This window comes from Mesorhizobium sp. WSM4837 (assembly GCF_055811435.1).
On record NZ_JBVVQE010000020.1, the window covers coordinates 1 to 54,997 of the forward strand.

Annotated in this window: 59 protein-coding genes and 2 pseudogenes (1 of these 61 cut by a window edge); 27 read left to right on the forward strand and 34 right to left on the reverse strand. The window is 62.9% G+C overall.

Annotated features, from left to right (window positions below):
* Positions 1-166: 166 nt before the first annotated feature.
* Positions 167-2,044: an ABC-F family ATP-binding cassette domain-containing protein gene (locus AC0L3D_RS13925; protein WP_128169222.1), complete on the reverse strand. Its 1,878-nt coding sequence runs from the start codon at positions 2,042-2,044 to the stop codon at positions 167-169.
* A 399-nt stretch (positions 2,045-2,443) separates the two neighbouring features.
* Positions 2,444-2,629, reverse strand: a complete 186-nt coding sequence (locus AC0L3D_RS13930) for a hypothetical protein (protein ID WP_473644700.1) — start codon at positions 2,627-2,629, stop codon at positions 2,444-2,446.
* 150 nt (positions 2,630-2,779) lie between these two features.
* Between AC0L3D_RS13930 and AC0L3D_RS13935 the strand changes: the two genes are divergently transcribed.
* From AC0L3D_RS13935 to AC0L3D_RS13945, 3 genes are all read left to right on the forward strand, one after another.
* Positions 2,780-2,950 (forward strand): hypothetical protein, encoded by a 171-nt coding sequence (locus AC0L3D_RS13935; RefSeq protein WP_077375704.1) that lies wholly within the window; start codon positions 2,780-2,782, stop codon positions 2,948-2,950.
* A gap of 94 nt (positions 2,951-3,044) precedes the next feature.
* Entirely contained in the window at positions 3,045-5,126 is a 2,082-nt protein-coding gene (locus AC0L3D_RS13940; protein WP_473627663.1) for an ATP-dependent helicase, read from the forward strand.
* Positions 5,127-5,284: 158 nt separating this feature from the next.
* A complete protein-coding gene (locus AC0L3D_RS13945; protein ID WP_023800658.1) occupies positions 5,285-5,587 on the forward strand; it encodes a DUF982 domain-containing protein in 303 nt (100 codons plus the stop codon).
* Between the two features lie 91 nt (positions 5,588-5,678).
* On the opposite strand, the gene AC0L3D_RS13950 is transcribed toward AC0L3D_RS13945, so the two are convergent.
* Positions 5,679-6,191 carry a DinB family protein gene (locus AC0L3D_RS13950; protein ID WP_091590605.1) on the reverse strand — a complete coding sequence of 171 codons (513 nt, stop codon included), beginning with the start codon at positions 6,189-6,191 and terminating at the stop codon, positions 5,679-5,681.
* Positions 6,192-6,278: 87 nt separating this feature from the next.
* On the opposite strand from AC0L3D_RS13950, the gene AC0L3D_RS13955 reads away from it, so the two are divergent.
* From AC0L3D_RS13955 to ndk, 4 genes are all read left to right on the forward strand, one after another.
* Entirely contained in the window at positions 6,279-6,980 is a 702-nt protein-coding gene (locus AC0L3D_RS13955) for a glutathione S-transferase family protein (protein WP_473627664.1), read from the forward strand.
* Positions 6,981-7,135: 155 nt separating this feature from the next.
* Complete coding sequence (gene bluB, locus AC0L3D_RS13960; RefSeq protein WP_473627666.1) at positions 7,136-7,771, forward strand: 5,6-dimethylbenzimidazole synthase; 636 nt, start codon at positions 7,136-7,138, stop codon at positions 7,769-7,771.
* A gap of 135 nt (positions 7,772-7,906) precedes the next feature.
* Complete coding sequence (locus AC0L3D_RS13965; protein WP_128169229.1) at positions 7,907-8,203, forward strand: DUF1905 domain-containing protein; 297 nt, start codon at positions 7,907-7,909, stop codon at positions 8,201-8,203.
* 212 nt (positions 8,204-8,415) lie between these two features.
* Positions 8,416-8,838 carry a nucleoside-diphosphate kinase gene (gene ndk, locus AC0L3D_RS13970; RefSeq protein ID WP_287244040.1) on the forward strand — a complete coding sequence of 141 codons (423 nt, stop codon included), beginning with the start codon at positions 8,416-8,418 and terminating at the stop codon, positions 8,836-8,838.
* Positions 8,839-8,971: 133 nt separating this feature from the next.
* On the opposite strand, the gene AC0L3D_RS13975 is transcribed toward ndk, so the two are convergent.
* Positions 8,972-9,736: a YbaY family lipoprotein gene (locus AC0L3D_RS13975; RefSeq protein WP_287229930.1), complete on the reverse strand. Its 765-nt coding sequence runs from the start codon at positions 9,734-9,736 to the stop codon at positions 8,972-8,974.
* Between the two features lie 282 nt (positions 9,737-10,018).
* Between AC0L3D_RS13975 and AC0L3D_RS13980 the strand changes: the two genes are divergently transcribed.
* From AC0L3D_RS13980 to AC0L3D_RS13995, 4 genes are read left to right on the forward strand one after another with little or no spacing between them, the layout of a single operon-like run.
* The gene (locus AC0L3D_RS13980; RefSeq protein ID WP_128172761.1) at positions 10,019-10,342 is read left to right on the forward strand and encodes a BufA1 family periplasmic bufferin-type metallophore; all 324 of its coding nucleotides are present in this window, start codon (positions 10,019-10,021) and stop codon (positions 10,340-10,342) included.
* A 27-nt stretch (positions 10,343-10,369) separates the two neighbouring features.
* Complete coding sequence (gene bufB / locus AC0L3D_RS13985; RefSeq protein ID WP_473627667.1) at positions 10,370-11,299, forward strand: MNIO family bufferin maturase; 930 nt, start codon at positions 10,370-10,372, stop codon at positions 11,297-11,299.
* A complete protein-coding gene (locus AC0L3D_RS13990; RefSeq protein WP_023800667.1) occupies positions 11,286-12,086 on the forward strand; it encodes an HvfC/BufC N-terminal domain-containing protein in 801 nt (266 codons plus the stop codon). The genes bufB and AC0L3D_RS13990 overlap by 14 nt, the downstream gene beginning before the upstream one ends.
* Positions 12,087-12,088: 2 nt before the next feature.
* Positions 12,089-12,586 (forward strand): DoxX family protein, encoded by a 498-nt coding sequence (locus tag AC0L3D_RS13995; RefSeq protein WP_236386678.1) that lies wholly within the window; start codon positions 12,089-12,091, stop codon positions 12,584-12,586.
* An 81-nt stretch (positions 12,587-12,667) separates the two neighbouring features.
* On the opposite strand, the gene AC0L3D_RS14000 is transcribed toward AC0L3D_RS13995, so the two are convergent.
* The 5 genes from AC0L3D_RS14000 to AC0L3D_RS14020 all read right to left on the reverse strand — a co-directional run bounded on the left by AC0L3D_RS14000 (position 12,668) and on the right by AC0L3D_RS14020 (position 16,971).
* A complete protein-coding gene (locus AC0L3D_RS14000) occupies positions 12,668-13,156 on the reverse strand; it encodes a molybdenum cofactor biosynthesis protein MoaE (RefSeq protein WP_287317050.1) in 489 nt (162 codons plus the stop codon).
* Between the two features lies 1 nt (position 13,157).
* Complete coding sequence (gene moaD, locus AC0L3D_RS14005; protein WP_292482847.1) at positions 13,158-13,415, reverse strand: molybdopterin converting factor subunit 1; 258 nt, start codon at positions 13,413-13,415, stop codon at positions 13,158-13,160.
* A gap of 1 nt (position 13,416) precedes the next feature.
* Positions 13,417-14,013, reverse strand: coding sequence for a CDP-diacylglycerol--glycerol-3-phosphate 3-phosphatidyltransferase (gene pgsA, locus AC0L3D_RS14010; RefSeq protein WP_128169236.1), 597 nt, complete (start codon positions 14,011-14,013; stop codon positions 13,417-13,419).
* A gap of 97 nt (positions 14,014-14,110) precedes the next feature.
* The gene (uvrC, locus tag AC0L3D_RS14015; protein WP_287229939.1) at positions 14,111-16,198 is read right to left on the reverse strand and encodes an excinuclease ABC subunit UvrC; all 2,088 of its coding nucleotides are present in this window, start codon (positions 16,196-16,198) and stop codon (positions 14,111-14,113) included.
* On the reverse strand, positions 16,195-16,971 hold the full coding sequence (locus AC0L3D_RS14020; protein ID WP_023800673.1) for an SDR family oxidoreductase: 777 nt from the start codon (positions 16,969-16,971) through the stop codon (positions 16,195-16,197). The genes uvrC and AC0L3D_RS14020 overlap by 4 nt, the downstream gene beginning before the upstream one ends.
* Before the next feature lie 407 nt (positions 16,972-17,378).
* Between AC0L3D_RS14020 and AC0L3D_RS14025 the strand changes: the two genes are divergently transcribed.
* On the forward strand, positions 17,379-18,029 hold the full coding sequence (locus AC0L3D_RS14025; protein ID WP_027152642.1) for an outer membrane protein: 651 nt from the start codon (positions 17,379-17,381) through the stop codon (positions 18,027-18,029).
* A 75-nt stretch (positions 18,030-18,104) separates the two neighbouring features.
* Here AC0L3D_RS14025 and AC0L3D_RS14030 read toward each other — a convergent pair whose 3' ends face one another.
* The 3 genes from AC0L3D_RS14030 to AC0L3D_RS14040 all read right to left on the reverse strand — a co-directional run bounded on the left by AC0L3D_RS14030 (position 18,105) and on the right by AC0L3D_RS14040 (position 19,997).
* Positions 18,105-18,701: a glutathione S-transferase family protein gene (locus AC0L3D_RS14030; RefSeq protein WP_287138925.1), complete on the reverse strand. Its 597-nt coding sequence runs from the start codon at positions 18,699-18,701 to the stop codon at positions 18,105-18,107.
* 453 nt (positions 18,702-19,154) lie between these two features.
* Positions 19,155-19,820 carry a hypothetical protein gene (locus AC0L3D_RS14035; protein ID WP_473627669.1) on the reverse strand — a complete coding sequence of 222 codons (666 nt, stop codon included), beginning with the start codon at positions 19,818-19,820 and terminating at the stop codon, positions 19,155-19,157.
* 45 nt (positions 19,821-19,865) lie between these two features.
* A complete protein-coding gene (locus AC0L3D_RS14040; RefSeq protein ID WP_268931698.1) occupies positions 19,866-19,997 on the reverse strand; it encodes a hypothetical protein in 132 nt (43 codons plus the stop codon).
* A 140-nt stretch (positions 19,998-20,137) separates the two neighbouring features.
* Here AC0L3D_RS14040 and AC0L3D_RS14045 point away from each other — a divergent pair, with 140 nt between their 5' ends.
* Complete coding sequence (locus AC0L3D_RS14045; protein WP_473627671.1) at positions 20,138-20,476, forward strand: transcriptional regulator; 339 nt, start codon at positions 20,138-20,140, stop codon at positions 20,474-20,476.
* On the opposite strand, the gene AC0L3D_RS14050 is transcribed toward AC0L3D_RS14045, so the two are convergent.
* The 10 genes and pseudogenes from AC0L3D_RS14050 to AC0L3D_RS14095 all read right to left on the reverse strand — a co-directional run bounded on the left by AC0L3D_RS14050 (position 20,446) and on the right by AC0L3D_RS14095 (position 29,807).
* Positions 20,446-20,901 (reverse strand): hypothetical protein, encoded by a 456-nt coding sequence (locus AC0L3D_RS14050; RefSeq protein ID WP_023800678.1) that lies wholly within the window; start codon positions 20,899-20,901, stop codon positions 20,446-20,448. The two genes, AC0L3D_RS14045 and AC0L3D_RS14050, sit on opposite strands and share 31 nt — an antisense overlap.
* Positions 20,902-21,031: 130 nt before the next feature.
* Complete coding sequence (locus tag AC0L3D_RS14055) at positions 21,032-21,877, reverse strand: 23S rRNA (adenine(2030)-N(6))-methyltransferase RlmJ (RefSeq protein ID WP_473627673.1); 846 nt, start codon at positions 21,875-21,877, stop codon at positions 21,032-21,034.
* A 3-nt stretch (positions 21,878-21,880) separates the two neighbouring features.
* On the reverse strand, positions 21,881-22,495 hold the full coding sequence (locus AC0L3D_RS14060) for a hypothetical protein (RefSeq protein ID WP_473627738.1): 615 nt from the start codon (positions 22,493-22,495) through the stop codon (positions 21,881-21,883).
* A gap of 184 nt (positions 22,496-22,679) precedes the next feature.
* On the reverse strand, positions 22,680-23,780 hold the full coding sequence (locus AC0L3D_RS14065) for an ABC transporter ATP-binding protein (protein WP_128169242.1): 1,101 nt from the start codon (positions 23,778-23,780) through the stop codon (positions 22,680-22,682).
* 10 nt (positions 23,781-23,790) lie between these two features.
* Complete coding sequence (locus tag AC0L3D_RS14070; RefSeq protein ID WP_023800682.1) at positions 23,791-24,624, reverse strand: carbohydrate ABC transporter permease; 834 nt, start codon at positions 24,622-24,624, stop codon at positions 23,791-23,793.
* A 13-nt stretch (positions 24,625-24,637) separates the two neighbouring features.
* Complete coding sequence (locus tag AC0L3D_RS14075) at positions 24,638-25,573, reverse strand: carbohydrate ABC transporter permease (protein ID WP_027152651.1); 936 nt, start codon at positions 25,571-25,573, stop codon at positions 24,638-24,640.
* A 135-nt stretch (positions 25,574-25,708) separates the two neighbouring features.
* Positions 25,709-26,968, reverse strand: coding sequence for an ABC transporter substrate-binding protein (locus tag AC0L3D_RS14080; RefSeq protein ID WP_473644702.1), 1,260 nt, complete (start codon positions 26,966-26,968; stop codon positions 25,709-25,711).
* Positions 26,969-26,995: 27 nt separating this feature from the next.
* Positions 26,996-28,171, reverse strand: coding sequence for a PLP-dependent transferase (locus tag AC0L3D_RS14085; RefSeq protein WP_287260717.1), 1,176 nt, complete (start codon positions 28,169-28,171; stop codon positions 26,996-26,998).
* Positions 28,168-28,901: pseudogene (locus AC0L3D_RS14090) on the reverse strand (FadR/GntR family transcriptional regulator). Before AC0L3D_RS14090 ends, AC0L3D_RS14085 begins: the two are co-directional and overlap by 4 nt.
* Positions 28,902-29,126: 225 nt before the next feature.
* On the reverse strand, positions 29,127-29,807 hold the full coding sequence (locus AC0L3D_RS14095; protein ID WP_287260715.1) for a TetR/AcrR family transcriptional regulator: 681 nt from the start codon (positions 29,805-29,807) through the stop codon (positions 29,127-29,129).
* Positions 29,808-29,995: 188 nt separating this feature from the next.
* Between AC0L3D_RS14095 and AC0L3D_RS14100 the strand changes: the two genes are divergently transcribed.
* Positions 29,996-30,484, forward strand: coding sequence for a RidA family protein (locus tag AC0L3D_RS14100; RefSeq protein ID WP_473644705.1), 489 nt, complete (start codon positions 29,996-29,998; stop codon positions 30,482-30,484).
* Positions 30,485-31,334: 850 nt separating this feature from the next.
* Positions 31,335-32,081, forward strand: a complete 747-nt coding sequence (locus tag AC0L3D_RS14105) for a haloacid dehalogenase type II (RefSeq protein ID WP_353682497.1) — start codon at positions 31,335-31,337, stop codon at positions 32,079-32,081.
* Between the two features lie 38 nt (positions 32,082-32,119).
* Here the strand turns inward: AC0L3D_RS14105 and AC0L3D_RS14110 are convergent, their stop codons facing one another.
* The 3 genes from AC0L3D_RS14110 to AC0L3D_RS14120 form a co-directional block, all read right to left on the reverse strand.
* Positions 32,120-32,569 carry a DNA polymerase III subunit chi gene (locus AC0L3D_RS14110; protein WP_091590560.1) on the reverse strand — a complete coding sequence of 150 codons (450 nt, stop codon included), beginning with the start codon at positions 32,567-32,569 and terminating at the stop codon, positions 32,120-32,122.
* Between the two features lie 19 nt (positions 32,570-32,588).
* Entirely contained in the window at positions 32,589-34,100 is a 1,512-nt protein-coding gene (locus tag AC0L3D_RS14115; protein WP_287260713.1) for a leucyl aminopeptidase, read from the reverse strand.
* A 100-nt stretch (positions 34,101-34,200) separates the two neighbouring features.
* Positions 34,201-34,347, reverse strand: a complete 147-nt coding sequence (locus AC0L3D_RS14120) for a hypothetical protein (protein ID WP_023800694.1) — start codon at positions 34,345-34,347, stop codon at positions 34,201-34,203.
* Here AC0L3D_RS14120 and AC0L3D_RS14125 point away from each other — a divergent pair.
* The 7 genes and pseudogenes from AC0L3D_RS14125 to rsmA all read left to right on the forward strand — a co-directional run bounded on the left by AC0L3D_RS14125 (position 34,346) and on the right by rsmA (position 42,401).
* The gene (locus AC0L3D_RS14125) at positions 34,346-34,660 is read left to right on the forward strand and encodes a hypothetical protein (RefSeq protein WP_287073990.1); all 315 of its coding nucleotides are present in this window, start codon (positions 34,346-34,348) and stop codon (positions 34,658-34,660) included. The genes AC0L3D_RS14120 and AC0L3D_RS14125 overlap by 2 nt on opposite strands.
* Entirely contained in the window at positions 34,657-35,859 is a 1,203-nt protein-coding gene (lptF, locus tag AC0L3D_RS14130) for an LPS export ABC transporter permease LptF (RefSeq protein ID WP_473627680.1), read from the forward strand. Before AC0L3D_RS14125 ends, lptF begins: the two co-directional genes overlap by 4 nt.
* Before the next feature lie 16 nt (positions 35,860-35,875).
* A complete protein-coding gene (lptG, locus tag AC0L3D_RS14135; RefSeq protein WP_023800697.1) occupies positions 35,876-36,958 on the forward strand; it encodes an LPS export ABC transporter permease LptG in 1,083 nt (360 codons plus the stop codon).
* Positions 36,959-37,086: 128 nt separating this feature from the next.
* Entirely contained in the window at positions 37,087-39,375 is a 2,289-nt protein-coding gene (locus tag AC0L3D_RS14140) for an LPS-assembly protein LptD (RefSeq protein WP_473477415.1), read from the forward strand.
* A 205-nt stretch (positions 39,376-39,580) separates the two neighbouring features.
* Positions 39,581-40,513, forward strand: coding sequence for a SurA N-terminal domain-containing protein (locus AC0L3D_RS14145; RefSeq protein ID WP_473644707.1), 933 nt, complete (start codon positions 39,581-39,583; stop codon positions 40,511-40,513).
* Positions 40,510-41,539: pseudogene (pdxA, locus tag AC0L3D_RS14150) on the forward strand (4-hydroxythreonine-4-phosphate dehydrogenase PdxA). Before AC0L3D_RS14145 ends, pdxA begins: the two are co-directional and overlap by 4 nt.
* 22 nt (positions 41,540-41,561) lie before the next feature.
* Complete coding sequence (gene rsmA, locus AC0L3D_RS14155) at positions 41,562-42,401, forward strand: 16S rRNA (adenine(1518)-N(6)/adenine(1519)-N(6))-dimethyltransferase RsmA (protein ID WP_473587133.1); 840 nt, start codon at positions 41,562-41,564, stop codon at positions 42,399-42,401.
* Positions 42,402-42,413: 12 nt separating this feature from the next.
* On the opposite strand, the gene gmk is transcribed toward rsmA, so the two are convergent.
* The 9 genes from gmk to fabD all read right to left on the reverse strand — a co-directional run bounded on the left by gmk (position 42,414) and on the right by fabD (position 49,504).
* Entirely contained in the window at positions 42,414-43,070 is a 657-nt protein-coding gene (gene gmk / locus AC0L3D_RS14160) for a guanylate kinase (protein WP_473644736.1), read from the reverse strand.
* Between the two features lie 23 nt (positions 43,071-43,093).
* Positions 43,094-43,984: a YicC/YloC family endoribonuclease gene (locus tag AC0L3D_RS14165; protein WP_287174194.1), complete on the reverse strand. Its 891-nt coding sequence runs from the start codon at positions 43,982-43,984 to the stop codon at positions 43,094-43,096.
* Positions 43,985-44,163: 179 nt separating this feature from the next.
* On the reverse strand, positions 44,164-45,402 hold the full coding sequence (gene mltG / locus AC0L3D_RS14170; protein ID WP_473627684.1) for an endolytic transglycosylase MltG: 1,239 nt from the start codon (positions 45,400-45,402) through the stop codon (positions 44,164-44,166).
* Between the two features lie 102 nt (positions 45,403-45,504).
* The gene (fabF, locus tag AC0L3D_RS14175; protein ID WP_473627686.1) at positions 45,505-46,767 is read right to left on the reverse strand and encodes a beta-ketoacyl-ACP synthase II; all 1,263 of its coding nucleotides are present in this window, start codon (positions 46,765-46,767) and stop codon (positions 45,505-45,507) included.
* 34 nt (positions 46,768-46,801) lie between these two features.
* Complete coding sequence (locus AC0L3D_RS14180) at positions 46,802-47,038, reverse strand: acyl carrier protein (RefSeq protein ID WP_006203723.1); 237 nt, start codon at positions 47,036-47,038, stop codon at positions 46,802-46,804.
* 189 nt (positions 47,039-47,227) lie between these two features.
* Positions 47,228-47,965: a 3-oxoacyl-[acyl-carrier-protein] reductase gene (fabG, locus tag AC0L3D_RS14185; protein WP_023800706.1), complete on the reverse strand. Its 738-nt coding sequence runs from the start codon at positions 47,963-47,965 to the stop codon at positions 47,228-47,230.
* 42 nt (positions 47,966-48,007) lie between these two features.
* Positions 48,008-48,274 (reverse strand): type II toxin-antitoxin system RelE family toxin, encoded by a 267-nt coding sequence (locus tag AC0L3D_RS14190; RefSeq protein ID WP_473627688.1) that lies wholly within the window; start codon positions 48,272-48,274, stop codon positions 48,008-48,010.
* Positions 48,258-48,479 carry a type II toxin-antitoxin system RelB family antitoxin gene (gene relB / locus AC0L3D_RS14195; protein WP_091590868.1) on the reverse strand — a complete coding sequence of 74 codons (222 nt, stop codon included), beginning with the start codon at positions 48,477-48,479 and terminating at the stop codon, positions 48,258-48,260. Before relB ends, AC0L3D_RS14190 begins: the two co-directional genes overlap by 17 nt.
* Positions 48,480-48,562: 83 nt before the next feature.
* Entirely contained in the window at positions 48,563-49,504 is a 942-nt protein-coding gene (gene fabD, locus AC0L3D_RS14200) for an ACP S-malonyltransferase (RefSeq protein WP_473627690.1), read from the reverse strand.
* Between the two features lie 267 nt (positions 49,505-49,771).
* Between fabD and AC0L3D_RS14205 the strand changes: the two genes are divergently transcribed.
* The 5 genes from AC0L3D_RS14205 to AC0L3D_RS14225 all read left to right on the forward strand — a co-directional run.
* Positions 49,772-51,697 carry an LTA synthase family protein gene (locus AC0L3D_RS14205; protein WP_473627692.1) on the forward strand — a complete coding sequence of 642 codons (1,926 nt, stop codon included), beginning with the start codon at positions 49,772-49,774 and terminating at the stop codon, positions 51,695-51,697.
* A 298-nt stretch (positions 51,698-51,995) separates the two neighbouring features.
* A complete protein-coding gene (gene rpsF, locus AC0L3D_RS14210) occupies positions 51,996-52,487 on the forward strand; it encodes a 30S ribosomal protein S6 (RefSeq protein WP_236371601.1) in 492 nt (163 codons plus the stop codon).
* A complete protein-coding gene (rpsR, locus tag AC0L3D_RS14215; RefSeq protein ID WP_006203718.1) occupies positions 52,487-52,735 on the forward strand; it encodes a 30S ribosomal protein S18 in 249 nt (82 codons plus the stop codon). The genes rpsF and rpsR overlap by 1 nt, the downstream gene beginning before the upstream one ends.
* 329 nt (positions 52,736-53,064) lie before the next feature.
* A complete protein-coding gene (gene rplI, locus AC0L3D_RS14220; protein ID WP_091590536.1) occupies positions 53,065-53,649 on the forward strand; it encodes a 50S ribosomal protein L9 in 585 nt (194 codons plus the stop codon).
* Positions 53,650-53,925: 276 nt separating this feature from the next.
* A protein-coding gene (locus tag AC0L3D_RS14225) for a class I SAM-dependent methyltransferase (protein ID WP_473627693.1) crosses the window boundary here: on the forward strand, positions 53,926-54,997 show its 5' portion. 218 nt of this gene lie beyond the right edge of the window; 1,072 of the gene's 1,290 nt are visible here — the first part of the coding sequence; its start codon is at positions 53,926-53,928; the stop codon falls past the right edge of the window.

The following is a 54,997-nucleotide window of genomic DNA, read 5'->3' on the forward strand; positions in this document are numbered from 1 at the left end:
CTAAATTGCACAGCGCGTTGCATTTTCACTGGATGCGCAGAGGATCGTTCAGTTCGGCGCGATGGAGCCGACTTCTTTCGCGACGAAGTAAGACGCTGGCGATCTAGGCGAAACGACCCCCTCTGCCCTGCCGGGCATCTCCCCCCTCGAGGGGGGAGATCACGCGCTACTCCGCCGTGCCTTCCTCATACTCTGCCGACATCGACAGCCATTTTTCCTCATGGCCGGCCAGTGTCTGGGCCAGTTGCGAGCGCTCCTTGGCCAGCCGTGTCGCCGTCGACGGGTCCTTTTCGTAGACCGCCGGATTGGCGAGTTCGTCCTCGATCAAGTCGATGCGCTTGCGAATGCGGTCCATCAGCGCTTCGGTGGCGCGGATCTCCTTGGCCAGCGGCTCGAAGGCGGTGCGGCGCGCTGCCGCGTCACGGCGGCGGTCGGCCTTCGAGGCCTTTTCGGCCTCGCGCTTGCCGCGGCGGTCGCCGGCCACGCCGGTGACCAGCGTCTTGTAATCATCGAGGTCCCCGTCAAAAGGATTGACCGTCCCGTCCTTGACCAGCCACAGCCGGTCGGCCGTTGCCTCGAGCAGATGGCGGTCGTGCGAGATCAGGATGACGGCGCCGGGAAACTCGTTCAGCGCATGGATCAACGATTCACGGCTGTCGATATCGAGATGGTTGGTCGGTTCGTCGAGGATGAACAGGTTTGGCCCCTCGAACGCCGACAGGCCCATCAACAGCCGCGCCTTCTCGCCGCCCGACAGGTCCTTGGCGGCGGTGTTCATCTTTTCGGTGGTCAGTCCGAACTGGGCGACACGGCCGCGCACCTTCGATTCCGGTGCTTCCGGCATCAGCCGGCGGACATGCTCATAGGCGTTTTCACTCGGTCGGAGATCGTCGAGCTGATGCTGGGCAAAGATCGCCACCTTCAGGCCGGGCGCCACCGTCATGGTGCCGGTCTCCTGCTTCAGGCGGCCGGACAGCAATTTGGCGAAGGTCGACTTGCCGTTGCCGTTGGCGCCGAGCAGTGCGATACGGTCGTCGGCATCGATGCGCAGCGTCATCTTCTTCAGGATCGGCTCACCCTCGACATAGCCGACATTGACGTTGTTGAGCGCAATGATCGGCGAGGCCACCGTCTTCACCGGCTCGGGAAAGGAGAACGGCCGCACGTTGTCGTTCACAATCGCGGCGATCGGCTTCATCTTCTCCAGCGCCTTGATGCGCGACTGCGCCTGTCTCGCCTTGGAAGCCTTGGCGCGGAAGCGCTCGACGAAGGACTCCATGTGCTTGCGTGCGGCTTCCTGCTTGACCCTGCCCTTCTCCTGCAATTCGCGCTGCTCGGTGAATTGGCGCTCGAACTGGTCGTAGCCGCCGCGCCAGAAGGTCAGCTTCTTCTGGTCGAGATGGACGATCGAGTTGACGGCGCGGTTGAGCAGGTCGCGGTCGTGCGAGATCAGCAGCACTGTGTGCGGATATTTCGACACGTAGTTTTCCAGCCACAGCGTGCCTTCGAGGTCGAGATAGTTGGTCGGTTCGTCGAGCAGCAGCAGATCGGGCTCGGCAAACAGCACCGCCGCGAGTGCGACGCGCATGCGCCAGCCGCCGGAGAACGACGAGGCCGGCCGCCGCTGGGCGGCGTCGTCGAAGCCGAGGCCGGCGAGGATGGTGGCGGCACGAGACTCGGCCGAATGGGCGTCGATATCGGCCAGCCGCATGTGGATGTCGGCGATACGGTGCGGATCGGTCGCCGTCGTTTCCTCATCGAGCAATGCGGAGCGTTCGAGGTCGGCCTTGAGCACGATCTCGATCAGCGGCTCCTCGGTGCCGGGAGCCTCCTGCGCCACCTGGCCGATGCGCGTGTTCTTCGGCAGGCCGATCGAGCCGGTCTCGGAGGCGAGGTCGCCGGTGATCGCCTTGAACAAAGTGGTCTTGCCGGTGCCGTTGCGGCCGACAAGCCCTGCCTTGCTGCCGGCCGGCAAGGTCAGCGAGGCATGGTCAAGAAGCAGGCGTCCGGCCATGCGGAGCGAAAGGTCGTTGATGATCAGCATGGCCGCGCTTTTGCACGGGACGTCAGCGCTTCGCAAGACCTCGAGCACCGGTTGGCCGCATAAGGCATGAAAATGGCCGCCAGCGGCAGGTTGCCCGGTGCCGCGGGACGAGAAAGAAGACGATTGATCCGATCGCCGGCCTCGCCGGATCAAAGGACCAGCTCCGGGCTGGACCGGGAACCGGCTGCGATAGAGTGGCGCCTGGCGAGCACCGGCTTCTCAGCCGAAAACTGCACATTTGTCAGTTAATTGCCGGTGCAAAGGCGGTCGTCTTCGACTATCGCGTCATGACGCTAAGGCAAGACTCAGCTATGTCTAGGTGTGCGGCGGACCTGATACCCGCCTGGCCGGCGTCATCGCTCCCCTCCCAAGCGGCGCCGGCCATCTTTCCTACAGCTTTCACTGCGCCGGCGGCGCGGCGGGTTGATCATCGCCTGGCGTTGAGTTGGGCGCAGGGTCGACCTGCGGGTTTTGATCGGCGCCGGGAGCCTTTGTCGGTGGAATGTTGTTGTCGCAGGCCGCGACAGCCAGCGCTGCGGCCAAGACGAGCAAGGTCGGGGCCAGCAAAGTTGAGAGCTTGTTCATCGCAACCTCCTGTCACCGGGCAAACGAGACGGTGCCGATTTGGTTGCACGCTCGGGCAAGAGCTTGGGACGTTTTGGAACCCGGGGAACAAAACGAGAGAGGGGAACAAAACGCGGGCTCCTCGGTTGGTCCACACCAATGGAGAAAATCATGATCCGTCTGCTCATAGCCGGGGCCGCCGTCTATGTGGCCTACCGCATCGTCAGGGAAATCGTCGACGAAGTGCCCGACGACTTCGATCCGCTGTTGCTGCCGCCTCCCGATGACGACAAGTCGCTGCCGCGGCAGTCAGCGGCGATGGGCGTCGAGCCGCAGCGCTAGTTTCGGTTCGTCGGTGGGGCGCCAGTAGGATCGGAAGCATCGGACGCACGTACGAAAGCGTTGCGAACAAAGCAGAAACGATGCTTGATGGGCAATGAACCTCGCTGCCCGTGATTCGACCTTCCGGCCTGCCTATCTCGCAAAGCTGAATGCCGAGCAGTGCGTTGCCGTCGAGCATGGTGACGGCAAGGTCGCCGGGCCACTGCTGGTGATCGCCGGGGCCGGCTCCGGCAAGACCAGCACGCTGGCGCATCGCGTCGCGCATCTGATCGTCAGGGGCGCCGACCCTAGGCGCATCCTTTTGATGACGTTTTCGCGTCGCGCCGCATCGGAATTGGCCAAGCGGGTCGAGCGCATCGCCGGCGAGGTGCTCGGCCGCGACGCTTCCATCATCACCGATGCGCTTACCTGGGCCGGCACGTTTCACGGCATCGGCGCCAGGCTGCTGCGCGACTACGCGCTGGAGATCGGCCTCGATCCGGCCTTCACCATCCACGACCGCGAGGATTCGGCCGACCTGATGAATCTCGCCCGGCACGAACTAGGCTTCTCGAAGACTGAAGGCCGTTTTCCGACCAAGGGCACGTGCCTGGCGATCTATTCGCGTGCCGTCAACGCGCAGGCGCCGCTCGGCGAAGTTTTGGGTTCGGTGTTTCCCTGGTGCGCGGGATGGGCAGAACAGCTTAAGGCGCTGTTCGCCCGATATGTCGAGGCCAAGCAGGCGCAGAACGTGCTCGATTACGACGACCTGCTGCTCTACTGGGCGCAGATGGCCGGCGAGCCGGAGATATCGGCGCATCTGGGTGGGCGTTTCGACCATGTGCTGGTCGACGAATACCAGGACACCAACCGGCTGCAGGCCTCGATCCTCGCGGCGCTCAAGCCGGACGGATCCGGGCTGACGGTGGTCGGCGACGATGCGCAGTCGATCTATTCGTTTCGCGCCGCGGAAGTGCGCAACATCCTCGACTTTCCAAAACAGTTCGCCCGGCCGGCCGAGATCGTCATGCTGGAGCGCAACTACCGCTCGACCGAGACCATCCTGGCCGCCGCCAATGCGGTAATCGGCGAGGCCTCGGAGCGCTTTACCAAGAACCTCTGGTCGGAGCGCAAATCGACCGAAAAGCCGAAGCTGGTCAGCGTCCGCGACGAGGCCGAGCAGGCGAGTTACGTCTGTCAGGCGATCCTGACCGAGCGCGAGGCGGGCACGGCGCTGAAGGCGCAGGCCGTGCTGTTTCGCGCCTCGCACCACAGCGGGCCGCTGGAGATCGAACTGACGCGCCGCAACATCCCGTTCGTCAAGTTCGGCGGGCTGAAGTTCCTCGACGCCGCCCATGTCAAGGACGTGCTGGCGGTGCTGCGCTTCGCCGAGAACCCGCGCGACCGCGTCGCCGGTTTTCGCGTGCTGCAGCTTTTGCCCGGCATCGGCCCTTCGGCGGCTTCGCAGATCGTCGACACCATGGCGACGTCGCTCGACGAAGCGATGGGGCTGGCGCGCTACCGGCCGCCGCAACGCGCCGCCGACGACTGGCCGGGTTTCGTCGCGCTGTTCTCGCAGCTTCGCGCCGGGTCGGGAAAATGGCCTGTTGACCTCGAACAGGTCAGGCTCTGGTATGAGCCGCATCTCGACCGCATCCACGAGGACGCAACGACACGCCGGGCCGATATTCTGCAGCTCGAGCAGATCGCCTCGGGCTATGCCTCGCGCGAGCGTTTCCTCACCGAGCTGACCCTCGATCCGCCGGATGCAACCAGCGACGAGGCCGGGCCGCCGCATCGCGACGAGGACTATCTGATCCTGTCGACCATCCATTCGGCCAAGGGCCAGGAATGGAAGAACGTCTTCGTGCTCAACACCGTCGACGGCTGCATCCCGATCGATCTCGCCGTCGGCTCGAAGGAGGATATCGACGAGGAGCGCCGCCTGCTCTACGTGGCGATGACGCGGGCCAAGGACGGCCTGCACCTGGTCATGCCGCAGCGCTTTTTCGTCCACGGCCAGGCGGCGCGCGGCGATCGCCATGTTTACGCCTCGCGCACCCGCTTCATCCCGGCCTCGATCCTCGGCGCCTTCGAACAGACATCGTGGGCGAGCATCCAGGCCACGGATGATCCGCGCCGCCAGCCGCAAGTGCGCGTCGACCTTGGCGCCCGCATGCGCGACATGTGGAAATAGGCCGCTCTTCGGCACGACGCTCATGCCACGGAGCTTGGTGGCGAAAATCAAATTTCGGCAACATGGAACCTGATGCCGCAATCCGCGTTTCTGGGCGTCCTACCCCCGGTCGGAGAGCGGCGTCCGCCCGTCACCTCCGCCCAATTCGAGAGGCCAGAATGCACGATAAGACATTTTTCACCCCGGTCGCCGTAACCGTCGGCGCCGGCCATAAGCGCATGATCGCTTCGCTGTTCGACATGCATGAGTTCCTGACCGAGTTCCCGCCATCGCGGCGACGCCTGAGCTATGGCGCGGCGGTGAAGGCCTGCGAGGCGGCACGCGCTGGCGAGATCTCGCCCGAGGCCGCGCGCGACGCCCTGACCACCTTCGCAGTTTCGGCAGGCATTCTCTGGCCCTCGGCGCAGCCGGCAGTCTCGGTCAAGCCGATCTCCCGCGGCCAGGGGGGATACGCCGCCTGACTGCGCCAGGCCTGTTTTGCGACTATAGCCCGTCGAAGTTGCTGTTCGCCTTCGACGGGTTTCCTGTCAATTCGATCCGGATGATCCCAAATCAGGCGTAGGCGCGGCCCTCTTCGCTGCGCTGGAACAGCGTCAGGTCGAGCGGCACCGAAGGCCGGCCGAGAATGGTCAGGATCGCGTGCGCCTGGCCGCGGTGATGGGTCTGGTGATTGAAGAAATGATCAAGCGCCGGCGCCAATCGCTGCGAGACGGTGCGCATGTCGGAGACGGTCATGTAGGAGAAGCGGCCGGACAAAGCCTTGTCGCTTGACGCCCCAACCCAGTCGACGATCCTTTTGTCTTCGGCCTCGCGCGCCAGCCGCAAGCCCGGCAGGGCGCGGTGCAGGACCGTGTCGAGCCTGGCCGGCGCGTCGCCCTCGCCGGTAAAGCGCCTCATCCAGATGCGATCGGCAGTCAGGACATGGTTGAGCGTCCCCATCATCGAGCCGAAGAAGACCCCGACGTTGCGGTGAAAATCTTCCTCGTCGAGATCGGCGGCGGCATCGTAGATGCGGCTATTGGCCCATTGATTGTAGGCCGCAAACATCATGAAGTGCTGTTTCATCGTTTTCTCCGGCCCGCGAGACCCCGTTCGGGTGCTTACCGCAAGGCCCGAACGTCGCTCTAGTAGACCGCAGGGAAGCTGCCGCCAATGACCATTCTGCTCTATGATCTCGTCGGACGCGATGGCGCCCGTCCGTTCAGCCCGCATTGCTGGAAGGCGACGATGGCGCTTGCCCACAAGGGCCTCGATATCTCAACCGTGCCGACACGCTTTCTCGAAATGCCCACCGTTGAAGGCGGCGTTTCAAAACTCGTTCCGGTGATCCGCGACGGCGAGAAGGTGGTCGCCGATTCTTTCGCCATCGCGCTCTATCTCGACGAGGCCTATCCAGAGCGACCGACATTGTTTTGCGGCGACGGCGGCAAGGCGATGGCGCGCTTCGTCGAACGCTGGTCGCAACTGACCATCCACCCCTATGTCACCACTGCGGCGATCATGGACCTGCACGCCATGCAGGACGAGGCCAACGCCGCCTATTTTCGCCAAAGCCGCGAGCAGCGCTTCGGCAAGAGACTGGAAGAGGTGGTGGCGGCGCGGGACGCCGGCCTTGGTGCCTTCCGTGCCTCGCTGGAACCATTGCGCTCGATGCTTGCCTATCAGCCGTTCATCGGCGGCCAATCACCGCTGTTTGCCGACTACATCGTCTTCGGCGCGCTGCAATGGGCGCGCATCGCCTCGCCCTACCGGTTGCTCGACGACAACGATGTGGTGGCGCAGTGGTTCGAGCGCTGCCTCGACCTGCATGATGGGCTCGGCCGCACGGTGGCGGCGGCTGCCGCCGCGGCATAGGGGAGTAAGGCAGTAGGGCAGTGGGGAGTAAGGAAGTAGCGGCGGCGCGCATTCCTACTCCCCTACTGCCCCACTGCCCTACTGCCCTATTCCCCTACTGCCTACTTCCTACTTCCTTACTGCCCTACTCCCCTAGCAAAGACAGCACGAGCACCATGACCTCAGACCCGGAATTCCCGGACGATTTTCGCGCCGATCTGGCCAATCTCTTGCTGTGGCGGCGGGATGTCAGGCGATTCAGGCCGACACCGCTCCCCGAAGGCGCGCTGGAACGGCTGCTTGACCTCGCCAGCATTGCGCCCTCGGTCGGGCTGAGCCAGCCCTGGCGTTTCGTCATGGTCGAGAGTGCGGAATGCCGCGCCGCCGTCAGGACATGCTTCGAGCGCTGCAATGCGGAGGCGCTCGCATCGTTCGGCGGCGAACGCGCCGCGCTCTACGCGCGCCTGAAGCTTGCCGGCCTGAACGAGGCGCCTTGTCAATTCGCGGTCTTCGCCGACCGCGGGACGCAACAGGGGCATGGGCTCGGCCGCCTGACCATGCCCGCTACCATCGAATATTCGGCGGTGATGGCGATCCATACTTTTTGGCTGGCGGCGCGCGCCGAAGGAATAGGCATGGGCTGGGTCTCGATCCTCGACCCGGCCGAAATGGCGACGATCCTGGACGCGCCGCCGGAGTGGACGCTGATCGGTTACTTCTGCGTCGGCTGCCCCTGCGAGAACCACAGCGTGCCGGAACTGGAACGGGAAGGCTGGGAAGTCCGGCGCGCTTCGATGGTGACAAGGCGGTAGGGCAACGGCAACGCTGCCATCCTCTTTTGCAGGGAAGAATGGATATCATGGTTGATTTCGCCGGTCGCCGGCGTTGCCGACAAGACACCATGGCAAAGCCAGCCGTGACGGCCTTGATCTGAGGAAGGGCACAAGATGTTTCGCTACGACGTGCAGGCCGAGATCTGGGTCTATCCAGGCAAGGGCGGCTGGCATTTCGTGACGCTGCCGCCGGAGCTTGGGGCACGGATCAAGTCGGCAATGGCGGGGATGGCACGGCCCTGGGGCTCGCTTGGCGTGGAAGCCGTCATCGGCCAGACCAGATGGCGAACATCGCTGTTTCCCGACAAGAAATCCGGCAGCCTGCTGTTGCCGATCAAGACGGCGGTGCGGGTCCGCGAAGGCCTTCGGGCTGGCGACACGGCCAATCTGACGATCGAGATGAAGTTATGACAACATTGGTTTTGGCTGACGGCGACACGCTATGCCGCGGCTAAAGCACGTCGGAGACGCGCTTAAGTTCTTGTTTTTATGCATGTCGTTATCGCAAAATCGCTGCGCACTTTTGCGCGACATGCATTAGCGCCAGCCCCTTGGCAAGCCGGCGGGCGGCTTGTATAGAGCCCGCCACCGTGAATTCCACCCTCCATCACAAGGACGACCCCATGGCGCTCGAACGCACCTTTTCCATGATCAAGCCGGACGCAACCCGGCGCAATCTCACCGGCGCCATTACCCAGATACTCGAAGAAGCCGGCCTGCGCGTCGTCGCCTCGCGCCGGGTGTGGATGAGCCGCCGCGAGGCGGAAGGTTTTTATGCCGTGCACAAGGATCGTCCGTTCTTCGGCGAACTGGTCGAGTCGATGTCGTCGGGCCCAACGGTCGTGCAGGTGCTGGAAGGCGAGAACGCCATTGCCAAAAACCGCGACGTGATGGGCGCCACCAACCCGGCCAACGCCGCCGAAGGCACCATCCGCAAAGTGCACGCGCTGTCGATCGGCGAGAATTCCGTGCACGGCTCCGACGCGCCGGAGACCGCCGCGCAGGAGATCAAATACTGGTTCTCGGACACCGAGATCGTCGGCTGAGCCGATAAGTCACCACGTCATATGCAGAAAGGCCGGCGCAATGCCGGCCTTTTTCGTTGCGGCGATCCGGCACCGGACGCCGGGCGCCGACACCCGCCAACTGCGCGTGATGCTCAAAAACCGAAACCGGTTATCAGCTCGCGGCGTTGAAGCGCAGGATGACGCGGTCGTCTTTGTCGACGATGATGAGCTTGCCGGCGTCGACGTGATACGATGCCGCCTTGGCCAGCGCCTCGAACAGCGCCTTTTCCTCGGCCATAGTCTCGGGCGCGCAGGCCTTGAACGTCGAACCGATGTCACTGATGGCAATCGTCGAACCATCGACTTTGGCGGTGGCGAAGTAGACGTTGCAAGGCCCGCTGCCTCCGGCCTTGCCGGCCTCGTCGATCCTGAACGTCGCCTGCGGCTCGGCGATCACACCAATGCCGTCGATATACTCGATCAGCCAGCTCTGCCCGACCACCGGGGCCGACGCCGGCTGCTCGCTCGACGTCACCATCTTCAGCATGATGGTCTGCGGCGCGTCGCTCAGTGGATCGACCTGGTGGCGCATATCGGAGATGAACAACAGCCTGTCGTCGACGGTGATGCGCGCCTGCAGCGCATAGGTCATATGAGGCCGGATCACCTGGGGATCAAAGCTGATCTCGAACTTGATCGGCACCTGGCCGGCCGGCGCCACCTTGCGCTCGCCGATGACAGCGGCCGTCGCGTCGGCCAGCGAGACATCGGCAAGCTGCACGGAAAGCACGGCTTTCGGCGGCAGAGCGATGCGCTCGCGATACATCACCTCGCCCTTCAGGGTCTTCTCGGCAGCGACTGACAGCTCAGGCACCACCAGTATACCGACCAGCGGCACGACACCGAAGATGAAGAACTCGGTGATCCTGCCCAGCATGATCCTGCTCCCCATAATGCGCCAAACTGGTCGGAAGGTCTCGCAGGATTGCGGTGGTTCCGTGGCGCCCCACACGGGCTGTTCACACGGCGGTGCCTTCCGGCGGCTCGTTGCCCTGTGGTCGGCCTCCTTGGCGTGACAGGCGAAATATTGCTCACGCCAGGTCCCCATGCGATCACGAAGTCGTGTTCCAAAAAGATGTAACGCAGGGAACCTCCGAACCGAACTAACCATGCGCGCTTGAGGAACGGCGCGCGCAACAACCCAAGCGGAGGTGAAATCATGTCAACAAGATCAACCGTGAGCACGGCCTTTCTGGCCGGCGCCGTTGCCACGGCCCTTGCTTCTTTTGCGACGGCCGCGCCGCTGTCCGAGGCAGAGGCCAAGGCAGCGATGGATGCCGGCAAGGAGAAGTGCTTTGGCGTCGCCCTGAAGGGGCAGAACGACTGCGCGGCAGGACCAGGCACCACCTGCCAAGGCACCTCGACGGTCGATTACCAGGGCAACGCCTGGAAGTTCGTCGACGGCGGCACCTGTACGACGATGGACCTGCCCGGCGACCGCAAGGGCTCGCCCACGGCGCTGACCCGCGACGTCCCGTCCTAAGCAATGCAAGCTGCCCGGAAAGCGGAGATGAAGATGAACGGACTGGCCCCGGCATCCCGCACATCGAAAACCTCGCGCTTTCCGGCGCACCCGATCGCCGGCCTTGCCGGCACCAGTTTCAAGCACGGGCATCTGCACGCGATCCTTGGCGACGGCCCAAAGGACGGCTTCTTCGAGGTCCACGCCGAAAACTACATGGGCGCCGGCGGTCCGCCGCACGATGCGCTGACCAGGATTCGCCGCGACTATCCCGTTTCGCTGCACGGGGTGTGCATGTCGATCGGCGGACCGCGGCCGCTCGACAAAGTGCATCTCGGCCGCTTCAAGGCGCTCGTCGACCGCTATGAGCCGGCGCTCGTTTCCGAGCATCTCGCCTGGTCGACCCACGACACCACCTATTACAACGACCTGCTTCCCCTGCCCTATACGCCGGCAACGGTTTCGCGCGTGGCGGATCACATCGATGAAATGCAGGAGACGATCGGCCGCCCGATCCTGCTCGAGAACCCCTCGACCTACGTCCTTTTCGCGGAATCGACGATGAGCGAGACGGATTTCATCGGCGCGCTGGTGCAGCGCACCGGTTGCGGCCTGCTGCTCGACGTCAACAATGTTTTCGTTTCGGCCACCAATCACGGCTATTCAGCCGTTTCCTACCTCGCGGATTTCCCGCTCGATCATGTCGGGGAAATCCATCTGGCCGGGCACGCCGAGCAGGAGGATGACGAAGGCGACCTGCTGCTCATCGACAGCCATGACGGTCCGGTCGCCGACGCGGTCTGGAAGCTCTTCGATATCGTCATCGGCCGATGCGGACCGCTGCCGACGCTGATCGAGTGGGACAGCAACATTCCCGACTGGCCGGTGCTCAAGGCGGAGGCCGCCGCCGCCCAAGCGATTCTCTACCATCACGGCGACAGCCACCATGTGTTCGGAAAAGCCCATGCCGCAGGATGAGCTCCAGTCGGGCGATCTTAGCCACCGGTTCGACTATGCCACGGCATTCACCGCCGGTTTGCTCGATCCTGACCGTGCCCCGCCTGACGCCGTCTCAGGGCCGAACGGGAAGGCGGCAGTCAAACGATACGCCGTCTACCGCAACAACGTCACGGTCAGCCTGATCGATGCGCTGGTCGCCAGCTTTCCAGCGACGCTGCGTATCACCGGCCCGGACTTCTTTCGGGCGATGGCGCGCTTCCATGTCCGCGAAACGCCACCCACTTCGCCGCTTCTGTTCGAATACGGCCGCGACTTTCCCGACTTCATCGAGCGCTACGATTATGCGCGGCCGATGCCATGGCTGGCTGACGTGGCGCGCCTGGAGCGGGCCTGGCTCGACGCCTATCATGCCGCCGACGCGGAACCGCTGGCTTGCGTAGCACTGGCCTCGATCCCGCCCGAACGGCTGGCCGATACCGTGTTCGTACGGCACTCGGCAACGCATGCCATTCGCTCGCGCTATCCGGTCGTGACGATCTTTGCGGCGAACCGGCGCGACGGCCCCGTCGGGCGGATCGAGGCGGACGGCCCTGAAGATGCGCTGGTCACGCGGCCCGGACTCGAAGTCTTTGTTCGCCACCTGCCGCCCGGCGGCGCAGCTTTTCTGGATCGTCTGATGGCGGGCGAGCCGCTCGGCGCGGCGGCCGCGGCAGCATTTGCGGAAACTGCCGAATTCGACCTTGCCGCCAACATTGCCGGCCTGCTGCAAGCAGGCGCCTTCACAGCGGCAGACCAGGGGGGGTGAGCATGACGAACCATGGATGGAACGCCAGCACCGAGCCGCGAGGGGCTGCCACCCTCGTCGAGAGGGTGAATGCCGCGCTGCGCACGAGTGCCACACCGTCGCTGACGCAACTCGTCCTGCGCTGCGCCCTCGCTGTCCCGTTCTGGCGGTCCGGCGTCAACAAATGGGACGGGTTTTTGCAGCTGAACGAGGTGGCCGTGCTGCTTTTCAGTTCGGAGCTCAAGCTGCATCTGCCCGGCGGCCCCTACGATTTTCCCGCGCCTGGGCTGGTGGCGTTCGCCTCAGGATCGGCGGAAATCCTGCTGCCAATTCTTCTCGTTCTCGGCCTGGCGACACGACTGGCGGCATTCGGCCTGCTCGTGATGACGCTGGTCATACAACTCACCGTGCCGGACGGCTGGCCGCTGCACATCACCTGGGCGGCGATGGCGCTCGGCATCATGGCGTGGGGACCCGGCCGGATTGCGCTCGATCACTGGATCGGCACTGACAAGGGCTGATGGAAGGCCCGGGGGCTGATGGGAGGCCGAGGGGTGATCGGGGTTGATGTGAACCTCGCCCTCCAGCGGTGACGCGAAGCATCAATTTCGTTTCGGCACGGCCTGCTTCCAGCGGCTTGCGGCCTCGTCGTCGGCCTCCTTGGCGTCGACCCAGCCGCCTTGCGAGCCGTCGGTGTGGTGTTCCTTCTTCCAGAACGGCGCGCGCGATTTTAGATAATCCATCAGGAAGTTCGCCGCCTCGAACGCCGCCTGGCGGTGGGCGGAGGCCGCGACCACCAGCACGATGTTCTCACCGGGCGCGATCCTGCCGTGGCGATGGATGGCGGTGAGCCCCTGCAGCGGCCAGCGCTGAACCGCTTCGGCGGCGATGCGGCCGATCTCGGCCTCGGCCATGCCGGGATAATGTTCGAGCTCGAGTGCCGCGAGCCTGCCCGCTTCATCGCGGCAGAGACCTGAGAAAGTCACCACGGCGCCGATGTCGGCGCGGCCTTGCGTCATCCTGGCGATCTCGGCGGCGACATCGAAATCCTCCGCCTGGATGCGCACCGTCGGCACCACCGCGCCGGGCATTTCAACCACCCGTCATCGGCGGGAACAGCGCGATCTCGCGCGCGCCTGATATCTTCTCGCGGTGCTCGACATGTTCCTGGTTGATGGCGACGCGGATCACGTCAGGATATTGCAGCGCGTGCTCGTACTCCTCGCCGCGCGATTTCAGCCAGCGCAGCAGGTCGGCCACCGTCTCGATGCCGGCGGGCAAATCGACGTCCTCTTGCGGCTTGCCGATCCGCTCGCGCACCCAGGCGAAATAGATGAGCCTCGTCGACATGCTACTCGTCCATGATGTGCTTGAGGCCGGCACGGAAATAGTCGTAGCCGGTGTAAAGCGTCACCAGCGCGGCGATCCACAACAGCACAAGCCCGATCTGGGTGGTCAGCGGGAAGATCTTGTCGCCGGCAGGTCCCGCGAGCAGAAAGGCGATGGCGATCATCTGGATGGTGGTCTTCCACTTCGCCAGCTGCGTCACCGGCACCGAGACCTTCAGCGCCGCCAGATATTCGCGCAGGCCCGAGACCAGGATCTCGCGGCACAGGATGATGATTGCCGCCCACAGCGACCAGCCGGCGATGCCGGCATGCCTATCGGTATCGGCCGCCAGCAGCAGCAGGCATGTGGCGACCAGCAACTTGTCGGCGATCGGATCGAGCATCTTGCCGATATTCGAGGTCTGCTGCCAGGCGCGCGCCAGATAGCCGTCGAAATAATCGGTGATCGAGGCAAGCAGGAAAATGACCAGCGCCGACCAGCGGGCGAAGTCGCTCGACTTCAGATGGCCTTCGAGAAAAAAACACAGCACAACCAGCGGCACCGCGAGGATGCGGACGTAGGTGAGCATGTTGGGCAGGTTGAATGCGCGCTGGGCCATTTCTTTGGAACTCTTTCTACCTGCCTACTCAAATCAGAAGCGAATGTGGGGGGTCAACAGATGATAGTCGATGGACCAGCCGAAAATAGCCGAATTATCAGCTCTCGTGAAAATGGTTGTAGACCAGCTTGGCGACCTGTTCGGAAATGCCATCGACCTTGACCAGATCCTCGATCGCGGCGCGGCTGACCGCCTTGGCGGTGCCGAAATGCATGAGCAGCGCGCGCTTGCGACCGGGACCGATGCCGCTGATCTCGTCAAGCGGGCTCTTGACCATCTCCTTCTTGCGGCGGGCGCGGTGGGAGCCGATGGCGAAACGGTGGACCTCGTCGCGCAGCCGCTGAACGAAATAGAGCACGGGGTCGCGTACGGGGAGCGAAAACGGTGGCTTGCCCCTGACGAAGAAGCGTTCACGGCCGGCGTCACGGTCCTGGCCCTTGGCGATGCCGATGGCCTGGACACGGTCCTCGATGCCGAGGTCGGCGAGGATTTGTCGCACCGCCGTCATCTGGCCCTGGCCGCCATCGATGAGGATGACGTCTGGCCAGGCCGGGAAGCCGCCTGCATCCTCGATATCGTCGCCCTGTTCGGCCAGGATGTCGTCCGCCGCCAGTTCGCTCCGCGGCACATCGCCATGTTCCTTCAGCAGGCGGGAGAAACGCCGCTCCATCACCTCGCGCATCATGCCGAAATCGTCTCCCGGCGTTATCTCGGTCGAGCGGATGTTGAATTTCCGGTACTGGTTCTTCACGAAGCCTTCCGGCCCGGCGACCACCATGGCGCCGACGGCGTTGGTGCCCATGATGTGGGAGTTGTCGTAGACCTCGATGCGCACCGGCGGTTTCTTCAGGCCGAAAGTCTCGGCGAAACCGGTGAGCAACCGCCCTTGCGTCGAGGTCTCGGCCAGCCGGCGGCCGAGCGCCTCACGGGCATTCTGCAGGGCGTTGTCGGTCAAATCCTTCTTCTCGCCGCGCTGCGGCACCGAGATCGCCACCTTGCGACCCGCGCGGGTGGAGAGCGCCTCAGCCAGCAATTCCTGGTCCTCGACGCCATGCGACAACAGGATGGCGCGCGGCGTCGGCTTGTCGTCATAGAATTGCGCCAGGAACGAGCCCAGCACCTCGGCCGCCTCCATCGCCGGATCGGCCTTGGGGAAATAGGCGCGGTTGCCCCAGTTCTGGCCGGTGCGGAAGAAGAAGACCTGGATGCAGACCTGGCCGCCTTCCTGATGGATGGCGAAGACATCGGCCTCGTCGACGGTCTGCGGGTTGATGCCCTGATGGCTCTGCACATGCGACAACGCCGCCAGCCGGTCGCGATAGATTGCGGCGCGCTCGAAATCGAGATTCTCCGCGGCCTGCTGCATGGCGGCGGAGATGTCGGTCTTCACCTTCTGGCTGCGGCCGGACAGGAAGTCCTTCGCCTCGGCGACCAGCCTGGCATAGTCACTATGCGAGATTTCGCCGGTGCACGGGCCGGCGCATCGCTTGATCTGGAACAGCAGGCACGGCCGGGTGCGGTTCTCGTAGAAGGAGTTGGTGCAACTCCTGAGCAAGAAGGCGCGCTGCAGCGAGTTGATGGTGCGGCCGACGGCGCCGGCCGAGGCGAAGGGGCCGAAATAGTCGCCCTTGCGCGAGCGCGCGCCGCGATGTTTGTAGATGCCGGGCGAGACATGATCGCCGGTCAAAAGGATGTAGGGAAACGACTTGTCGTCCCGCATCAGCACATTGAAACGCGGCCGCAAGCGCTTGATAAGATTTGCTTCCAGCAGCAGCGCTTCGATCTCGGTGCGGGTGACGACGAACTCCATCGTCGCCGTCTCGCGCACCATGCGGCCGATGCGGCTGGTGTGGAAGCGGCCTTGTGCGTAATTGGTCACCCGCTTCTTCAGGCTGCGCGCCTTGCCGACATAGAGCACGTCGCCTGCGGCATTCATCATGCGGTAGACGCCGGGCGCGTTGGGCAGCCGTTTGACCAGCGTCTGGATGACTTCGGCGCCGACCATGCCGTCGGCATCGCCGGCATGCGGCGTCCAATCGATGGCGGTGAAGGCGACGTCAGGGCCACCGGGACCGGGCGTTGACGGTTCGACGATCTCCTCCGCCACCTCGTCCTCGAGGTCGACATCGGGCGGCAGGTCTACGGCAGCGCCGACACGTTTGGGTTTCTGGTCCATGGGACTCATTCGACAATGCCTGTCACATCGGGAGTCTGCCACGCAAGGTGCTGGCCGCCGTCGAGCGCGATCATCTGGCCGGTGACCGAGCTTGCGCCCCAGAGATAGCGGATGGTGGCGCCGAATTCAGGCAATTCCGGGCCGCGCTTCAGGATCAGGCCGTCGACCTGCGCGGCAAAGTCGCTGTCTTGCTGACGCGCGCTCTTCAGCGTCGGGCCGGGACCGATGGCATTGACGCGAATGCGGGGTGCTAGCGCCTGCGCCATCATCTGCGTCTGCGTCCACAATGTCGATTTCGACAGCGCATAGGAGAAATAGCGGGGCGTCGGGCGCCAGACGCGCTGGTCGATCATATTGACGATCAGCCCTTCCTCGCCTTCCGGCAGCGCGCGGGCGAATTGTTGCGCCAAAAATGCCGGCGCCTTCACGTGGATGGCGAAGTGACGGTCCCAGGCAAGCCAGTCGACGTCCTGAACCGTATCGTCCACGAACAGCGACGCATTGTTGACCAGCAGTGTAACAGGCCCGAGCGCGGCTTCGGCGCGGCCAACGAGGTCCTCGACCGCGGCCATGTCGGTCAGGTCAGCGGCGACCACAGCAGCCCGGCCACCCTGGCCAAAATGACCGCCGTTGATCCGCGCGGCCAATGCTTCCGCCTCGGCCCGCGAGCGGTTGCAATGGATGGCGACGGCAAAACCGTTCGCGGCGAGATCCTCGACGATCGCCTTGCCGATCCGCTGGCCCCCGCCCGTCACCAGCGCCGTTCCAGCGGCCTTGCTCATCCTGTCAATCCTCAATGGGGCTCGATTTTGAGCCAGCCGGCAAAATATGGCCGGCGAAGCGTTAAATGCCGTTCGGACCTTGGGCAGCATTGTGGCAAAGCGGCCGGATCAGTCTTTCGACTGTGGCCGGGACTCGGCCTGCCAGCCGCAATATAGGACTACGGACCCCTTGCTCCAAGCGTCGTTCAGCGCGGCACGGCTAAGCCTCCTGACACCATCTGTTGCGCAGATGCAACGTCAAAGTTCAGCCTTATTCGTGCCAGGTAATGACCCAAGTTCAGGTTCGCTTCAGCCGTATTTTGACACGACATTCGGAACCGTTGAGCGCCAGACCCGTTTTTCCCCCGGCGGGTTGAGGGCGCTTGTGAAAAGCAAGCCTGTGCCTGTGGCTTAAGGAGTAAAGAACAATGCAAGCCAATCTTAAATTTGCGCGACCGCTGGCGGTGGCGTTCGGGCTCTTCGCCCTCGGCGGAACCGCCTATGCTGCTGACGTCATCGCGGAAGAGCCGCCGGCCCCCGCCCCGATCGCCGAACTTCCGGTCGCTTCCTGGGCCGGTCCCTATGCCGGTGTGAGCGTCGGCTACGGCTTCAGCGGTCACGCCGATGCCGAGGATATCGGCACTGACGTCGACACCGATGGTTTTGTCGGCGGCGTCTTCGGCGGCTATCAGTGGCAGCAAGAGAACTTCGTCTACGGTGCTGAAGCCGATATCGGCTATAGCGGCATCGAGGGCGACGATGGCGGCGTTGAGGCCAAGGGCGGCTTCGAAGGCTCGCTGCGCGCCCGCCTCGGCTACGCCGTCACCCCGGAAATCCTGCTCTACGGCACCGCCGGTGGCGCGCTCAAGAACCAGGAGATCGAAGCGGCCGGCGCCAGCGACGAAAACACCATGCTCGGCTGGACGGCCGGCGTCGGTACCGACATCAAGATCACCGACAATGTGTTCGGCCGTGTCGAGTATCGCTACACCGACTTCGGCGACAAGGACTTTGACGGTATCGGCAAGGTCAAGTCGACCGACAACCGCGTCACCTTCGGCGTCGGTATGAAGTTCTAAAATCGTCCAAGCCACGACACGAAAAAGCCGGGCCTCGTGCCCGGCTTTTTTTATGACCCCTTCTCTGGCTGCCGCTCACGCCGGGACGCAGGGTTTCAGCTCGGGAAACTTCTCGTCAAATCGCGTTGCCCATCGGACCAGCCTGCTGCGGCCCTTTTCCCATTTTCCGGCAAAGCGCAGTGAGAGATAGCCAAGGCAGGCGCGCAGCGCCAGCTGGCCGGCGGTGATCTTCTTTGGCAGCTTAGGCGGATTGGCGTTGAGCAGGTCGAGCGCGCTGGTGATCTTGGCCCACTGGCGGTCGAGCCACGGCTGGTAGACCATGTCCTCGGGGCGCGTGCGCCGCTCATAGACCATCGACAGCGCGCAGTCGCAGATGCCGTCGGCCAGTGCCTCAAGCACTTCCGCCTCGAGGCGCTTGTCGGGATTGCGCGGAAACAGCGCGTTCTTCGACATGCGGTTGAGATGCTGGGTAATGGCGCGGCTATCGTGGATCGAGCGGCCGTCGTCGAGCACCAGCACCGGGATCTTGCCGAGTGGATTGGCGTCGATCAGATCAGCCGGTTTGTCTTCTGTTTTTATCGGCACGAGCTCGACGGCGATGCCGGCATAAAGCGCGGCCATGCGCACTTTGGAACTATAGGGTGACGTGGACGCGTAGAGCAGTCTGGGCATGATCGGGTTCCTGTTTGCCGAGTACAGAGCATGGACGCGCAAAGGACACTGTAGCACTTTGAATTTGCGTGTGATCCATTTCCGCGACACTGTTGGCCGGACATCCCGACATGATCAACAGCCCACAGGCGGAAAAACCGGGCGCCACGGCGAACGACCGTCCTCTTCCATGATCCGCAGGCAGATGAGCGGTACAGTTCCAGCCTGAGAGCATCTGAACAGGTCAGACGGGTTCGAAACCGAGCCAACTCGGTCTTGCACCAAGAATTTCTCTCCGGGCACAGAGAAATGCCCCACCGGACTTCGCCATAAGGCGAAGTCCTGGGAGCTGCGAAAAGCTGTCTTCCCTCCGCCTCTGTTGCTGCCCGAGCACTGACTCTGCGAGCGAGGCGCCTATCCGGCACCCGCCCCCAACCGTCCTCAGCACTGTCCTCCGCGAGCGAAGAAGCGCGATTACTTCTTGGCCTTCGCGGTCGCGGCCTTCGCCTTTGGTTTGGCCGCAGGCGCTGTTTTCTTCACCGCTACCGAAGACTTCGCTGCAGCCGCTTTCTTTGCCGGCGCAGCCTTCTTGGCCGGTGCAGTCTTGGCAGGCGCAGTCTTGGCAGGCGCAGCTTTCTTCGCTGCCGGCTTGGCCGCGGCCTTTGCAGCCGGCTTCTTGGCCGCCGCTGCTTTTGCCTTGGCGGGCGCAGCCTTGGCCGGTGCTGCTTTCTTCACTGCCGGTTTTGCCGCAGCCTTCGCAGCCGGCTTCTTGGCGGGCGCTGCTTTTGCCTTGGCCGCGGCGGCCTTCGGCTTGGCAGCAGGTGCTGCTTTCTTCACAGCGGCTGCGGCCTTTGCCGCCACTGCCTTTACTGGTGCTTTCTTTGCCGGTGCCTGCTTTGCCGGTGACTTGGATGCCGGCGCTTTGGATGACTGTTTAGCCATATCATGCCCCTTAGTTGTGCCGACGGCCGTTAATGACCCGGCGCGTAATGCATATCTGACTCGCGCTTGTCTAGCCAGCGAAGCATCAGCATGATTTTCGAAGTTTAAGTTTCGGTTACACGCGACACTACGCTCGTGCTGATTTCGCAAAATGCCGGCGCTGCTCTTCGAGCTTTGCCGACCGTTTGCGACAGACATTCTGCGCGCATTGCCGGAACCAATCCCACTTCAAGGCGCTGAAGCTTAGCAAGCCTTTTTTGTTCGTTGATCGTCGACCGACACCACCATGACGGCTGCTTCATCGATCTCATCTTCTTGTTCTAGCAGGCGATCTACACAAGCTGCAAAAGCAAAGCGCGGCAATTCCGCTGCCATGATTTGTTCGCGGTTGACAGATTACTCTATTTGGCAGAGTATTCTGAATCATCTGGAAAGCGCATGTCATTCGCGCAATATCGGGCGGCGCTGTCCCAGATCAGTGAGACTGAACGCCGGACACCACAGCAGGTCCGATAATGGCTGCCGACGAAATCATCCACCAGAGCGTGCGGCTCAGGATCATGGCGGCGCTGAATTCTCTGGAACGGCGCGAAGCGCTGGAATTCACCCGATTGAAGCTCATCGTCAATGCGACCGACGGCAATCTCGGCTCGCATATCGATACGCTTGCCACAGCGGGCTATGTCGATGTCGAGAAGCTGTTTGTCGGACGTCGACCGCAGACGCGGGTCAGGGCGACGTCAATCGGACGGCGCGCCTTTCGCGGTCACGCCGCTTTCCTTCGCGCCATCCTCGATGAGGCGGAGCAGCCCGGCAAACGCAATCAGCGCAGGACGCGGCAGCGGCCGTTGTAGACCATCCAGCGGTCGAAGCCCGCGACGCAGAATTCGACATTGTCGCCGATCGAGGCAAAGCCCTGCCCTTCCTCGATCAGATACCAGATGGTGCGGGCGTGGCCGTCGGACAGGCTGACGGTGGCGCCGCAATAGCGGCGGCCGATCGGCCAGGTTTCGTTGGCTGGCAGATAGCGATGCTGGTGGATGCCCTGGAAATCGACAATCTCGACGTCGGGCAGATTCGGCACGTGGTGCACCTGGTAGGAGAAGCGGTTGGTGATCTTGTTCAGCACCCAGGCCTCACCGCAAACGCCGCTGTCTTCTTCGGTATAGACGACGGCAAGGTCGGCCGCCTTTGCTGGCTGGATGACAGCGAGGGACGTGCCGAGCGGCGTGCAAAGCGCGATCAGTGCGGCAAGGGCGGATTGGGCGAAGCGAGTCATGGCAGCCTCTTATGGTCGACTGCGCGCACTGTGCGGATTCGCTTGCGCGCGGTCAAGCGGTTGTAGCGACAATGGTTTCCTAGTTCGAAATCGCCTTCAACCAGGACAGGCGCGCGGATAGCTCTGCCGCCTACGCCGCCAGCCATTCCAGCGTCCAGTGCGCCGGTTTTTCAACGACAAGCAAATTGTGCAAAGCCGCCAGCAGCGTGCGCAATTCGCCTTCCAGCGTGAACGGCGGGTTGACCACCACCATGCCGCTGCCGTCAAGGCTGGGCTCGGCCGTTGGCGGCCTGATCTCGAAGCCGATGTCGAGCAGCTTCGGGACACCTGACTGCGCCAGCGCCTTGCGGAAGGCGGCGACCGCCTTGCGGTCCTTGACCGGATACCACAACGCATAGACGCCGCCGGGCCAGCGCTTGTGGGCTTTGCGCAGCCCGTCGACGAGGCGGTCGAACTCGCCCTGCTCCTCGAAGGGCGGATCGACGAGTACAAGGCCGCGCTTTTCCTTCGGCGGCAGATGCGCGCCGAGTGCCAGCCAGCCGTCGAGCTCGATCACCCGGGTCTGGAAATCGCCAGCGAATAGCGCCCTCAGCTTCGCGGCGTCTTGGCGATGCAATTCGACCGCCGACAGCCGATCCTGCTTGCGCATGAGATGACGCGCGATCAGCGGCGAGCCCGGATACTTTTTCACGCCGCCTTCAGGATTGAGCGAACGAACGGCTTCCAGATAAGGCGCCAGCAGTGCTGCCGCCGGCGCGTCAAGCGCGGCATCGACCAGTCGGCCGATGCCGCCTTGCCATTCGCCGGTCTTTTGCGCTTCAGTCGACGATAGGTCGTAGCGGCCGATGCCGGCATGGGTGTCGATGACGCGAAAGGCCTTGTCCTTCTGCTTCAGATATTCGACGAGCCGGCTCAGCACGACATGCTTGACGACATCGGCGAAGTTTCCGGCGTGATAGGCGTGGCGGTAATTCACGATCTAGTTCGAGCCCCTGCCCCAGCGTGGCGGTGGCGGCTGCGAGTTCGGATTTTGCGGCCGGCGGCCGCCGAAACACAACGCCAACAGCATCCCGATCAGGCCGGCCGCTATCAGCGAGAAGCCGACCGGCCGCGCCCGGCGATCGATCTCGCCGACGCCGGAACGCAGCACGAGGTCCACCGCCCGCATCTCGATGCCTTCGGCGTCGCCCGGGCCGATGGTGAAGAGGTACGGGCCGGGGCTGACCTTCGCGATCAGGCCGGCTTCGTCGCGAAAGATCTTGTCCGGCAGTTGCGGGCTGACCTGGCGCGGATTTTCCGAATGGTTGAATTGCAGCGCCGAGGCGAGCACGGTCCTGCCGCCGGTGGCGGCGGTCAGCGTCAGCACGGTGCGCTGTTGCGAGACGACGATACGTTCGGTTCTCGCGGTGAGGTCGACCAGCACCCGCACCGGCGCGTCGCGAGCGGCCAGCGGCACCGTCACCGGCATGAACCGGCCCTGTTCGTAAACCCGCCAGGTGCCGATCTCACGGCCGGAGAAATTGGTCATCGCCCAGGGATAGACGACGCCGATGCTGATGCCGGCGAGCAGGATCAGAAGAAACAGAAAGCGCATGCGCTCGACTACCTTGCCGGATATTAGCATTAGCGCCGCGCGGGCGCGTTCCATCTCGTCCCAGGAGCCATGTCGAGGCCGAGATCAAATGTCGTATCGAATTCGGCCGTGCCAAGATAGACAATAGCATCGGACCCAAAGGTGGGAACAGAATCCGAATGATCTGAGCGCCCGATAAGGAGGATCAGCCCTTCCCCTTCTGGAGGCTCGATTCCAATGCGCGCATTCCAGTCTCGTCGAACAAATGCAGATGTTGCGGCGGGAAAGCCACCGTCACCGTCGGGCCAGCCGTCAGCGCCGCCCTGTCCAGCGTGAAGACGTTGAATGGCAGGCCATGCAGGCCGAGATGCAGGATGATGCCGAAGCCGGTCGGCTCGATCAAGTCGACCGTCGCCCTCAGGCTGCTCTCCGATGCCGGCGACATCTCGACATGCTCCGGCCGGATGCCGAGCGTCACCGCCGCGCCCTCCTCGAGTTGATAGGCTGACGAAAGCCCAATCAGCGTTCCGTCAGGCAATCGTGCGCCGGCCGTGCCTGCGCCGACCTCATAGCGCGCCGACAGAAAATTCATCGCCGGCGATCCGATGAAGCCGGCGACGAACAGGTTGGCAGGGCGGTCGTAAAGCTCCAGCGGACTACCGACCTGCTGCACCACGCCCTCATGCATGGCGACGATCCGGTCGGCCAGTGTCATCGCCTCGATCTGGTCGTGAGTGACATAGATCGAGGTCGCGCCGAGATCGCGGTGCAGCTTCTTGATCTCTGCCCGCATCTGCTCACGCAAGCGCGCATCGAGATTGGACAGCGGCTCGTCGAACAGGAATGCCTTGGGCTGTCGCACGATCGCGCGGCCCATCGCCACGCGCTGGCGCTGACCGCCCGACAGTGCCTTCGGCCGCCGCGCAAGCAGCGGCTGCAGTTCGAGCTTCCTGGCTGCATTGCTGACGGCGGCCGTGATCTTCTCGCGGGCAGCCTTCCGGATGCGCAGGCCGTAGCTCATGTTCTCGGCGACATTCATGTGCGGATAGAGCGCGTAGGACTGGAATACCATGGCGATGTCGCGGTCCTTGGGCGCCCGCTCATTGACGCGCATGCCGTCGATCCGGATCTCACCTTCGGTCACCTCCTCGAGCCCGGCGATCATGCGCAGCAGCGTGCTCTTGCCGCAGCCCGACGGCCCCACCAGCACCACGAACTCGCCGTTCTCTATCGACAGGTCGACGCCATGCAGCACGGAGACGACGCCGAAATTCTTGCGGACGTTGCGGATGTCGATCGATGCCATTGAACCTCACTCAGCCCTTGACCGCGCCGGCCGTCAGGCCCTGGACCAGATAGCGCTGGATGAACAGGAAGAAGAGGCAGGCCGGGACCAGCGCCAGCACGCCGGCTGCCATCATCTGCCCGAAATCGACCGAAAACTTCGACACGAAGGTGAGCAGACCGACCGGAAACGTGGCGGCGCTGTTGCCCGAAATCAGCATCAGCGCGAACAGCAGTTCGCTCCATGCGGCGGTGAATACAAAACCAAGCGTCGCCGCAATGCCGGGCAGCGTCAGCGGCAGGACGATCTGGCGAAACGCCATGAACTGCGTGGCGCCATCGATCTTGGCCGCCTCCTCCAACTCCTTGGGAATGCCGTCGAAAAACGACTGCATCAGGAACGTCGCGAAGGGGATGTTGAAGGCGGTGTAGACGACCACCAGCCCGGTCAGGCTGTTGGTCAGCCCGAGCGGCGAGAGCATCTTGAAGATCGGCGCGACCAGCATCACCAATGGAAACATCTGGGTGAGCAGCATCAGCGCGACCAGCCAGTATTTGCCGCGGAAGGTGAAGCGCGACAGCGCATAGCCGGAGAGAGACGCAAGCAGCGTCACGATCACGGCCGTCGCGCCGGCAACGATCATGCTGTTCCTGAAGAAGACCGGGAATGCGCTGTGGGCCAGCACGAAGCGGAAATGTTCAAAGCTCATCCGTGACGGCCACATGCGCACGCCCTCGGAATAGAGCAGGTCGTTCGGCGTGACCGATACTTTCAACAGCCAGAACAGCGGGAACAGTGCAAAGAGGACGTAGCAGAGGATCGCCAGGCGGTGCAGCGCGGTGCCGAAGGTCGAATAGCTGTTCATCTGGTCATCCCGATCAGGCCCGATCCATCAGGACTTGCCGCAGCATGACGATCAGCATCGAATAGGCGAGCAACAGGACGAGCAGCACCAGCGCAATGGCCGAGGCATAGCCGAAATCCAAGGCCCTGAAGGCTTGCGTGAAGATGTAGCTCGCGACGATCTGCGTGCGGTCGGCTGGCCCGCCGCTGGTCATGACGATGATCAGGTCGGCGAAGTTCGAGATCCAAACGGTGCGCAACAGCACGGTGATCGCAATGGTCGGCGCAAGGAACGGCAAGGTGATCGACGTGAACCGCCTGAATGCCCCGGCGCCGTCGATCGCCGCCGCCTCGTAGAGGTCGCGCGGGATGGCCTGGAGCGCGGCCAGCAGCGTGATGGCGAAGAAGGGAATGCCCCACCAGACGTTGGCGATGATCGGTCCCCACATGGCAAGCTGCGGATTGGAAAGGATGTTGGCCGGTTCATTCATGAGGCCGAGCGCATAAAGCCAGTGCGGCAGCGGTCCGATGACGGGGTTGAACAGCCACGCCCAGTTGAGCCCGGTGAGGAAAGTCGGTACCGCCCAGGGCAGGAACACCAGCGCCTGCGCTATGGCGCGGCCGGCGAACGGCCGGTCGAGCAACAGCGCCAGGATCAGGCCGAACACGAATTGCAGCAAGACGGACGCGCCGGTCCACCACAGCGTGTTGCGCAGCGCCCGATAGAAATTGTCGTCGTCATAAAGGGTGCGAAAATGATCGAGCCCGACATAGCCGCCGGAGAAGGGGTTGAGCAAGTGCACGTCGCGGAAGGCGTAGGACAGGCCTAATACCAGCGGCGCCAGCATGATGGTGACGATCAGAATCAGCGCCGGGGCGGTGTAAAGATATGGCTCGGCATGGCGCGTGATCCGGTCGACCAGCGACCGGCGGCGCGATTCCGGGAACCCGGCGGTGGCGTCAAAGACCATCAGCTAACGCTTTCGCTCCAATTGGCCATCCGTCCAATCGACCATCCTTCCAACCGACCCTCCTTCCAATTGACCATGGACGAGACGTATCGGAGCCACCCGCGATGGGCGGCTCCGACGCCTGGCGTCCGCCGTTTATTTCTTGGCCAGGTATTTTTGCTGCGCCTTGGTCAGATAGTCGGCCCACTGGTTGGCCATTTCCTCTGGCGTGATATCGCCAAGCAGTGCCTGTTGACTGGTCTTGATGACCATCGAGTCCTTGAAGAAGGCGAACTCCTCGAGATAGGTCGGCATAACCGTTGGCACCGCATCCTTGTCCTCGAGTTCAGCGAACCAGCCCTTGAACTGCTCGCTTGCGTAGAAGGGATCCTTTTCGGCCGACTTGTGGACCGGCAGCGCTCCGGTGCGCTTGTTCCACTCGACATTGCCCTCGGGCCCTTCGAGCGTTTCGATCAGCTTCCAGGAGAGGTCCTTGTTCTGGCTGGCCGCCATCATCGACCAACCGGCATAGCCGATGGTCGGGAACGTCTTGCCGCTCGGCCCCTTCGGCATGGTCGTGACGCCGTAGTCTTCCGGCTTCATCCGCTCGGCTATCGCGATCAGCGCGTCTGGATCCTGATCAAGCATTGCGCAGGTGCCGGTGTAGAATCCGGCGACGATTTCGTTAAAACCCCAGTTGACGCTGTCCTTCGGCGCCAATCCCTTCTTGTACAGATCGACGATCCAGGTCAGTCCCTTGACCCAGCCCTCGCTGTTCATGGTCGAGGTGCCGTCCTCATTGAAGAACTCGTTGGAGCCGGCCATGGTTGCGCCGAACATGATCCAGCCGTTGAGGCCACCCGGCCCGCCGCGCAGGCAGTAGCCATATTTGCCTGGAAGCTTGGATACTTTCTCCGATGCCGCCACGAACTCGTCCATCGTCTTGGGCGGCTCGGTGACACCAGCCTCCTTGAACAGCTTCTTGTTGTAGAACATCGCCCGCAGATAGAAGCCGTAGGGCAGCATGTAGGCGGTGTTGTTCACGTCGCGGCCGAGTTCGAGCGCGCGATCGGTGAGGCCCGAGGTGTGCTCCCATTTGGCAAGATAGGGTTCGAGGCTTTCGAGAAGGCCGTTGTTGGCATAGAGCGACAGCCAGGTGTCCGGCATCTCTATGACGTCGGGGATTTCGCCGGCAGACACCATGGTCGCGAATTTCTGGAACGCCTCGCCCCAAGGCAGCGAGATCACCTCGACCTTGGTGCCCGGGTTGGCCGCCTCGAACTTGGCGACGATCGACTTCAGGGTTTCGGTGCGCTCGGGGCTGGTGATCACCTCCACGAGCTTCAGCGTCGTGTCGGCGAGTGCAGCACCCGACATCAGTACGGTGGCGAATGCGGCGATAAGAAGCTTCTTCATTTTCCGTTCCCTTCTTGTCTGGTTGCTTCAGGTCTTTTCTTCGGAAGCGGCGTCGATCGCCGTTTCCAGGTCACTCCACAGCGCCTCGGTTCCCTCGAGGCCGACATGGAGACGCACGGACCGCGGATGGACGCCGAACGCCATCGCGGAATTGGGTTGGGCCTTCTGCTGCAGCACGACCTCGCCGGGCACGATGAGGCTTTCGTGGCCGCCCCACGACACGCCCAGCTTGAACAGCTTGAGGCGGTCGGCAAAGGTGCGGATGTCGATGCCGTCGCGGAAGACAAATGAGAACAGGCCCGACGTGCCGGTGAGCCCCGCGGGAAGCAGGTTGGCCAACCCTGGATGGCAGACCCTCTCAACGATTGGATGATCCCGCAGGCGCCGTGCGATTTCGAGGCCGGAGGCCTGATGAGCGCGCATCCGAATCGGCAGTGTGCGCAAGCCGCGAATCAAGAGCCAGGCATCGAATGGCGACAGCTTGCCGCCGAGATATGGATAGGCTTCGCCGCGGATGCGGCCGATCAATTCCTTCGAGCCCGCGACCACGCCGGCCACCACGTCGCTGTGGCCGCCCAGGTACTTGGATGCGGAGTGGACCACAACGTCGACGCCGAGCGACAGTGGCCGCTGAAAGACCGGGCTGGCCCAGCTGTTATCGATGATGGTCGGGATGCCGCGGGACTTTGCCAGCGCAGCGAGCGCGCCGATGTCATGCGTTTCCATGACCCAGCTGGTCGGGCTTTCCATATAGAACAGCCTGGCGCCAGGCAGGGCGCTCGCGACAGCCGCCTCGTCGCGCCCGTCGACATAGGTCACCTCGATGCGCATGCGCGCGAGCAACGTCCCGAACAGTCTGAACGCGTCCGGGTAGATATGCCTGACCGCGACAATGCGGTCGCCCGGTTCGACGAAGCTCAGCACTGCCGATGAGATGGCGGACATGCCGCTTGCAAAACCGATCGCGTCCTCGGCGCCCTCCAGCTTCGCCAGCATTTCCTCGAACATACGCACGGTCGGGTTCAGCCCGCGCGTGTAGGTCGGCCGCACTTTTTCGCCGCGGTATGTTTCGAGCATCTCGTCATAATTCGAGAAGGTGAAGAGCGAGGTCTGCACGATCGGCGGGACGACGGCATCGAAGGCGTTGCCCTCGTCATGGGCGGCGATCAGCGAGGCCTGGTCGAAAAAATCCTGGCCGTTCATTTCGACATTTCCTCGATATCCTGTTCCACGATCTCGAGGATCTTCAGCGTTTTTCCGCGCGCCAGCTCCGCGTCCCCGGCGACGATGGCATCGAACAGCTCACGGTGATACGGGAACGATCGCCGCGCGAAATCCTGCCGGTCGAAAGGATGGTCCCAGAAGCGCTCAAACGCTTCGCGCATCTGCCCCAGGAGCTGCCGGAAAAGCGGATTGTGCGTGGCATCGTAGACCGCCAGGTGAAAGGCCAGGTCTTCCGGCCCCGACGTGCCGGTGGCGAGATGGACGCGCTCCATCTCGATGAGTTTTTCCTCGTCGTCCGCAGATCGTCGACTGTCCGCCGCCGTGCCGCAACCATGCTTGCCTCGGCCTCGATGCCGCGGCGCACCTCGAGGGTGTGCAAGAGACCGTCGCGCAGCTCAGCCGCATTGAGCGACAGCGGCAAATGGATCGTGCCGGCGGATATCGGCTTGAGCAGATAGGTGCCGCTGCCTTTGCGGGTCTCGGTGACGCCGAGCGCTTCGAAACGCCCCATCGCCTCGCGAATTGTCGAACGCCCCACGGAAAGCGCGGCCATCAATTCGCGTTCGGTTGGAAGCCGGTCACCGCTCTTCAGCGCAGCGCGCTCGACATAGTCTGCCAGCGCTTCCATGACTTGTTTGCCGCGGTCCAACGGCGGAAGCGTGGCGATTGCCGCACGCGTGGCAGGTGCCCCGGGCAGTTCGCCGCGCATACGCATGGGTACCTACGCCCAAAATTGGTCTGACATCTTAGCAGTTTTGCGCGCCACCGGCCTTTCGTCAAGTGGCCTCGGCAGTGCAGAGGTTGCATTTCGGCTCACACCCATTGCGGAACCTTGGACGTTGCCGCGTCTTCTGCGACCTTGCAAAAATCAGCTGCAAAACTGTGATTTTAATCAGCGATTTTGCGACAGTCGCTTTCAACCAAACGTTCAGCCTCATTTTGGAGAGAGGCCATCGAGCAGGAAGCCGAGGCCATTCCTGAAAGCGCCGTCCCAATCATTGTCCAACAGCAGACGAGAGCGTTCGATTGTCGGATAACGTTCGCTGAGACGTGTAAGGCGCTGCTGCGCAGCGGCCCTGTCGTCGTCCGAGAGGTCGAAGCTCGCCCGGGTGATGGTGGCGCCCATCACATAGTTCCAGAGCGACCATATCGCAACGTTCACATCTGCGTCCGCAACGCCGGCTCTGGACAACGTCTTGCTCAGCAGTTCCAAGCGACCGAGGATGTTCGGGCCGAGTGCCCGGCGCGGCAACAGCGTCGCCGACCAAGGGTGGCGCAGCATGCTGGCGCGCCAGTCTTCGAGCACATGAACGACTTCTCCGCGCCAGTCTTGAGCTATTTGCGGCGGTCCGCGATATTCAAGCACCGAGTCGAGCGCCAGATCAAAGACATCCTCTTTGTTGTCGACGTGCCAATATAGGCTCATCACGCCCGAGCCGAGGCGATCGGCCAGCCGACGCATCGTCAATCCGTCGACTCCTTGAGCGTCAAGCAGTTCCACCGCGGTCGCCACGATACGTTCCCGAGAGAGCGGCGGTTCACTGCGCGGCTCCTGCAAGGGCTGGAGCCGCTCATTTATCCCTCGTTTGCTCCGGCCGCTGCGTTTGGTCGCCATCCGTCTTCCTCGCTGTTCAGAACGTCGATTTTGACCGGCAACGCGAACGAATGTCGATCTGAACGATTGACTCGTACGGCGTACCATACGATGACTCGTACGTCGCACGAGTCATCGTATGGGCGATACGGTTAAAGTTCAATAATGCCGGCCGCGAGGCACGTTGCTCGCATAGCCAAGAGAAAATCATGTCACGCGCAATCAAGCCTCTGCTTATCGAAGGGCTAATCATCATGACCATGGGAGTTCCCACTGCCACGACAGCCAATGAGAAGGATCTCAAGCTGACCATCGTCAATCCACAAAACCTCTACGACCCGTCGCCAAATGGCTACAGCACGGCGGTGATCACGCCGCGCGGAGCCCGGGTGGCCTACATCTCCGGACAGGGCGGCCAAGACAGCACGGGAGCCTTGTCGCCCGACTTCGCTGTCCAGGTTGAGCAGGCCTACACAAATTTGCGCACCGCCCTCGATGCGCTCGGTGCGAGGCCGGATCAGGTCGCCAAGCTCACCGTCTTCGTGGTCGATCACGATATGTCCAAGCTTGAGGTGTTGACCAAGAACGTCAAAAAAATGTTCGGTGAAGCGCTGCCGGCGCAGACCCTGATTCCCGTCCCCAAGCTTGCAATTGACCCCATGCTCTTCGAGGTGGAGGCCGTCGTCATTCTGGAATAGTGGTGCAGCTCGCCTTTCGCAATTGTCCAGAGCTTCGCGGAATTACGAATTACGGATCGCGGTAGGGACGCTCAGCAATGGGCGTCCTACCGCGATCAGTAATTAGACGCCATCAACAGCAAAACCGGACAGCCGGCATTTCCGAGATCAGGCCATAATTGGACATTTTGCTGATTTGCCTCCCTGACTGCACTACAACAAGGCACAGATGGTGCTTAACGGGGTCTCCATGATGCGGGCAATCCGATCCGCCTTGGCAATCGTCCTACTATCCGTTTCCGCTTTCGGAGCCGATAATTCTCCTGGAGAGGATGCGATTAGGAGCCTCCTTATCAGACCGGAGACCTGGACGATGTACTTGGAGTTCACGGACGCGGCGATGCCCAGCGACCGAGCCCAGAAGATGATTTGGGAGTACTTTCAGCGTGATCAAAAGGTAATGGGACGCCGGGTCGGCCTCGCATTTGGAGGCTGCGATCTTGAACTCTCGTTGAGAAGCGACGGGTTCAGTTTTCGTTGGTGCCCGCCCCTCGACGCCGGCGGGCCCTCACTCGTTTACGATCCGAGTGATCCACAATACCCCTTCAAGGGTCACGGTCCGCAAAAGATCTGGCTCAAGGCAAACGAATGAAGGAGGGGGGCGCGATGGTGGCGCCCGCCACCCTTCCGCTCATGCCGGTACCGGGTTGTTGCCGGCGCCCAGGCCACTGGAATATCGGTGACAGTGCCCTTTGTCTATTTTGCAATCTAATTGGCACAGCCGTCATCGCGCGTAAGCCCGACCGCATCGCCGAGCAAATTGGCAAGGCCGTGAAAAGGGGAAAACGAGGCAGGCGACGAAGGAAAAATAGTGGGGATCGAGGAGCCGAATGTGATGGCATTGGATCGCGTACGTGCGTTGGTATTCGACGTGTTCGGCACTGTCGTCGATTGGCGCAGCGGCGTGGCGCGCGATGCTGAGCCGTTCCTGAAGCGGCATGGAGCAGGATCCGCTATCCCTACCGCTTTCGCGGATGCGTGGCGTCGCCGTTACTCTCCAGCGATGGAGGAGGTGCGCAGCGGCCGGCGGCCCTTTACACGGCTCGACGTGCTGCATCGGGAGAATCTGGAAGCCATTTTGCAAGAATTCGGGATCGACCCGGCTTCGGTGCCGGCGTCCGAGCTGGACGAACTGAACTTGGCATGGCACCGATTGGAGCCATGGCCGGACGTGGTGGCCGGCCTTACACGGCTCAGGGCCCGCTATATCATCGCGCCGCTCTCGAACGGCAACATCGTCCTCATGCTCAACATGGCGAAGCGGAGTCGCATCCCCTGGGATGCGATCCTCGGCGCCGAAGTCGTGCAAGCCTACAAGCCTGCGCCGGAAGCCTATCTTCGCACCGCTGACGTGCTGTCAATGAAGCCGGATGAGATCTGTCTTGTGGCCGCCCACAATGGCGACCTTGCAGCGGCTCGGGCATGCGGATTGCGAACAGCCTTTGTCCCGCGTCCGACCGAGCACGGGGTGGCGCAGACCACGGATCTGCACCCTGATCAAGCCTGGGACCTGGTGGCCAGCGACTTCATTGACTTGGCTGAACGACTTCAGTTGTAGCACCCCCAGGTTGCTGATCGCCCAGGCGGCAGGCTTTGCTACGCCTTGCGTTCCCAGCGCCGGTCTGAGGTCTGCTGCCAGTAGGTGACTGCGTGGCCGGCTTCCTTCATCGTCTTCCAGTGCGTGCGCGCCGCCTCGAGCTGGGCCGCATCGTGGCCGTCGAACAGGAACACGGCGCGCTCGTAACCGGCAAGCTTCGGCGGCACCGCGCCGTCAACCAGGAAGCGTATCTGCGCCTCGTTCGGATTGTCATGGCTGGTTGTCAAAAGGATCGGCTGCTCGGCCAGATAGGATTCGCGGTCCGTCGCATGCGCCAGGAAGGAATCGTCCCTGAAGGTCCAAAGATGCTGGTCCAGCGCGTCGCGCCGTTCTTCGGAGCCGGTCTGTACCACGGCGCGCCAACCGCGATCGACACTGCGCTCGAGCAGGCCGGGCAACGCATCCTCCAGAGTCGATTCGGTCAGGTGGTAGAACAGGACGTCGGCCATGATCGCGCCTTGAAAGGCCTCACTCCTCATAGTTGTCGCGAACCAGCCGGTCGAGCAGCCTGACGCCGAAGCCGGAGGCCCATGACTGGTTGATCTCGCTGGACGGCGCGCCCATCGCGGTGCCGGCGATGTCGAGATGCGCCCAGGGTGTATCCCTGACGAATCGCTGCAGGAACTGCGCCGCGATGATGGCACCGCCATAGCGGCCGCCGATGTTCTTCATGTCGGCATTTTTCGAATCGATCAGCTTGTCGTATTCGGTGCCGAGCGGCATCCGCCACACGCGTTCCTGCGTCGCCTGCCCGGCGCTCGTCAGCCTGTTCGCCAATTCGTCATTGTTGGAGAACAGCCCGGCATAGTGCTGGCCGAGCGCGACCATGGTGGCGCCGGTCAGCGTCGCCAGATTGACCATGAATTTCGGCTGGAAGCGATCGCTGCAGTACCACAGCGCATCGGCCAGGACGAGGCGGCCTTCGGCGTCGGTGTTGAGCACCTCGATGGTCTGGCCCGACATCGAAGTGACGATGTCGCCGGGGCGCTGCGCATGGCCGTCGACGGCATTTTCCACCAGCCCGATGATGCCGACGACATTGGCCTTGGCCTTGCGCGCGGCCAGCGCGTGCATCAGCCCGGTCACCGCGGCCGCGCCGCCCATGTCGCCCTTCATGTCCTCCATGCCGGAGGCCGTCTTTATCGAATTGCCGCCGGTGTCGAAAGTGACGCCTTTGCCGACGAAAGCAATCGGGCTGTCCTTGGCCTTGCCGCCGTTCCATCGCATGACGGCCAGGCGCGCGCCACGCGGCGAGCCTTGTGCGACGCCGAGCAGCGCGCCCATGCCGAGCTTCTTCATCTCCTTCTCGACCAGGATCTCGACCGCGACGCCGAGCGCCTCCAGTTCGTTGACGCGGGCGGCGAATTCCACCGGCCCCAGTATATTGGCCGGTTCGTTGACCAGATCGCGCGCCAGGAGCACGCCGTCGATCACCGCCACCTCGTCGGCGAAGGCCTTTTTCGCCGACGCCGGGTCGGCGGTGTGGATGGTCACCTTAACCGGCTTTTTGGGCTCGGCCTTGTTGCCGTCGCGCTGGCCGTCGCCATTGTCCTTTTTCGTCTTGTACTTGTCGAAAGCATAGCTGCGCAGAAGAATGCCCGCGGCAAGCTGTGCCGCTTGCCTGCCGCCGACGTCAGCACCCGGCAGATCGAGCATGACCGCCACCTCCGTCGCCTTGCGCAAGGATGCAGCGATGGTGCCGCCAAGCTTGAGCCAGGCATAGTCGTCGAGCGCCGAGACCTTGCCGGCGCCGACCGCCACCAGCCGGTCGAGCGATGTGCCCTCCGGCGCCAGCACTTCGACCAGGCCGGCGAACTTGCCGGAAAAGTCGGCCACCGGAAACGCCCGCTCCAGGGTCTTTGCCGGATCGCAAGCCTTTGCCGCGTCGCCGAGACCGCCATCGTTGGCCGCCAGCATGAAGACGCTGCCTTTTTTGGGCACTGCGAACCTGGCAAAGGCGATCGAAGGTCTCGAAGTCATCATGTCCTGCTTTCGGGAAAGGCGTTGGGTTTTCGGGGGAGTGCCTTGACGAACCAGATATTTGGCTGTTTCCGACCGGAAGCACCACCCCCATTTTCAATCATCGCCCCTGCCTGGCGATCTGCTGCGTGATTGTGTTGGCGCCGATCACGACCGCACCGTGAAAAATCGATTCCTGGCCGGTTTTGCTGCGCAATTCTGTTACTTCTGCTTTCATGCTTGTACCTGTCGCAGCCGCGGCGGCCATGTCGGTGACCGGCGCGACATTTGGTCGTTTTCCGGCATTTGGCAAGACTTTGCCGGAATCCGATCCCATATGGCAGATGGAATCGATGGCGATTCGTCGCGGCACGGCCCCGCTTTACTGCCGCAACCTGTTGTTAACCATTGATGTTCGCCCTTTCTTATCCAATGCCGCCGACACTCCGGCCACCGGAAACAACGATGTGGGACGGGAACCAGATCGAACCGCCAACGGACCGGTTGTGCAGGCGTCGCCGGGCGACTACCTTGTCTGGAGGCATGATGCCGTTCGGCAAAATCGAGAAAAGCCTTCATGAAGGTCGTTGAACGCTACATCATGCGTCGTGCGTTGGCGGTCTTCCTCGCAGCGCTCATCTGGACGCTGGCGATCGTGTGGACGACGCAGGTGCTCGCCCGCATCGATCTCGTGACCGACAGCGGGCAGTCGGCGCTGACCTTCTTCGAGGTCGCTGCGCTGATCATTCCGTCGATCGTCCCGATCGTCGTGCCCTTCGCCCTGGTGGTCGCGGTCGCGCAGACACTGAGCGCGATGAATTCCGATTCTGAGCTTGCCGTCTTGAACGCCGCAGGCGCTTCGCGCTGGACCATCGTCAGGCCGATCATGCTCCTGGCACTGGCGGCCAGTGTTTTTTCGTTCGCCGTCGACAACGGCGTCGACCCCTATGCACGACAGAAAAACCGCGAGCTGGTGGCGTCGTCGCGCGCCGATCTTCTGTCGCTCATCATCCAGGAAGGCACCTTCCACAAGATCGACGACGGCCTGTTCCTGCAGATCGGCCAGCGGCTTCCGGACAACCGCCTTGGCGGCATTTTTGTCGCCGATTCACGCGAAGAAGGCGTCAACCTCATCTACTACGCCAAGAGCGGCGCCATCATCGAAAGTGGCGACGAGCGGGTGCTGATAATGAACGACGGCGTCATCCATCGCAAAACGCTGGCCGGCGATCTTTCGGTCATCCGGTTCACCTCCTATGCCTTCGACCTGTCGGCCTTCATGTCGGCCTCATCGGAGGTATTGCTCTTGCCGAAGGACCGGACGACACAGTACCTGCTCAATCCCAGTCCGAACGACAAGATGTTCCAGAAAAGGCCGAACAAGTACCTGGCCGAGGTCCACCAGCGTTTCTCCGAATGGTCCTATTCACTCGTTTTCGCGCTGATCGCGCTTGCAGTCGCGGGAGACGCGCGCTCCCATCGCGAGGCGCGCATTCATCCGCTGATCACGTCTATCGCGATTGCCCTTTTCGTGCGCTGGCTCGGTTTCTTTGCCGCTGGGAAGGCCGACAACATTCCGCAATACGCCTATGTGGTCTACGGCGTTCCTATTGTGGCCTCCGCAGTCGCGACATGGTTCATCGTCTCCAACCGGACCATGGAACTGCCGGTCGCCTGGGCCGACTGGATGACGAATTTCGCCGGCCGCTTCGGTGACGGCTGGAGCGCCCTGAAGCTCCGCTTCGCCAGGCGCGGCGCTTCTGGCCAAGAGGCCAGCTGATGGGCTGGACACGCTAATGGGCTGGACTCTGGGCAGATACTTCTTCTTCCGCTACGTGACGATCACCATCTGGTTCTTCATCGGCCTCCTGGCGCTTGTGTTCCTGATCGACTTCACCGAGCTTTCCGGCCGCACGACCGGCTTGCCGGGTTTTACCTACGGCACGGCGTTTGCCATCTCAGGATTGCGAATGCCGATGATCATGCTGCAGACGGTGCCGTTCGTCGGCCTGTTCTCGGCGATGGCGACGCTGGTCTCGCTTAATCGCAGGTATGAACTGGTCATCGCGCGTTCCGCCGGCGTATCCGCATGGCAATTCCTGCTGCCGTGCTGCATCGGGGCGCTGCTGTTCGGGGTGTTGTCGGTCGGTGTCATCAATCCGATCGCCGCGTATGCGTTTTCCTGGTCCGAAAAAATCGAAACCCAGCTCCGCTCCGGCAAGTCGAACACCGTCTCGGCTGACGCCGAGCCCTGGATCCGGCAGAAAACCAGTTCCGGCGATACTATCATCGGCGCGCGCGCCATCCTCAATCAAGGCCTGGAGATGGCCGACGCCGCCTTCTTCGTCCTCAACCCGCAAGGCGACATCGTCGAACGCAAGGACGCAGCGCACGCCTATTTGCGGGATGGCTACTGGGAACTGCAGGACGTCAAGGTGTTCCGGGACGGCAACATCCAATCGGTGGCAACCGACCGCATACCGACCGATCTCAAGCCCGAGTTCGTGCAAGAGCGGCTGGCGCGCCCGGAAACCATCCCTTTCTACGATCTGCCCGGCAAGATCGAGGTTGCCCGCTCCTTCGGCCTCAAGGCAAATGCCTTTGCCATGCAATTTGATTCACTGGTAGCGCTGCCGTTCCTTCTCGTCGCCATGACTTTGATCGCCGCAACGGTGTCGATGCGATTTGCGAGGATGGGACAATCCGCGACGATGATTCTGGGTGGCGTCCTGGCCGGGTTTCTGCTTTATGTCGTGACAGTGCTGGTCAAGGCATTCGGCGTGGCGGGATTCGTACCCACAGTCGTCGCTGCGTGGGTTCCGGTTGTCGTGGCTATGTTCTTCGGGGTGACTTTCTTGCTGTACAAGGAAGACGGCTAGTGAGGGGGGCGGTTTTGCGCATCCATAGGCATGCCGATTCGGCGCGCCTCTATGGGGCGAGCGCCTTGGCGTGCCTGCTCGCTTGCGTCGTTCCGAGTATCCCGGCTTTTGCCCAGGATATCAGCGGCATGGCAGCCGACGTTCCCACCGGTTCGCAAATGCTGCTGGCGGCAGATACGCTGGTCTATGACAATGACAACCAGACCGTAACGGCCGTCGGCGGCGTGCAGATCGATTATGGCGGCAACCGCCTCGTCGCCCAGCGGGTAGAATACAATCGCAACACCAAGCGGCTCGTCGCCAGCGGCAATGTCGAGGTCATCAACAGCGACGGCACCAAGATCTATTCGCAGCATGTCGACATCACCGACGATTTTGCCGACGGCTTCGTCAACGCGCTGCGTGTCGAAACCGTCGACAAGACCTATTTCGCCGCCGAAAGCGCGGAACGCATGGGCGGCGTGCTGACGACGTTCCACAACGGCGTCTACACGGCCTGCGAGCCGTGCGAGGACAAGCCGGACAAAGCGCCTACCTGGCGCATCAAGGCCAGAAAGATCATCTGGAACGGCGAAAAGAAGACGGTTCGCTTCGAGAATTCGAATTTCGAGTTCTTCGGCTTTCCGCTCGCCTATCTGCCGGCCTTCGAGATTGCCGACCCGACCGTCAAGCGCAAGAGCGGCTTCCTGATCCCCAGCATCGCTTACAAGAGCGACCTCGGCCTCGGCGTCAAAGTCCCCTATTATTTCGCGCTCTCACCAACCTACGACCTCACCGTCACCGGCAGCGGCTATACCAGGCAGGGCTTTCTCGGCGAAGCCGAGTGGCGCCAGCGCTTCAACAACGGCCAGTACAGTCTGAAGATCGCCGGCATCCGGCAAGAGGATCCCGACGAGTTTATCGACGACGACGGGCGCAATGTCGATTCGGGTGCGGCCGGCGACCCGAACGAGTTCCGCGGCATGATGGGCACCAAGGGCCAGTTCGCTATCAATCCGCGCTGGGACTTCGGCTGGGACGTCCTGCTGCAGACCGACAAGAACTTCTCACGCACCTACGCCATCGAAGACTTCGGCGACAGCGTGCATCGCTCCTCGATCTACCTGACCGGCCTCAACGGCCGCAACTATTTCGACGTGCGCGCCATGCGCTTTGTGGTCCAGGAAGAGGCACTCCCTGACGATCCGACCGCGCGCGCCGGCAAACAGCCCTGGGTGCTGCCCTCGCTCGACTACGCCTACATCCCCGACATGGCGGTGGGCGGCGGGCAGCTGTCGCTCAATATCAATGCGCAGGCTATCAGCCGCGACAGGCTGGATAGGGCCCTTGCCGATCCGAACAACGCTGCGTCCGTCACCAGTGTACGCGGCATCGAGGGCCAATCGGGCCGTCTCACTGCCGAAGCGGAATGGAAGCGCACCTTCACCACCGATGGCGGGCTGCTGCTGACGCCCCTGCTGGCGCTGCGCGGCGATGCCGGCTATGTCAACGCCTCTTCGGGATCGCTCAATGCCATCAATCAGATGGCGTCTAACCTCGGCGTCGACGACGATACGCGATCGTCGCTCGCCCGCTTCATGGCAACCGCCGGACTGGAAATGCGCTGGCCGGTGCTGTTCTCGTCGACCAGTTCCAGTCACATCTTCGAGCCGATGGCGCAGGTGTTCGTGCGTCCGAACGAGCAATATGTCGGCGGCCTCGCTGTTCCCAACGAGGACGCGCAGAGCTTCGTCTTTGATGCCACTACATTGTTCGAGCGCGACAAGTTCTCCGGCTACGACCGCTTGGAAGGCGGCACGCGCGCCAATGTTGGGCTGCGCTATTCCGGCGCCTATGACAATGGCTGGAGCACCAACGCGCTATTCGGCCAATCCTACCAGCTTGACGGCCAGAACTCCTTCGACGCGCCGGACCTGGTCAACGTCGGCGAAGATTCGGGCCTGGAGACCGCGAGCTCCGATTATGTCGGCCTTGTCGGATTCAACAGCCCCGGCGGGCTTTCCGGCTCGGTCAGCGGCCGCTTCGACGAGCAGAGCTTCGAGATTCGCCGCGCCGAGGTGAAGGCAGCCTATTCCGGCCTGCCGATTTCGTTCAGCGCCAAATACGCCTTCATCCAGGCTCAGCCGCTCTATGGTTTCACGACCGATCGTCACGAGGTCACGCTCGGCGCCTCGGCGCAACTTGCTGAGAACTGGCGTGTCTTCGGTACCGGCACCTACGATCTCGAGCAAAGCGTCCTGGTCAAGGACGGGGTCGGCTTTGCCTATAGTGATGATTGCTTCACCTACTTGATGACGTTCTCGGAATCCCGCGACCTGAGCACCAAGGAAGTGTCGCAGAATATCGGTTTCAACCTGTCGTTTCGCACGCTCGGCGATTTCGGCTCGACGCAAAGCTCCTTCAACACTGTCCAGTAGCAGACCACTGGCCAATAACGGACAGGCGGAACGGGCGGCCGGCCAACACACCAGCCCGAAAAATTCAAAGTGTCTTGAGCATACGTCGTGTGTCAAAGTGGACGCACTTCGCAGCTAACGACATCGTTTCGCCGCATAGGGCAGGCACGGGTTCCAGTTCCCTCAAAATGCGATAAAATTGGGCCGCAACCGAGATAGGATTGGGATGCTTTCGATGAGGAAATACCTCTTTTCGGCAGGGTTCGCGCTGCTGGTGGCGGCGACCTCAGCCTCGATCACCATGATGACGCCGCCGGCTTTCGCCAGCCAGATCAAATACGTCGTCAACAACGTACCGATCACCACTGGCGACATCCAGCATCGGGCTGCCTTCCTGCGCCTGCAGCGCAAGAAGGGCAATGCCGCCGAGGAAATGATCGAGCAGACGCTGCGCGTCGCCGAAGCCAAGCGTCTCGGCATCCGCATCACCGACGCCCAGGTCGAGGCTGCCTATCAGCGCTTTGCCACGACCAACAAGTTGCAACTCAAGCAACTCGATGGCGTCATGGCGCAGTCCGGCGTCGGCAAGGAGCATTTCAAGGAGTTCATCCGCTCCCAGATGGCCTGGAACCAGGCGCTGACCGCGCGCCATCGCTCGGAGAGCGGCGGCTCCGTGAGCGAGCAGGACGCAGTCAGGCGCATGCTCGACAAGGGCGGCAACAAGCCGACCGCCATGGAGTACATGCTGCAGCAGGTCATTTTCGTCGTGCCGGCGGCCGAGCGCAGCGCGACGCTGTCCAAGCGCAAGCGCGAGGCCGACGCTATGCGCGCCCGCTTCAACGGCTGCAACACCTCGCGCGAATTCGCCAAGGGCCTGATCGACGTCACCGTTCGCGATCTCGGCCGGATACTGGCGCCGCAATTGCCGCCGGACTGGGCCGACCAGATCAAGGCCACCAAGGTCGGCGGCGCCACCCCCACGCGCGAAACAGACCGCGGCGTCGAGTTCATCGGCATCTGCTCGTCGCGCGAAGTGTCCGACGACAAGGCCGCCCAGATGGTGTTCCAGAGCGAAGGCTCGAGTGGCAAGGACGCCGACGAGCTCTCCACGAAATATGTCGAGGAGTTGCGGAAGAAAGCCCGCATCGTCGAGCGCTGAAGCCGCCAGAGGCAGCGCTGGCGCTGAGCGCCGGTGATCCATCCGGTGTTGGGCCGGAAATCGCCATTGCCGCCTGGCAGGCGCGCGACAGCGCAGGTGTGCCGCCCTTCTACCTTATAGCCGATCCGGCGCTGATTGCCGCACGGGCGCGCCTGCTCGGCGCCGATGTGCCAATCACGGAGACAGTGCCAGCCGAAGCGGAGCGCGTCTTTGAGCGCGCCCTGCCCGTCATGCCGCTTGCCGCCCGCTTCGTCGACGACCCCGGCCGGCCGGACCCGGCCAACGCCGCCGGCATCATCGAGGCCATCGACCGCGCTGTTGACGACTGCCTTGGCGGTCGCGCGGCGGCGGTCGTTACGTGCCCGATCGCCAAGAAGCCGCTCTACGATGCCGGCTTCCGTTTTCCCGGTCACACTGAGTATCTGGCGCATCTGGCGACGCTCCACACCGGCGCACAAGCGATGCCGGTGATGATGCTTGCCGGTCCCGAGTTGCGCACGGTTCCGGTCACCATCCACATTGCAGTGCGCGAGGTGCCGGAAGCGCTGACGACGGAATTGATCGTCGCGACCGCCCGCATCACCGCCGCCGACCTCGAATATCGCTTCGGCATTGCCAAGCCGCGGCTTGCCGTTGCCGGCCTCAATCCGCATGCCGGTGAAGGCGGCGCGATGGGCGCCGAGGACGAGCGCATCATCCGCCCGGCGATCGAAAGGCTGAGGGCGGAGGGCATCGACGCTTTCGGGCCGCTGCCGGCCGACACGCTGTTCCACGCCCGCGCCCGAGCCGGCTACGATGTGGCGCTGTGCATGTATCACGATCAGGCGCTAATCCCGGCTAAGGCGCTGGCGTTCGACGAGGCGGTCAACGTTACGCTCGGCCTACCCTTCATCCGCACTTCACCGGATCACGGCACCGCTTTCGATATCGCCGGCAAGGGCATAGCCCGGACCGACAGCCTGATCGCGGCGCTCAGGCTCGGCCCGCAGGCTTGCGGACATCGGGGCGAAGGCTGCCGCCGCATGAGGCTTTGCATGAGAGCGGTCGCATGAGCATCGACGGGCTGCCGCCGTTACGCGCGGTGATCGAACGCCATGGGTTGCAGGCAAAAAAGGCGCTCGGCCAGAATTTCCTGCTCGACCTCAACCTTACCGGCAAGGTCGCGCGTGCCGCCGGCGACCTGACCGACGCCACGGTAATCGAGGTCGGTCCGGGTCCAGGTGGCCTGACCCGGGCGCTGCTTTCCCACGGCGCGGCTCGGGTCATCGCCATCGAGCGCGACGAGCGCTGCTTGGCAGCGCTCGCGGAGGTGTCAGATCACTATCCGGGCCGTTTGGAAATCATTGCCGGCGACGCGTTGAAGACGGATTTTGCAGCGCTTGCCGAAGGCGCACATGGAGGCAATGGATCTGTGAGGATCGTCGCCAATCTCCCCTACAATATCGGCACCGAACTTTTGATACGCTGGCTGACCGTCGCCGAGTGGCCGCCCTTTTACGCATCGATGACGCTTATGTTCCAGCGCGAGGTGGCCGAGCGCATCGTCGCCCGCCCCGGCAGCGATGCCTATGGCCGGCTGGGCGTGCTGGCAGGCTGGCGGACGGAGGCAAAAATCGCTTTCGACGTGCCGCCGCAAGCCTTCACGCCGCCGCCCAAGGTGGTGTCGTCGGTGGTGCATCTGGTGCCGCGGGCAAATCCGCTGCCCGCCGAAGTCAAGAAGCTCGGCCGCGTTACCGAAGCAGCCTTCGGCCAGCGCCGCAAAATGCTGCGGCAGAGCGTCAAGAGCCTCGGCGGCGAAGCCCTGCTCACCCGCGCCGGCATCGATCCGACGCGGCGGGCGGAAACCTTGAGCGTCGAGGAATTCGTGCGACTGACCAACGCGGTGTGATTGCGCCGGCCCCTAGTCCGTCTTCTCGTCGAGCAGCCCCGAGACGAAATCGAACAGCCCGGGCCGGCGGTCGCGTCTGAGCCGCTCGGCGATGACTATGCCGCGTACCTCGGCGAAGGCACGGTCGAGATCGTCGTTGATGATGACGAAATCATATTCTTTCCAGTGCTCGATCTCGTTGCGAGCGTTCTTCAGACGGGTCTCGATCACCGATTCCTGGTCCTCGGCGCGGCGCTTCAGCCGCGCCTTCAACTCTTTCATCGAGGGCGGCAGGATGAAGATCGAGACGATGTCGGCGCGCATCTTCTCCTTGAGCTGCTGGGCGCCCTGCCAGTCGATGTCGAACAACATGTCGCGGCCCTGTGCCAGCGCCAGTTCGGCCGGCTCACGCGGCGTGGCATAGCAATTGCCATGCACTTCGGCCCATTCAAGCAGTTCGTCCGAATCGCGCAGCCGCTCGAACTCACGCATAGTGCGGAAATGATAGTGGACGCCTTCGATCTCGCTGCCGCGGCGCGGCCGCGTGGTGACGGAGACCGACAGTTCGAGACTGGAATCGCTCTCCAGAAGATTGCGCGCGATCGTCGACTTGCCGGCGCCGGACGGCGACGACAGCACGAGCATCAAACCCCGCCGGCAAATGCGGGAACCCAAATCCCTGGCAACCATAGGCTCCTTGGCGACCATCAGGGTTACTCCAGATTCTGGACCTGTTCGCGAAACTGGTCGACGACCGCCTTCAGCTCCAGCCCTATGGCGGTGATCGCAGCGGCGTTCGACTTCGAACACAGCGTATTCGATTCGCGGTTGAATTCCTGCGCCAGAAAATCGAGCTTGCGGCCGATGGCGCCGCCGCCTGCCAGCAGCACCCGGCCGGATGCCACATGTGTCTTCAGCCGGTCGATCTCCTCGCGGATGTCGGCCTTGGTGGCCAGGAACGCCGCTTCCATATGCAACCGGCTGGCGTCGAGATTGGCGGAGGCATCCATCAGCAGCCGCACCTGCTCGGTAATCCGTTCGCGGATCACCGCCGGCTCGCGCGACGGATCGGCCTCGGCGCGCAGCGTCAGCGCCTCGATAGCGTCGATATGACCGGACAGCAGCGAGCGCAGGGCGGCGCCCTCGCCCTGGCGTGCCTGCTCCAGCCCGCCCAGCGCCACTTCGAGCGCCGAGAGTATCGCGCTGTCAAGCGCCGCCCGCGCCTCTTCGGTTTCGACGGTTTCGGGGATGTCGAGCACGCCGCGCAGCGAAAGCAGCCCGTCGGCTGTCGCAGGCGCTGCGCCGAACATCTCCTGCAGCCGCTGGGCCAGCCCCGCCAGATCTCTCAGGAAGGCCTCGTTGACCACGGGCTGCGCCTGCTGGCCGGGTGCGCGGCCGACGGTCAGCGTTGCCTGGAAATTGCCGCGCGCAAAGCGCTTCTGCACCGTCTGCCTGACGGCCGGCTCAAGCCGCTCGAGGCCTTGCGGCAGCCGCAGCCTGACCTCGACGCTCTTGCCGTTGACCGACTTGACCTCCCAGGCGATCGACGTGCCGTCATGTTCGGCGACGGCCCGTGCAAAACCGGTCATGCTCTGCAAATTCATGATGCCCTTGCTTCCCCCTGGCGCATGATCCCGGAAGCGGTTCCGGGCCAGATCGTGCGCGGCTTCAAAATCCGGAGCGCCTGTTCGCGTCGAATCGGACGCAGGGCGCTCCTGATGACAAAATCAGCACGTCCCGGCCGTCAGACGAATCGGAGGGACGACTTCACAACCGTCCGGCGCTACTGCGCCGCCGCTCCGGCGTCGCCATCGCCGTCGTCAACCGGCGCGTCGGTCTGACCTTCCACCTTGGCGGCGTCGGCCTTGGCAGCACCGGCCTTGGCGGCTTCATCGGCCAGTTCCTTCTGCAGCGCCCGGTAGCGGGCGACGTTCTCGTTGTGCTCGGCGAGCGTCGCGGCAAAGACGTGACCGCCGGTGCCGTCGGCAACGAAATACAGGTCGTCGGTCTTCGACGGATTGGCGACGGCTTCCAGTGCCGCACGGCCAGGATTGGCGATCGGCGTCGGCGGCAAGCCGTTGATCAGATAAGTGTTGTAGGGCGTCGGCTTCTTGATGTCAGACTGATAAATCGGGCGGTCGGCGGGTTTGCCCTTGCCGCCGAACAGGCCGTAGATAATGGTCGGGTCGGACTGCAGCCGCATGCCCTTGGCCAACCGGTTGAGGAAGACGGCCGCGACCCGCGAGCGTTCGTCGCCCTTGCCCGTCTCTTTCTCGACGATCGAAGCCAGGGTGACGAAGTCTTCGACACTGGCCAGAGGCAGATCGGAGGCGCGCCGCTGCCAGACTTCCTCGACAAGCTTCTTCTGGTCCGCCAAAAGCTTTTCGACCATCTGCTGGCGTGTCGCGCCGCGGGTGAAACGCAGCGTGTCGGTAGCAAGGCTGCCCTCGGGTGGAATGGTCCCCGGCATATCGCCATCGAGCGCTGCCTGATCGGCGATGCGCTGCAGCGCCTGCTCGACCGTCAGCCCCTCGGGGACGGTCAGCGAATACATCACCGACTTGCCGCTCTTCAGCAACTCCATGATGTCGCGCATCGAGGCCTGCGGCTTGATCTCGTATTCGCCGGCCTTCAGAGCGGAATCATTGCCAAAAGCGCGCACGCCAAGGCGGAAGATGCGCGCGTCGCTGATCAGTCCGCGCCGCTCGAGCTGCTCTGCAATCTCCTGAACGCCGGTGTTCGGCTTGACCAGGAAGGTGTCGGCATTGGCCGAAGGGCCGGGCTCGTTGAATTCCTGCTTGCCGAAATACAATGCAAAGCCAGCCGCCAGAACCATCAGCATCACCAGGGAGATGACGAAGTTCATGAACACGACGAACTGGCTGCGCGAGGCGCGCGAGCGCTTGGGCGGCGGCGTGCCGGCTTCAGGCCGCAATGCCTCGCTGGCCGTTTTCGGCACGATCGGGCCCGACGGTGCGGACCGTTGCCCGAATTGCCCGTTGTCCGCCGAATTTGTGCTCATGGCGCCCTACCGTTTGATCTTGTAACGAATCCCCTTGGGCACAGTAGGGGCGAATATGGCAAAATTGACGACACGCATAGACCGTGCCGGTCGGCGGACCGGTCAGCCATTGTAGCGCTGGAAGACCAGCGAGGCGTTGGTGCCGCCGAAGCCGAAGGAATTGGACAGCGCCACATCGATTTGGCGGGCGCGCGGCTTGTGCGGCACCAGGTCGATCGCCGTTTCGCGCTCCGGGTTGTCGAGATTGATGGTGGCCGGCGCGGTGTTGTCGCGAATGGCGAGGATCGAAAAAATCGCCTCGGCGGCGCCCGCCGCCCCCAGAAGGTGGCCTATCGACGACTTGGTCGACGACATCGATATTTTCGACGCGGCGTTGCCGACCAGCCGCTCGACGGCGCCGAGCTCGATCGTGTCGGCCATGGTCGAGGTGCCGTGCGCATTGATGTAGTCGACGTCTGCGGGCGTCAGCTTGGCCCGGTTCAGCGCCGCAACCATGCAACGGAAGGCGCCGTCACCATCTTCGGCCGGCGCGGTGATGTGATAGGCATCGCCGGTCAAGCCGTAACCGGTGACCTCGGCATAGATCTTAGCGCCGCGCGCCTTGGCGTGTTCCAGTTCCTCCAGAATGACGACGCCGGCGCCCTCGCCCATGACGAAGCCGTCGCGGTCGCGGTCATAGGGACGCGAGGCCGTTTCCGGAGCGTCGTTGCGGTCGGTCGACAGCGCCCGGCAAGCGGCGAAGCCGGCGATCGACAGCCGCGTCACCGGCGCTTCCGTGCCGCCTGCGACCATCACGTCGGCATCGCCCCACATGATCAGCCGGGCGGCATCGCCGATAGCATGCGCGCCAGTGGAGCAAGCGGTGACGACGGCGTGGTTGGGGCCTTTCAGCCCATGCCGGATCGAAACCTGGCCGGATACGAGATTGATGATCTGGCCGGGGATGAAGAACGGGCTGATGCGGCGCGGGCCGCGCTCCTTCAGGATCATCGCGTTCTCGGCGATGCCTTCGATGCCGCCGATGCCGGAGCCGATCAGCACGCCGGTGGCGCACTGCTCCTGATGCGTCTTCGGCGCCCACCCCGAATCCTTCAGCGCCTCGTCGGCGGCCGCGATCCCGTAGAGGATGAAGTCGCCGATCTTGCGCAGTTCCTTCGGCTCGAGAACGGTCTCGGGATTGAAGGTGGCATTCTCACCATTGCCGCGCGGGATGACGTGGGCGACCTTGCAGGCAAGATCCTCCACCTCGAACTCAGTGATGCGCTTGGCTGCGCTGCGGCCGGTCAGAAGTTCCTTCCAGCCATGCTCAAAGCCTACGCCGAACGGCGAAAGCAGCCCAAGGCCCGTGACGACGACACGCCTCATCGCAGGTCCTCCTCGGTGATGACTGCAAATAGCGTCAGGCCGAAGCCTTGTCGATGTACTTCACCGCATCGCCGACAGTCAGGATGGTTTCGGCCGCATCGTCCGGGATCTCGACGCCGAATTCTTCTTCGAACGCCATGACGAGTTCGACCGTGTCGAGACTGTCCGCGCCCAGATCATCGATGAAGCTCGCCTGCTCCGTCACCTTGTCGGCATCGACGCCAAGGTGCTCGATAACGATCTTCTTGACGCGCTCTGCGGTGTCACTCATTTGGGCATCCTCGTCTTTTGTTTGTCTGTCTTCGTTAGCGGGCAGAATGCCGCTAATCAAGCTGAAAGATGGTCCTGTCGGAAACGCAACGGCACCGGACCGGTTTTTGCCCGAACCGCCGGGTTGCGGGCCGCAGTACACGAAAATAGGCCGGGCTCCAAGGTGAAAAGGGGTGTTTTCCCGCAACTTTCAAATCATCGCCATGCCGCCATTGACGTGAATGGTCTGGCCGGTGACATAGGCGGCTTCGTTGGAAGCGAGGTAGGCGACGGCGGAGGCGACTTCGGCGCTGGTGCCCATGCGCCGTGTCGGAATCGCCGCCATGATCGCCTCTTTCTGCTTGTCGTTGAGCTTGTCGGTCATCGCCGATTCGATGAAGCCCGGGGCGACGCAGTTGACGGTGATGTTGCGCGTGGCGATCTCCTGCGCCAGCGACTTGGAAAAGCCGATCATGCCGGCCTTGGAGGCGCAGTAGTTGGTTTGGCCGGGATTGCCGGTGACGCCAACCACAGAGGTGATGTTGATGATGCGGCCGTGCCGGCGCCGCATCATCGGATGGGTGAGTTCGCGGGTCAGCCGGAACACGGCGGTCAGATTGACCTCGAGCACCGAATCCCAGTCGGCGTCCGCCATGCGCACGAACAGCCCGTCCTTGGTGATGCCGGCATTGTTGACGAGAATGTCGACGCCTTCGAGATCGGCCTCGACCTTCTGGCCGAGCGCCTTGACCTCGTCGCGATTGGAAAGGTTCGCCGGGAACAGCTTGACCCGGTCGCCGAGCTCGGCCGCCAGCGTTTCCAGCTTCTCGACGCGGGTGCCGTGCAGGCCGACGACAGCGCCCTGCGCATGCAGCACCCTGGCGATCGCCTCGCCGATGCCTCCCGATGCGCCTGTGACGAGCGCCTTGCGGCCGGTCAATTCGAACATTTCTTTGATCCTCTTCCAAATCGGACAGGCCGGCGAATGTGGCTACCTGTAGACATCACTGCGGTGGCCTATTGTAACCACCAGAATGACGAGCCGCTTGTCCTGCACATCGCAGATAATTCGATAATCCCCAACCCGGTACCTCCAAAAAGTCGCTAACGGTCCCTTCAGCGGCTTGCCGGCTTCACGCGGATTGTCGAGGGCGGCAATACGGTTCTCGATGAAGTCGCGGAGCCGGTGACGTGTCTGCGGATCCAGTTTTTCCATAAATTTGCGCGCCGACCGGGCATATTCAAGCGTCCAGGCCACGCCAGAAGTCCTCGGCTGTCATGACGTCCTCCTCGCCACTTCTGATCCGCTCCAGCACTTCGGCCGCGAGGTAATAGTCTTCCACGTCCTCAAGACCGCGCTCGATGAGTTCGCGCAGATAATAAGCTTTACTGCGGCCAGTCCTGGCCGCGAGAAAATCCAGACGCTCTTCGATTTCGGGGGCAAGTCGGATTGATGTCGGCATTCCGATCTCCTGTGAATACATGTATTCACATATCCCGACGAGGCTAAGAATTCAAGCGCCCGCATCAGCCGGACGCGCGTGGTTCAATCGAGCGCCGCCAGCGCCGCCTCGACATCGGCCGGCGTGCCGACCGCGCCGGTGGCGATGTCGCGGTTGATGCGCCGCGCCAGTCCCGACAGCACCTTGCCGGCGCCCACCTCGTACAGCGTCGCAATGCCGTTGGCGCCAAACCATTCCACCGTTTCGCGCCAGCGCACGCGCCCCGTCACCTGTTCGACCAGGCGGTGGGCGATTGCATCCGGATCGCTGGACGGCGTGACCGACACGTTGGAAACCACGGGTACGATCGGCGCGTTCTTCGTCACGCCGGCCAGCGCCTCGCGCATGACCTCGGCCGCCGGTGCCATCAGCGCCGAATGGAAAGGCGCCGAGACCTGCAGCATCAGCACCCGCTTGGCGCCCTTTTCCGTGCACAGCTTCGCCGCCTGCTCGACCGCCGCCCTGGCGCCGGAGATCACCAGTTGGCCACCGCCATTGTCGTTCGCGATCTGGCAAATCGAATCTTTGGCCGCTTCAGCGCAGGCGGCTTCGACATCTGCCTGTTCCAGCCCGATGATCGCCGCCATGGCGCCCTCGCCGGCCGGCACAGCCGCCTGCATGGCATTGCCGCGGATACGCAAGAGCCGGGCGGCATCGGCGACCGAAACGAAACCGGCGGCGGCAAGTGCCGAATATTCGCCGAGCGAATGGCCGGCGACATAGGCGACCTTGTGCTTCAGCGAGAGGCCGCGCGATTCCAGCGCCCGGATGGCGGCGAGCGACACAGCCATCAGCGCCGGCTGGGCATTGGAGGTCAGCGTCAGCCTCTCTTCCGGCCCTTCCCAGATCAGCTTCGACAGGTTTTCGCCGAGCGCGTCGTCGACCTCTTCGAAGATCTTCCGCGATTCCGGAAAGGCGTCGGCGAGGTCCTTGCCCATGCCGACAGCCTGGCTGCCCTGTCCCGGAAAGGTGAATGCGACGGCCATGCGTGCCTCCCAAGCGGCTGATTTTTCCTGCCTGTGACGCAAGGCAGGCTGACAAGTCAAGTCCGCTAGCAGCCCGACCCGGGCCGCTCCGGCTCGGTATCGCTGGCCGAGTACCTGTTCCAAAAGGCTTTTTTTCGATCACTCATGATGAAAATCGCTCACGATTCGTTTGCTGGCTCTTCTTATTTCAGCCACAGACGCTAGCTTTTCGTGACATATCGATGACAGCTGAATGACACTTTTGTGTATGGTCGGGGGAATTGTAAGGTGGCAAGGATCAAGAAAGGCGTTGGCAAATCCGCGCCACAGTTTCTAGAAGGCGATCCGGCCACCGGCTATCTGCCGGGCCGGAAATGGCCTGTTATCCGCTATGGCCTCGTCAGCCTTCTCGTCGCCACCATCCTGGTTTTTGCCATCGAACTGATCGTGCGCGGCGACTTTGCCGGCACCGTCGGCTTCTTCCTGCAGCCCTTCAAGCCGGGCTGGACCACCATCATCATCTTCGCGCTGATCCTGATCGGCCTCGATGCCGTGCTCGGCCGCAGCCACCAGAGCCTGATGATCGTTGCGCCGCTGACGCTGGCGCTGGCCTTTGTCGGCCACCAGAAATCGCTCTATCTCGGCGATCCGCTCTATCCGACCGATTTCCTCTATTCACGTCAGATCGTGGCGCTGATGCCGCTGCTGGTGCGAGAACGTCCGGGAACCGCCATCGCTCTGGCGGTCGGCATCGTCGGCAGCCTCTCGCTGCTCGTTTATGGCTGGCGGCTGTGGCGCCGCCGCGTACCGGCGCTCGGTCGCAAGGGGCGCCTGGCCCGGCTGACGCTGACCGTGCCGCTGCTCGCCTTCTTCGTGTCGATCATGGATTACGCGACGTTCTCGTGGACCCGCGACCGGCTGCAAATCATCCCGATCATGTGGGATCAGAAGGAAAATTACGCCTCCAACGGCTTCGCACTGGCCTTCGCCCTCAACGTGCCGATGGCCCATGTCCCCGCGCCTGCCGGCTACTCCGACAAGGCGATCGCGGCGATCGAAAGGCCTGACGTGAAGGCATCGGTGCCGGCCGAGAAGCCAGACATCATCATCGTCATGAGCGAATCCTTCTGGGATCCGACCGAACTGCCCGGCGTCACCATCACGCCCGATCCGATTCCCAATGTGCGGGCGTTGCGCTCCGGCCACGTGTTCTCGCCCGAATTCGGCGGCATGACCGCCAATGTCGAGTTCGAGGCGCTGACCGGCTTTTCCAACGCCTTCCTGCCGGCCGGCAGCATCCCCTACCAGCAATATGTCCGCGCGCCGGTGCCGTCGATGGCGACGTTCCTGAAGAGCCAGGGCTATGAGACACGCGCCATCCATCCGGGTACAAGCTGGTTCTGGAACCGAACGCCGGTCTATGCCGATTTCGGCTTCGACGATTTCAAGTCCGAAGAAAACATGCCATATCTCGAAAAGCGCGGGCCGCTGACGTCGGACGCGGCGATGACCGACGAGATCATCCGCGAAGCCGACGCCACGGACGATCCGTTCTTCTACTTCGCCGTCAGCCTGCAAAACCACGGACCCTATGAACCGAATCGCTATTACAATCCGACCCACAAGGTGCAGGCTCCGACCAGCCAGTGGGCAAAGGATTCGCTGCTGAGCTTCACGGAAGGCGCATCCGACGCCGACAAGAGCCTCGAGCGCCTCATCGAATGGGCGAAGAACCGGCGGCGACCGACGGTCATCGCCTTCTTCGGCGACCATCTGCCGCCGCTCGGTCCGGTCTATGTCGAGACCGGCTTCCTTAGGGATAACGTCGCGCCACGCAAGGAGCCGCCCGACCAGATGCTGCTGCATCACCGAACACCGCTGATCGTATGGTCCAACCGCACCGGTCCGGTCGCGGACATGGGCACTGTCAGTCCAGCCTTTCTGCCCTACCATGTCCTGACCACGGCCGGGATCAGCCACCCCTATTACACCGGCTTCCTCGGCCAGATGCGCGAGCGCTACAGCGTCGTCGACCGCAATTTGTTATTGACGCCGACGGGCGAGGATACGCCCGACTGGGCGCGCAAGAAGCAAATCGACCCGGCGATTCGCGATTTCCGTCTGCTGCAATACGACATGATGTTCGGCAAGCGCCGTGCAGCGCCCGATTTCTTCCCGGAGACGGTGAACAAGCGGGTCCCGCATACAAGCTGAAGATGCGCGACATGTCGTCCTGAGCGCGGCGGTTTTTCGGCTCGCCCTTGTCTTGCGGCCAAATTCCTGTATAGACGCCCGCAATCTGCCGGTCCTTGCTGGGGGCTGAACGGAGGGCCGGAGGTTTTTCGAAACCTTCGCGTGGAGCCAGAAGCGCTTCCGCCTCCCGTGTCTCCGCTCTCGACCGTCTCGTCATGCTCCTTTCTTCCCCGCCCCGCCAGGGATCGCCGGGTCAGAGAAGTTGCAGAGGCTTTTGCCGCCGGGACCGGGAGAGAAACGAAGAAAGGCAAAGAACAATATGGCTCTTTACGAACATGTGTTTCTTGCCCGGCAGGACCTCTCGCAGCAGCAGGTCGATGCGCTTGTCGAACAGTACAAGGGCGTCATCTCAGCGAATGGCGGGTCCGTCGGCCGGGTCGAGAACTGGGGACTGAAGTCCCTCACCTACCGGGTCAACAAGAACCGGAAGGCATACTATACGCTGATGGACATCACCTGCCCGCCGGCCGCGCTCAACGAGATGGAGCGCCAGATGGGCCTGTCCGAGGATGTGCTGCGTTTCCTCACCATCAAGGTCGATGCGCATGAGGAAGGCCCGTCGGCAATGATGCAGAAGCGCGAAGAGCGCTCGGAACGCGGCGGCTTCGGCGACCGTGACCGTGGCCCGCGCTCGTTCGGCGACCGCGATCGCGGCGACCGTGGCGATCGCCCGCCGCGCAGCTTCGGTGGCGATGGTGCAGACCGTGGCCCGCGCCGTCCGCGCGAAGCTGTTGAAGGGGGTGCAGAATAATGGTCGACATCAACCAGATCCCGACCCGGCGCCCGTTTCATCGCCGCCGCAAGACCTGCCCGTTCTCCGGCGCCAACGCGCCCAAGATCGACTACAAGGACGTGCGACTTCTGCAGCGCTATATTTCCGAGCGCGGCAAGATCGTGCCGTCGCGCATCACCGCCGTCAGCCAGAAGAAGCAGCGCGAACTCGCCAAGGCGATCAAGCGCGCCCGCTTCCTCGGCCTGCTGCCCTACGTGGTTCGCTAACACTGATCAGTTGACCATGATCTTATCCGAAAACCGGTTTCCACTTTTCGGGATCATGGACAAACTGACTAGTTGACCATGATCTTATCCGAAAACCGGTTTCCACTTTTCGGGATCATGGTCTAGCCAGCGGGCGGTTCGCCGCCCGCTTTTCCCACGGCGACGGGCGCCGCGGGGTTGCCATCAAATCCCGGGTTGGGGTGAAGACCTCTAACTGCCGCGACAGGCAGGACAGCGACATCGGCGGCGACGCCCTCAGCTTCCTGACCTGTTCCAGACAATTCGGCGTCGATGCCAGTGATTTGGCGCCCAAACGAAGGAACAAAACCATGGAAGTCATTCTTCTCGAACGCGTTTCCCGCCTCGGCCAGATGGGCGATACCGTCAAGGTCAAGGATGGATTCGCCCGTAACTTCCTGCTGCCGCAGGGCAAGGCGCTGCGCGCCAACGAAGCCAACAAGAAGAAATTCGAAGGCCAGCGCGCCCAGCTCGAAGCCCGCAACCTCGAGCGCAAGTCCGAGGCCATGCAGATTTCGGAGAAGCTGGACGGCAAGAGCTTCATCGCCGTGCGTTCGGCCGGCGAAACCGGCCAGCTCTACGGCTCGGTGTCGACCCGCGACATTGCCGAGTTGCTGACGGCGGAAGGTTTCTCGGTCAACCGCAACCAGATCCTGCTCAACCAGCCGATCAAGACCATCGGCCTGACCAATGTGGCGATCGCCCTGCATCCGGAAGTCGAGGTCACCATCACGCTCAACATCGCCCGCACGGCCGACGAAGCCGAGCGCCAGGCCAAGGGCGAGATGCTGACCACAGCCGAAGCCATCTATGGCGACGACATCAACGACAATGCGCGCCCGGACAACTTCTTCGATCCCAATGCCGAGTTCGAAGGCGGCGAAGACAACGGCTGATTGCACGTCACAAGGCGTCAGAGCGGCGCTTTAAAACATTTCGTCGGCTTCCAGTCATTTCTGGGCCAACGCCCGGGCGCCTCGCCCGGGCTTTTTTGTGCCAAACGGAACTTTTCGACCCCCTATATCTTGATGCAGACTATAGCGCCGCGCGTCGTTTGGACGCGCAAAGGACGCTGCAGGACTTTGGTTCGGCGCATGATCCTTTCCGAAATCGATTTCGATTGTCGGGTCATGCGCCGAGACAGCGTGTCTGACCGAGAGGGGACTTTGTTCATGAATATTCTGCTGAAACGCATTCTCGACCGCCTGGTGCGCACCGGCAATCTCAAGGTCACCGGACCGAAAGGCCTCTCGGTGACTTTCGGTGACGGCAGCGGCGATCTGGTGCACATGCACATCAAGACCACGCATGCCGAGCGCGCCATCAGCTTCGATCCGATGCTGGCGGTGCCGGAAGCCTATATGGACGGTGAGCTCGATATACTCGAGGGCGGCGTGCTTGGGGTGATGCGCATCGCCTTCCAAAACATGGACAGCGGCGGCATCGATGCCACCTGGTCGAAGGCGATTGAAGGCCTGCGTCACGCCTTCCGCCGCCTGCAGCAGATCAACACGGCGGCGCGAGCGCGCCGCAACGTGCAGCGCCATTATGATCTGTCAGGCGACCTCTACAGACTCTTCCTCGACGAGGACATGCAGTATTCCTGCGCCTACTTCGAGCAGCCGGACATGACGCTCGACGAGGCGCAGGCAGCCAAGAAGCGCCACATTGCCGCCAAGCTCAGGCTGAAGGCCGGCCAGACGGTGCTCGACATCGGTTCCGGCTGGGGTGGGCTCGGTCTCTATCTCGCCAAGTCCTTCGACGTCGACGTGCAAGGCGTGACGTTGTCGACCGAGCAGCATGGCGTCGCCACCGACCGCGCCCATGCGCAAGGCCTGGAAAACCGCGTGCATTTCGAAGTGAGGGATTACCGCGAGCTCAACGAGCGCTTCGACCGCGTCGTTTCGGTCGGTATGTTCGAGCATGTCGGCGTCAACCACTACCGCACCTTCTTCGACAAATCGGCGACGCTCTTGAAGCCGGACGGCGTCATGCTGCTGCACACGATCGGCCGCTCCGGCGCGCCGTGGGCAACCAGCGCCTTCATCCGCAAATACATTTTCCCGGGCGGCTACGTCCCCTCGCTCTCGGAAGTGATGCCGGCGATCGAAAAGTCGGGCCTCATGGTCACCGACATCGAAGTCCTGCGGCTACATTATGCCGAGACGCTGAGACATTGGAGCCAGCGCTTTGCCGCCAACCGCGACAAGGCCAAGGCGATCTATGACGAACGGTTTTGCCGCA

Coding starts and splice junctions, on each gene's coding strand:
- AC0L3D_RS13925 (WP_128169222.1), bottom strand. CDS start 2,044: ATGCTGATCATCAACGACCTTTCGCTCCGCATGGCCGGACGCCTGCTT.
- AC0L3D_RS13930 (WP_473644700.1), bottom strand. CDS start 2,629: ATGAACAAGCTCTCAACTTTGCTGGCCCCGACCTTGCTCGTCTTGGCC.
- AC0L3D_RS13935 (WP_077375704.1), top strand. CDS start 2,780: ATGATCCGTCTGCTCATAGCCGGGGCCGCCGTCTATGTGGCCTACCGC.
- AC0L3D_RS13940 (WP_473627663.1), top strand. CDS start 3,045: ATGAACCTCGCTGCCCGTGATTCGACCTTCCGGCCTGCCTATCTCGCA.
- AC0L3D_RS13945 (WP_023800658.1), top strand. CDS start 5,285: ATGCACGATAAGACATTTTTCACCCCGGTCGCCGTAACCGTCGGCGCC.
- AC0L3D_RS13950 (WP_091590605.1), bottom strand. CDS start 6,191: ATGAAACAGCACTTCATGATGTTTGCGGCCTACAATCAATGGGCCAAT.
- AC0L3D_RS13955 (WP_473627664.1), top strand. CDS start 6,279: ATGACCATTCTGCTCTATGATCTCGTCGGACGCGATGGCGCCCGTCCG.
- bluB (WP_473627666.1), top strand. CDS start 7,136: ATGACCTCAGACCCGGAATTCCCGGACGATTTTCGCGCCGATCTGGCC.
- AC0L3D_RS13965 (WP_128169229.1), top strand. CDS start 7,907: ATGTTTCGCTACGACGTGCAGGCCGAGATCTGGGTCTATCCAGGCAAG.
- ndk (WP_287244040.1), top strand. CDS start 8,416: ATGGCGCTCGAACGCACCTTTTCCATGATCAAGCCGGACGCAACCCGG.
- AC0L3D_RS13975 (WP_287229930.1), bottom strand. CDS start 9,736: ATGCTGGGCAGGATCACCGAGTTCTTCATCTTCGGTGTCGTGCCGCTG.
- AC0L3D_RS13980 (WP_128172761.1), top strand. CDS start 10,019: ATGTCAACAAGATCAACCGTGAGCACGGCCTTTCTGGCCGGCGCCGTT.
- bufB (WP_473627667.1), top strand. CDS start 10,370: ATGAAGATGAACGGACTGGCCCCGGCATCCCGCACATCGAAAACCTCG.
- AC0L3D_RS13990 (WP_023800667.1), top strand. CDS start 11,286: ATGCCGCAGGATGAGCTCCAGTCGGGCGATCTTAGCCACCGGTTCGAC.
- AC0L3D_RS13995 (WP_236386678.1), top strand. CDS start 12,089: ATGACGAACCATGGATGGAACGCCAGCACCGAGCCGCGAGGGGCTGCC.
- AC0L3D_RS14000 (WP_287317050.1), bottom strand. CDS start 13,156: ATGCCCGGCGCGGTGGTGCCGACGGTGCGCATCCAGGCGGAGGATTTC.
- moaD (WP_292482847.1), bottom strand. CDS start 13,415: ATGTCGACGAGGCTCATCTATTTCGCCTGGGTGCGCGAGCGGATCGGC.
- pgsA (WP_128169236.1), bottom strand. CDS start 14,013: ATGGCCCAGCGCGCATTCAACCTGCCCAACATGCTCACCTACGTCCGC.
- uvrC (WP_287229939.1), bottom strand. CDS start 16,198: ATGAGTCCCATGGACCAGAAACCCAAACGTGTCGGCGCTGCCGTAGAC.
- AC0L3D_RS14020 (WP_023800673.1), bottom strand. CDS start 16,971: ATGAGCAAGGCCGCTGGAACGGCGCTGGTGACGGGCGGGGGCCAGCGG.
- AC0L3D_RS14025 (WP_027152642.1), top strand. CDS start 17,379: ATGCAAGCCAATCTTAAATTTGCGCGACCGCTGGCGGTGGCGTTCGGG.
- AC0L3D_RS14030 (WP_287138925.1), bottom strand. CDS start 18,701: ATGCCCAGACTGCTCTACGCGTCCACGTCACCCTATAGTTCCAAAGTG.
- AC0L3D_RS14035 (WP_473627669.1), bottom strand. CDS start 19,820: ATGTCTGTCGCAAACGGTCGGCAAAGCTCGAAGAGCAGCGCCGGCATT.
- AC0L3D_RS14040 (WP_268931698.1), bottom strand. CDS start 19,997: ATGGCAGCGGAATTGCCGCGCTTTGCTTTTGCAGCTTGTGTAGATCGC.
- AC0L3D_RS14045 (WP_473627671.1), top strand. CDS start 20,138: ATGGCTGCCGACGAAATCATCCACCAGAGCGTGCGGCTCAGGATCATG.
- AC0L3D_RS14050 (WP_023800678.1), bottom strand. CDS start 20,901: ATGACTCGCTTCGCCCAATCCGCCCTTGCCGCACTGATCGCGCTTTGC.
- AC0L3D_RS14060 (WP_473627738.1), bottom strand. CDS start 22,495: ATGCGCTTTCTGTTTCTTCTGATCCTGCTCGCCGGCATCAGCATCGGC.
- AC0L3D_RS14065 (WP_128169242.1), bottom strand. CDS start 23,780: ATGGCATCGATCGACATCCGCAACGTCCGCAAGAATTTCGGCGTCGTC.
- AC0L3D_RS14070 (WP_023800682.1), bottom strand. CDS start 24,624: ATGAACAGCTATTCGACCTTCGGCACCGCGCTGCACCGCCTGGCGATC.
- AC0L3D_RS14075 (WP_027152651.1), bottom strand. CDS start 25,573: ATGGTCTTTGACGCCACCGCCGGGTTCCCGGAATCGCGCCGCCGGTCG.
- AC0L3D_RS14080 (WP_473644702.1), bottom strand. CDS start 26,968: ATGAAGAAGCTTCTTATCGCCGCATTCGCCACCGTACTGATGTCGGGT.
- AC0L3D_RS14085 (WP_287260717.1), bottom strand. CDS start 28,171: ATGAACGGCCAGGATTTTTTCGACCAGGCCTCGCTGATCGCCGCCCAT.
- AC0L3D_RS14095 (WP_287260715.1), bottom strand. CDS start 29,807: ATGGCGACCAAACGCAGCGGCCGGAGCAAACGAGGGATAAATGAGCGG.
- AC0L3D_RS14100 (WP_473644705.1), top strand. CDS start 29,996: ATGTCACGCGCAATCAAGCCTCTGCTTATCGAAGGGCTAATCATCATG.
- AC0L3D_RS14110 (WP_091590560.1), bottom strand. CDS start 32,569: ATGGCCGACGTCCTGTTCTACCACCTGACCGAATCGACTCTGGAGGAT.
- AC0L3D_RS14115 (WP_287260713.1), bottom strand. CDS start 34,100: ATGACTTCGAGACCTTCGATCGCCTTTGCCAGGTTCGCAGTGCCCAAA.
- AC0L3D_RS14125 (WP_287073990.1), top strand. CDS start 34,346: ATGTCGGTGACCGGCGCGACATTTGGTCGTTTTCCGGCATTTGGCAAG.
- AC0L3D_RS14120 (WP_023800694.1), bottom strand. CDS start 34,347: ATGGCCGCCGCGGCTGCGACAGGTACAAGCATGAAAGCAGAAGTAACA.
- lptF (WP_473627680.1), top strand. CDS start 34,657: ATGAAGGTCGTTGAACGCTACATCATGCGTCGTGCGTTGGCGGTCTTC.
- lptG (WP_023800697.1), top strand. CDS start 35,876: ATGGGCTGGACTCTGGGCAGATACTTCTTCTTCCGCTACGTGACGATC.
- AC0L3D_RS14140 (WP_473477415.1), top strand. CDS start 37,087: ATGGCAGCCGACGTTCCCACCGGTTCGCAAATGCTGCTGGCGGCAGAT.
- AC0L3D_RS14145 (WP_473644707.1), top strand. CDS start 39,581: ATGCTTTCGATGAGGAAATACCTCTTTTCGGCAGGGTTCGCGCTGCTG.
- rsmA (WP_473587133.1), top strand. CDS start 41,562: ATGAGCATCGACGGGCTGCCGCCGTTACGCGCGGTGATCGAACGCCAT.
- gmk (WP_473644736.1), bottom strand. CDS start 43,070: ATGGTTGCCAGGGATTTGGGTTCCCGCATTTGCCGGCGGGGTTTGATG.
- AC0L3D_RS14165 (WP_287174194.1), bottom strand. CDS start 43,984: ATGAATTTGCAGAGCATGACCGGTTTTGCACGGGCCGTCGCCGAACAT.
- mltG (WP_473627684.1), bottom strand. CDS start 45,402: ATGAGCACAAATTCGGCGGACAACGGGCAATTCGGGCAACGGTCCGCA.
- fabF (WP_473627686.1), bottom strand. CDS start 46,767: ATGAGGCGTGTCGTCGTCACGGGCCTTGGGCTGCTTTCGCCGTTCGGC.
- AC0L3D_RS14180 (WP_006203723.1), bottom strand. CDS start 47,038: ATGAGTGACACCGCAGAGCGCGTCAAGAAGATCGTTATCGAGCACCTT.
- fabG (WP_023800706.1), bottom strand. CDS start 47,965: ATGTTCGAATTGACCGGCCGCAAGGCGCTCGTCACAGGCGCATCGGGA.
- relB (WP_091590868.1), bottom strand. CDS start 48,479: ATGCCGACATCAATCCGACTTGCCCCCGAAATCGAAGAGCGTCTGGAT.
- fabD (WP_473627690.1), bottom strand. CDS start 49,504: ATGGCCGTCGCATTCACCTTTCCGGGACAGGGCAGCCAGGCTGTCGGC.
- rpsF (WP_236371601.1), top strand. CDS start 51,996: ATGGCTCTTTACGAACATGTGTTTCTTGCCCGGCAGGACCTCTCGCAG.
- rpsR (WP_006203718.1), top strand. CDS start 52,487: ATGGTCGACATCAACCAGATCCCGACCCGGCGCCCGTTTCATCGCCGC.
- rplI (WP_091590536.1), top strand. CDS start 53,065: ATGGAAGTCATTCTTCTCGAACGCGTTTCCCGCCTCGGCCAGATGGGC.